This is a genomic window from Streptomyces sp. NPDC056373 (assembly GCF_042262425.1).
Lineage (GTDB): Bacteria > Actinomycetota > Actinomycetes > Streptomycetales > Streptomycetaceae > Streptomyces.
Genome location: NZ_JBHJPX010000005.1, coordinates 393,396 through 449,822 on the forward strand (window position 1 = coordinate 393,396; position 56,427 = coordinate 449,822).

Genomic DNA, 56,427 nt, shown 5'->3' on the forward strand with positions numbered 1-56,427 from the left:
ACACCGCCCCGCTCGCCGCGGGCGCTCTCACCGGCGTCGAGTGCGACCTGGAGGAGGCACCCCAGCTCCCGCCCGGTCCGGACGGCCTCCTTCGACAGAGCTGTGACGAGCTTGGGACGATCGACCGACTGCACGAAATTCGCGTAACCGACCACCGAACGCACCTTGTTGGTCTGGAGCTGACCCACGAAGTGCCAGGTGAGGGACAGATCCGAGCAGGCGGCGGCCTTGGGGGCCGCGTCCTGGTCGCGGTTCTCCGCGACGTGCCGCACACCGAGGTCCGCGAGGATCCGTACGTCGCTCGCGGGGTAGGTCTTGGTGACCACGATCAGGGTCACCTCGTCGCGTGCCCGCCCCGCGGCAGCGCACGCGTCCGCGATGCGCCGCTCCACTCTCGCCAGATTCGCGGCGAGTTCGTCCTTACGGTCCGTCATGTCCACTCAGTCCAGCCACACATAACCCGCGAGCCGACCCGTGGTGCGGTCGCGGCGGTACGAGAAGTGATCGTGCGACTCCAGCGTGCACACCGGCGACTGCTCCCGGTCGCGCACCCCGAGCCGTTCCAGCTGGGCGTGCACTCCGGCGCTCACGTCGACCGCCGGTGTGCCCCAACCGGTCTCGGCGTACGCCGCCGGCTCGACGGCGGACACCTCGGCGCGCATCGCCTCGGGCACTTCGTAACACCGGCCACAGACGGTGGGCCCGGTGCGGGCGACGATGCGGGAGGGCTCGGCACCCAGTTCCGTCATCGCGCGCAGGGCGGCCGGGACGACTCCGGCGATCATGCCGGGCCGGCCCGCGTGGGCCGCGGCGACGATTCCGGCCACGGGGTCGGCGAGCAGCACCGGCACGCAGTCTGCGGTGAGCACGGCGAGGGCGAGCCCCCGGCGCGTCGTGACGATCGCGTCGACCGACGAGATCTCGGCCGACGGTCCCCACGGCCCGTCCACCACCGCCACGTCGGCCCCGTGCACCTGGTTCATCCAGACGACCCGGTCCGGCTCGACACCCAGGTGCTTGGCGGCCAGGTCCCGGTTGGTGCGTACGGCGTCGGGGTCGTCACCGACCGCTCCGCCGAGGTTGAGCTCCTCATACGGAGCGGCGCTCACCCCGCCCCACCGGTCGGTGAAGCCGAAGTGCGCGCCGCTCGCGCTCTCGCGCTGTCCTATCACGACTGAAGGATCACTTGAGGAAGTCCGGTACGTCCAGTTCCTCGGCCGCGCTGTCCGAGTAGGTCCGCGGCGCCGGCGGCACCGGCGGGGCGACCGGGATGTCCTCGACCGGCTTCGGAGCGGGCTCCGGGTCCTCCTTCGGGGTCACACTGCCGAGCGATCCGAAGGACGGGCGGCTCTCGGTGTGCCGTGCCGGGGCCGGCTCCTCGCGCTGGGCCGAGGACGAGCCGAGGACGTTGTCCCGCTTGGCGGGCGGCTGGCCGCCGTCGAAGCCGGCCGCGATCACGGTGACCCGCACCTCGTCACCGAGGGCGTCGTCGATCACCGCGCCGAAGATGATGTTGGCCTCGGGGTGCGCGGCCTCGCTCACCAGCTGGGCGGCCTCGTTGATCTCGAACAGGCCGAGGTCGGAGCCGCCGGAGATGGAGAGCAGGACACCGCGGGCGCCGTCGATGGACGCCTCCAGCAGCGGCGAGGAGATCGCCATCTCGGCGGCGGCCACCGCGCGGTCGTCGCCGCGGGCCGAGCCGATGCCCATGAGGGCCGAGCCGGCCTCGGACATGACCGACTTGACGTCGGCGAAGTCGAGGTTGATGAGGCCGGGGGTGGTGATGAGGTCGGTGATGCCCTGGACACCGGAGAGCAGGACCTGGTCGGCCGACTTGAAGGCGTCCAGCACCGAGACCTGGCGGTCCGAGATGGACAGCAGCCGGTCGTTCGGGATGACGATGAGGGTGTCGACCTCTTCGCGGAGTTCGGCGATGCCGTCCTCGGCCTGGTTCGCGCGGCGCCGCCCCTCGAAGGTGAACGGGCGCGTGACCACACCGATGGTGAGGGCACCGAGCTTGCGGGCGATGTTGGCCACGACGGGCGCGCCGCCGGTGCCGGTGCCGCCGCCTTCACCGGCTGTCACGAAGACCATGTCGGCCCCCTTGAGGACCTCCTCGATCTCCTCGCGGTGGTCCTCGGCGGCCTTGCGGCCCACGTCCGGGTTGGCTCCGGCGCCGAGTCCGCGGGTGAGTTCACGGCCGACGTCCAGCTTGACGTCGGCGTCGCTCATCAACAGAGCTTGCGCGTCGGTGTTGATGGCGATGAACTCGACGCCCTTGAGACCGACCTCGATCATCCGGTTGATGGCATTGACACCACCGCCGCCGACACCGATGACTTTGATGACTGCGAGGTAGTTCTGCGGTGCTGCCACGTCGAAGGCCTCTCGCCTCGAGTTACGTGTCGCCGGATCAGCGTGACGCCCTGCGCCCCGCGACCCGACGACTGATGCCGAATGGGACGGTCCGTATCGCCGACCCGAACCCTAACCCTGAAGTTTAGGGTTACCAGTGTGTCCGTTCCTTGGAGTCTTCTGAACAGGACACTAAGTCGACAAGTGGCGCGCGTTCAACGAACACGCCGAACCTCCCGTTTTTCTTTTCACCCTATGTGATCAGCCGTAGCACTGCCCAACCAGGGTGCTGGCCTGCGCGGATGTGCGTCAACTCCCTGATGACGCGGGAGCGGTGGGCACACTCACGTCGAAGTACCCCGCACCGGGCGAGGCTTTCATCAGAGCGGTGAGCGTACGGGCCTTCGCGGCGCCCTTCTCGCTGCTTCCCCAGACGACCGTGCGGCCGTCCCGCAACTCCAGCGAGATGGCGTCGTAGGAACGGACCTTGACGGTTTGCGTCTCGCGTGCGACGGCGGCCGGGAGCGCGCGGGCGACACCGACGGCCTCGCGCACCAGCCTGGGCTCGCCGAAGCGGCGCAGGCTCGCGGCGGCGGATCCGGACCGGGCGAGCGTCAATTCCAGCGCCGGGACGCCTTTCGGGGCCTCGGAAACCGTGGCGTAGCGGACACCGTCGTCGTCCACTTCGACGAACTTTCCGCCCTTTTGGACAATCAGAACCGGAGTCCGCTCAACCACTTTCAGGTCGATTCCATGAGGCCAGGAGCGGACCGCGTCAACCGAGTCAATTCGGGGCAATTTTCGGCGCAGTCGCGTCTCGATCGCATCGGTGTCGACCGAAATCAGCGGCTTGCCGAACGGAACATCGGCCGCCGCTTCGACCTGAGCCGGCGTCAGGACCCGGGTCCCGGAGACCGAGACATGCTCGGCGCGCAGCCAGTCGGAGCCGTAGAACAGCCAGACGGTCGGGATGCCGAGGAAGACCAGGGCGAGGCCCAGGAGGACGAGTGCGCGCAGCCGGGCGCGCCTGGACCGCAGGCGGGGCGGCGGGCCGGACGACTCCTGCTGGCGTTCACCGCGTTCGGCGGTGGTCGATCCGGCCACGCTCCCCTGCCTTCCGTCATACAGTCCTATCGGTGTGCACGACTGGCGGCGATCGCCTCGTACACCATGCCGACGAGCAGGTCGTCGGCGTCCCGGCGGCCGAACTCGGCGGCGCTGCGGGACATCTGGTACAGCCGGTGCGGGTCGGCGAGCACGGGCAGGACGTTCTGCTGGACCCACTCGGGAGTCAGCTCCGCGTCGTCGACCAGCAGTCCGCCACCGGCCTTGACCACCGGCTGGGCGTTGAGCCGCTGTTCGCCGTTGCCGATGGGCAGCGGGACGTAGGCGGCCGGGAGCCCGACGGCGGAGAGTTCGGCGACGGTCATCGCGCCCGCGCGGCAGAGCATCATGTCGGCCGCGGCGTACGCGAGGTCCATCCGGTCCAGGTAACTTACCGGGACATAGGGGGGCATCCCCGGCATCTGCTGGACGTGCGGCAGTTCATTCTTCGGGCCGACCGCGTGCAGGATCTGGATACCGGCCTGCTGGAGCCAGGGCGCGACCTGCTGGACGACCTCGTTCAGGCGGCGGGCGCCCTGGGAGCCACCGGTGACCAGCAGCGTGGGCAGGTTCGGGTCGAGCCCGAACGCGGCCCGGGCCTCCGGGCGTACGGCGGCCCGGTCCAGGGTGGCGATGGAGCGGCGCAGCGGGATGCCGATGTAGCGGGCGCCCCGCAGCTTGCTGTCGGGCGTGGAGACGGCGACCTGGCTGGCGTAGCGCGAGCCGATCTTGTTGGCCAGGCCCGGGCGGGCGTTGGCCTCGTGGATCACGATCGGCACGCCCAGGCGCTTGGCCGCGAGGTAGCCGGGCAGGGCGACGTAGCCGCCGAAGCCGACCACGGCGTCCGCCCTGGTGCGCTCCAGGATCTGCTCGGTCGCCTTGATGGTGCCGCGCAGCCGGCCGGGCACCGTGATCAGCTCGGGGGTGGGCTTGCGCGGCAGTGGAACGGCGGGGATCAGCGCGAGTTCGTACCCGCGCTCGGGTACGAGACGGGTCTCGAGGCCGCGCTCCGTGCCCAGGGCCGTGATGCCCACGCTCGGGTCCTGCCTGCGCAGGGCGTCCGCGAGGGCGAGCGCGGGCTCGATGTGGCCCGCGGTTCCTCCGCCGGCGAGTACGACATGCACCGAAATTCACCGCTCTCCGGACGAGCGCGCCGCCGAGGCACGCCGTCGCATCGTGTTCCATCTCCGGGGACTCCGACCGGAACCGGTGCCCCCCGCCCCCCGCTTTCTACCAAAGCGGGGTTGCCGCATCGCAAGCGCCATCCGCGCAGCGGGGTCCTGACGCGCGAAGGCGATCAGCAGCCCGATGGCGAACATGGTCGGCAGCAGGGCGGATCCCCCGTAGGAGAACAGCGGGAGGGGGACGCCGGCGATCGGCAGCAGACCGAGCACCGCACCGATGTTGATCACGGCCTGGGCCGTGATCCAGGTGGTCACGCCTCCCGCGGCATACCTGACGAAGGGGTCCTCCGTGCGTCCGGCCACGCGGATACCCGCATAGCCTAGAGCCGCGAAGAGGGCGAGTACCGACAGCGTCCCCGCCAGGCCCAGTTCCTCACCGGTGACGGCGAAGATGAAGTCGGTGTGGGCTTCGGGGAGTTGGCCCCATTTCTCCACACTGGCGCCCAGACCGGAACCGAAGATTCCGCCGGAGGCCAGGGCGTAGATCCCGTGCACGGCCTGCCAGCAGTCGACGGGCCCCGACTGGGGTTCGGTGGCGCCCAGGCACTGCAGGCGGGCCATGCGGTTGGGGCTGGTCTTGATGAGGATCAGGCCGAGCACGGCGGCGATCGACAGCACCCCGGCGAACAGCCGCGTGGGGGCGCCGGCCAGCCAGAGCAGGCCGAACAGGATGGCCGTGAGGATGATGGCGGTGCCCATGTCGCCGCCGATCATGATCAGACCGAGCAGCATGAAGGCGGCCGGCACCAGGGGCACGAGCATGTGCTTCCACTGGTTGAGCAGCCTCTTGTCCTGCTTGCGGGCGAGCAGGTCGGCGCCCCACAGCACCAGGGCGAGCTTGCCGAACTCGCTGGGCTGGATCTGGAAGGAGCCGCCGAGGGAGATCCAGTTCTGGTTGCCGTTGACCGACACCCCTATCCCCGGGACCTGTACCAGGGCCATGAGGAAGACGGCGCCCGCGAGGATGGGGTAGGCGAGCGCCCGGTGGAGTCTCACCGGCATCCGCGAGGCCGCGAACAGCAGTCCGGTGCCGATGCCCGCCGCGAGCAGCTGCTTGCGGAAGAAGTACGAACCCGGCAGCGACATCTGCAGTGCGGTGATCTGGGAGGCCGAGTAGACCATCACCAGCCCCAGCACGGTGATCAGCAGACTGCCCCCGAGGATCAGGTAGTAGGCGGTCAGCGGCCGGTCCCAGCCCTTGCGGGCGCGGGTGTAGAGGCCGAGGACGCCGTTCTCACGCGCGGGCCGTGGCGCGACGGGGCGTTTGGGGGCACGGGGGGTCGGCGGCCGTCCGGTGCGGCTGGTGGGCATCGCGGCTCACCCTGCCGTACCGGAGGGGGACGGTGCGCGGTGCACGCCCCCAGGCCGCTCGGGCACCAGCCACATCCGTGTCACGCGTCCCTCCCAGGTACGCCCGGCGCCGCCGCCGGGCGAGGCGGACCCGGGTCAGCCGTCGGCGGAGCCGAGCTCACGGACGGCGTCCGCGAAGGCGTCCCCGCGCTTGTTGTAGTTGGCGAACATGTCCATGGAGGCACAGGCCGGAGCCAGCAGCACCGTGTCACCCGGCGACGCGAGTTTCCGCGCCTCCTGGACCGCCGCGCGCATCGCCCCAGTGTCGGTCCGGTCGAGGTCGACGACGGGTACCTCCGGGGCGTGTCGCGCCAGGGCTTCGCGGATGAGCGCCCGGTCCGCGCCGATCAGTACGGCGGCCCGCAGCCGCTTCGCCGACTTGGCGACCAGCTCGTCGAAGGTGGCGCCCTTCGCGAGCCCGCCGGCGATCCACACGATCGGTTCGTACGCCGCCAACGAGGCTTCCGCGGCATGGGTGTTGGTCGCCTTGGAGTCGTCGATGTACGCGACGCCGTCCACGTCCGCGACGTGCGCGATGCGGTGCGCGTCCGGGGTGAACGCCCGCAGGCCGTCCCGTACGGCCTTGGCGGGCACGCCGTAGGCGCGGGCGAGGGCCGCGGCCGCGAGGGCGTTGGCGATGTTGTGCGGGGCCGGCGGGTTGACGTCGGCGACCTCGGCGAGCTCCTGGGCGTTCTTCTGCCGGTTCTCGACGAAGGCCCGGTCGACCAGGATGCCCTCCACCACGCCGAGTTGGGAGGGCGCGGGCGTACCGAGGGTGAAGCCGACGGCGCGGCAGCCCTCCTCGACGTCGGCCCCGCGGACCAGGTCCTCGGTGGCCTTGTCGGCGACGTTGTAGACGCAGGCGACGCGGTTGCCCTCGTAGATGCGGCCCTTGTCGGCGGCGTACGCCTCCATGGAGCCGTGCCAGTCGAGGTGGTCGGGGGCGAGGTTCAGCACGGCGGCCGAGTGGGCGCGAAGAGAGGGCGCCCAATGGAGCTGGTAGCTGGACAGTTCCACGGCCAGGACGTCGTACCGCTCCTCGCCGAGCACCGCGTCCAGCAGGGAGACACCGATGTTGCCGACGGCCGCGGTGCGCAGGCCCGCCGCCCTCAGGATCGACGCCAGCATCTGGACGGTGGTGGTCTTGCCGTTGGTGCCGGTGACGGCGAGCCAGTCGGCGGCGTCGGGGCCGCGCAGGCGCCAGGCCAGTTCGACGTCGCCCCAGACCGGGACGCCCGCCTGCTCCGCCGCCGCGAACAGCGGCTTGTCAGGCTGCCAGCCGGGCGCGGTGACGATCAGGTCGGTGCCCTCCGGCAGAGTCTCTCCGTCGCCGAGGCGCACGGTGACGCCGAGCGCCTCCAGGTCGGCCGCCTGCGCCCGCGCGCGCTCGTCGGCGCCGTCGTTGACGACCGTGACGATCGCGCCGAGGCCGTGCAGCACCTTGGCCGCCGGGACTCCGGAGACGCCGAGCCCGGCGACGGTGACGTGCTTGCCCTGGAATTCGAAGGGCTCCGAGGAGGTCACTTGTCCGCTGCCCATCCCGCGTAGAAGAGGCCGAGTCCGACGATGACACAAATGCCCTGAATGATCCAGAAGCGGACCACGACGAGCACTTCGGACCAGCCCTTGAGTTCGAAGTGGTGCTGAAGTGGCGCCATCCGGAAGACGCGCTTGCCGGTGAGCTTGAAGGAGCCGACCTGGATGACCACCGACATGGTGATCAGGACGAACAGGCCGCCGAGGAGGGCGATCAGCAGCTCGGTGCGCGAGCAGATGGCGAGGCCGGCGAGCACACCGCCGAGCGCGAGCGAACCGGTGTCGCCCATGAAGATCTTGGCCGGCGAGGTGTTCCACCACAGGAAGCCGAGACACGCGCCCATCAGCGCGGAGGCCACCACCGCGAGGTCGAGGGGATCACGCACCTCGTAGCAGGCGCCCGGGTTGGTCAGCGTCTTCGCGTTGGCGCAGGACTCCTGGAACTGCCAGACGCCGATGAAGGTGTAGGCGCCGAAGACCAGGACCGAGGCGCCGGTGGCCAGGCCGTCCAGACCGTCGGTCAGGTTCACGCCGTTCGACATGGCGAGGATCATGAACAGCGCCCAGACCACGAACAGCACCGGGCCGATCGTCCAGCCGAAGTCCGTGATGAAGGACAGCTTCGTGGAGGCCGGGGTGTTGCCGCGGTTGTCCGCGAACTGCAGCGACAGCACGGCGAAGCTGATGCCGACGATCAGCTGGCCGGCCATCTTCGCCTTGGCCCGCAGACCGAGCGAACGCCGCTTGACGATCTTGATGTAGTCGTCGAGGAAGCCGACCAGGCCCATGCCGACCATCAGGCCCAGCACCAGCAGGCCCGAGAAGGTCGGCGCCGCGTCGACGTCCGGGTCCAGATAGCCCGTGATCACCTTGGCCAGGAAGTACGCGGCGACCGTGGCCAGGATGAAGGCGATGCCGCCCATGGTCGGCGTACCGCGCTTGCTGGCGTGCTCGCGCGGGCCGTCGTCGCGGATGTACTGGCCGTAGCCCTTGCGGGCGAGCAGCTTGATCAGCAGCGGGGTTCCGACCAGTGTCAGGAACAGGCCAATGACTCCTGCGAACAGGATCTGCTTCATCATCGGGCGGAAACCTCACCCTCGGCACCGGTCTCGACGAGCGCCTGCGCCACGCTCTCCAGACCGACCGAACGGGACGCCTTCACGAGTACGACGTCCCCCGGGCGCAGCTCGCTGCGCAACAGGTCGACCGCCGCCTGTGCGTCGGACACGTGCACCGACTCCTCACCCCACGAACCCTCGTTATATGCGCCCAGTTGCAGCCAGGCGGCTTCCCTGCCACCGACCGCGACGAGCTTGCTGACGTTGAGCCGGACGGCGAGCCGCCCGACCGCGTCGTGCTCGGCGAGAGCCTCGTCCCCGAGCTCGGCCATCTTGCCGAGCACCGCCCACGTACGACGCCCCTTGCCCATGGCCGCGAGCGCGCGCAGCGCGGCCTTCATCGACTCGGGGTTCGCGTTGTAGGCGTCGTTGACGACCGTCACGCCGTCCGGGCGCTCGGTGACCTCCATCCGCCAGCGGGAGAGGGAGCCCGCCTCGGAGAGCGCCACGGCGATCTCGTCAGCGGACATGCCCAACTCGTGGGCGACGGCGGCCGCGGCGAGCGCGTTCGACACGTGGTGCTCACCGTACAGGCGCATGGTCACATCGCTTGCACCGGAGGGTGTGTGAAGCCTGAACGAAGGCTGTCCGGTGTCCGTGAGTCGCACGTTCTCGGCGGAGACGTCCGCTTCGCCGGACTCTCCGAAATAGACCACCTTCGCCTTCGTACGGGAGGCCATGGCCCGTACGTAGGGATCGTCCGCGTTGAGGATCGCGGTGCCGCCCTCGGCCTCGGAGGGCAGGGCCTCGACGAGTTCGCCCTTGGCCTGCGCGATCTGCTCGCGGCCGCCGAACTCGCCGATGTGGGCGCTGCCCACGTTGAGGACGAGACCGACCTTCGGGGGTGTCAGGCCGGCGAGGTAGCGGATGTGCCCGATGCCGCGGGCGCCCATCTCCAGCACGAGGAACTTCGTCTCCTCGGTGGCGCTGAGCGCGGTCAGGGGCAGTCCGATCTCGTTGTTGAGCGAGCCGGGCGTGAAGACCGTCGGCGCCTTGCGCCGCAGCACCTGCGCGATGAGGTCCTTGGTGCTGGTCTTGCCGGCCGAGCCGGTGAGGGCGACGAGGGTCGCGCCGAGCCGCCGTACGACGTGCCGGGCGAGGGCGCCGAGGGCGCTCTGGACGTCGTCCACGACGATGGCGGGGACGCCGACGGGCCGGGTGCCGAGCACGGCCACCGCTCCCGCCTCGACGACCGCCGCCGCGAAGTCGTGGCCGTCCACGCGTTCCCCGGCGAAGGCCACGAACAGGCTGCCCGGCCCCGCCTCCCGGGAGTCCCGGACCACCGGGCCGGTGACCTGGACGGACGGATCCGGTATGTCGTGCGTCTGCCCGCCGACGACTTCTGCGATCTCGGCGAGGGAGAGGGCGATCACAAGTTCATCCCCTGGGTCTTCTGGATTTTCATCCCTGGGTCTTCTGGATGGCTTCGCGGAGCACCTGGCGGTCGTCGAAGGGACGGACCACCCCGGCGATGTCCTGGCCCTGCTCGTGGCCCTTGCCCGCGACCAGCACGGTGTCGCCGGGCTCGGCGCGGGCCACGGCGGCGGCGATCGCCGCGGCCCGGTCCTCGAAGACCTGCACCTCGCCGCGCTCGTGCGCGGGCACGGACGCCGCGCCCTGGAGCATCGTGGCGAGGATCGCGAGGGGGTCCTCGCCGCGAGGGTTGTCGGAGGTCAGTACGGCGGTGTCGGCGAGCCGCGCCGCGGCGGCGCCCATGGGCTCGCGCTTGGTCCTGTCCCGGTCGCCACCGCAGCCGAGGACGATGTGCAGCCTGCCCTCGGTGACCTTGCGCAGGGCGCGCAGCACGGACTCGACGGCGTCGGTCTTGTGGGCGTAGTCGACGACCGCGAGGTAGGGCTGCCCGGCGTCCACGCGCTCCAGGCGGCCCGGGACGCCCGGGACGGCGGCGACACCGTCGGCGGCGGCCTGCGGGTCGAGGCCGGCGACGGCGAGGGCGACGATGGCGGCCAGGGTGTTGGCCACGTTGAAGGGACCCGGCAGCGGCGACTTGGCGCTGATCCGCTCGCCCTTCGGACCGACGACGGTGAACGTCGAGTCCAGCCGGCCGACCTCGACGTCCTCGGCGCGCCAGTCGGCGTCGGGGTGGCCCTCGGCGGAGTAGGTGACGACCGGGACGGTGGCCTCGTTCGCCAGCCGGCGGCCGTATTCGTCGTCGACGTTGACCACGCCGAGTTTGCCGCGTTCCGGCGTGAACAGCTGCGCCTTGGCCTGGAAGTAGTCCTCCATGCCCGAGTGGAACTCCATGTGTTCCGGGCTGAGGTTGGTGAAGACGCCGATGTCGAAGACGCAGCCGTCGACCCGGCCGAGGACCAGGGCGTGGCTGGAGACCTCCATGGCGACCGCGTCCACACCGCGTTCGCGCATGACGGCGAACAGGGCCTGGAGGTCGGTGGCTTCGGGGGTGGTGCGCTCGGACTTGATGCGCTCGTCGCCGATGCGCATCTCGACCGTGCCGATCAGGCCGGTGGACCGAACCGTCTTCAGGCCGCCTTCGACGAGGTAGGCGGTGGTGGTCTTGCCGGAGGTGCCGGTGATGCCGATCTGGAGCAGGTCCCGGCCGGGGTGGCCGTAGATCGTGGCGGCCAGCTCGCCCATCTGTGCGCGCGGGTCGTCGACGACCAGGACCGGCAGGCCGGACGCGGCGGCGCGCTCGGCGCCCGTCGGGTCGGTCAGCACGGCGGCGGCACCGAGACCCGCGGCCTGGTTGACGAAGTCGGCGCCGTGCACCCGGGCCCCCGGGAGGGCGGCGTACAGGTCGCCGGGACGCACGGCACGCGAGTCGTGGGTGATGCCCGTGACCTCGGCGGCGCTCTCCGGCGCGGTGGCACCCAGCTGACCGGCGAGTTCCGCGAGGGGTGTGGCGGAGACCTGAACCGGCCTGGGCGGCCCGGGGTATGTCACGGGATGGCCCTTCTGGGTGGTTTGGGACTGATCAGCGTGTGGCACGGCGGTGAGCGTACCGGGCGTACCCGCCTCCGGGCGAAGTGAGGGGCCGGTGCTGCTCCGGTTGCCGGGGTCGGGGGTGATCGTTGTCACGGAGGCGGTCCTGGTGGCTCGGTGGGGCTGAGTGCTGATCAGGGCGGGTCGGCCCTGGTCACTGTTTGAAGGAGACGGGCAGCTTCGCGGCCTTGGCGCCGGTCGGCGGGACCTGGAGGGACTTCAGTGCGAACTCCATGACCTTCTTGTAGACGGGTCCGCAGATCTGCCCGCCGAAGTAGCTGCCCCGGGTTGCGTTCTGGATGGCGCAGTAGACGGTGATGCGGGGCTTGTCGGCGGGCGCGAACCCGGCGAACGAGGAGGTGTAGCCGTGGTACTTGCCGGTGGCCGGATCCACTCGGTTGGCGGTACCCGTCTTGCCCGCGACGCGGTAGCCGGGGATGCGTGCCTTGGTGCCGGTGCCCTCCTCGTCGTCCACGACGGACTCCAGCATGTGGGCGAGGGTCTTCGCCGTCGCTTCGCTGACGACCCGGCTCTTCTCGGGCTTCGGGGCGGGCGTGAACTGGCCGTCGGGGCCTCTGGTGCCGCTCACGAGGGTGGGCTGGACGCGGACGCCGCCGTTGGCGATGGTCGAGTACACCGAGGCCGCCTGCATGGCGTTGATGGAGACGCCCTGGCCGAAAGGGATCGTGTACTGCTGCGAGGTCGACCACTTGCCGGGCGGGGCGAGGATGCCCTTGGTCTCGCCGGGGAAGCCGAGCCCGGTGTAGCTGCCGAGGCCGAACCTGCGCAGATAGTCGTAGAGGACCTGGTTGGCCTGGGCCTGGGTCTTTCCGAGCTGCCCGGTGGCGAGGATCGTGCCGATGTTGCTGGACTTGGCGAGGACGCCGTTGAGCGTGAGGTACCAGGTCGGGTGGTCGATGTCGTCCTTGAAGAGCCGGTCGCCGCGGTGCAGCCGGTTGGGCACGACCACATGGGTCCCGGGCGTGGCCACCTTCTGCTGGAGGACGGCCGCCATCGACATGACCTTGGCGGTGGACCCGGGCTCGAAGGCGTCCTGGACGGCGGCGTTGCCCAGGGCGGCCGGGTCGGCGTCGGACAGGTCGTTCGGGTCGAAGCCGGGCGAGTTGGCCATGGCCAGGACCTGCCCGGTGCGGGTGTCCTGGACGATGACGTAGCCGCGGTCGGCCGCGGACTCCTTCACCTGCTCGCTGATGGCGTTCTGGGCGGCCCACTGGATGTCGCGGTCGATGGTGAGCTCGACGTCGCTGCCGGGGACGGCGGGTGTCTCGGTGGAGCCCGCGGTGGGCACGAGACGGCCGCCGGACTGGGCGTAGCGGATCTTGCCGTCCTTGCCGGCGAGCTGCTTGTTCAGCTGCAGTTCGATGCCGCCGCCGGGCTTGCCCTCGCTGTTGACCCAGCCCAGTATCCCGGCGGCCAGGTCGCCGCCGGGGTACACGCGCTTGCTGGTGGCGACGGAGAAGACGCCGGCCAGGACGTTGGGCGAGGACTTGTCGGTCTCGGCCTTCTCGGCGAGTGCGGACTTCAGGTCCTTGATCTGCTTCCAGACCTGCGGGGTCCGGCGGGAGGCCAGCTTGACGTAGCGCAGGGCGGTGTTCTTCGGCCGCAGCTTCTTGACCAGGTCCTCCTGCTCCTGGCCGAGGATCGGGGCCAGGAGTGCGGCCGCCTGCTCGGGGCCGTCCGCGATCTTCAGCATGCCGGGGGCGAACATCGTGGGGTCGGCGGTGATGTCGTAGGCGTCCTCGCTGGTCGCGAGGGCCACACCGGACCGGTCGGTGATCTCGCCCCGGTCCGCGGCCAGCACCTGCCCGACGTACCGGTTCTGCTCGGCCTTGGCGGCGTACGTGCTCGCGTCGACGGCCTGCACCTGGAACAGCCGTACGACGAAGGCGGCCAGGACCAGGGTCAGCGCGAGCCCCACCAGCCGCAGGCGGGGGCGGGGGCTGCCCAGCCGCAGCGGCTTGGACACCGCGGGGCGCCCCTGTCCCGGGCGGGGCCGGGCCGGACGGGCCCCGGGGGCGGGGCGGCGCCGGGCGTCGGGACGGGCGGGCCTTGCGGGGCCGGGCACGCGGCGGCGCGGCGGTTGCCTGTCGGACACTTCCGTCACCTGCCGGGGGTCGGGGCGAGGCCGTTGGGCATGGCCTCGGGAGCGAGGACCAGAGGGGTGTGCGCGGCGGGCTGCCGGACGCCGGGAGCGGCGCTGGGGACGCCCTTGACGGTGCCGTCGGGGTCGAGGAAGGCGGGGTCGCCGCCGGGCACCATGCCGAGCTCGCGGGCGCGGCGCTGCAGGGCGTCGGGCGCGGAGTAGGCGTCGATGTCCCGTTGGAGGGCCTGCTCCTCGTCGGTGAGGTTCTTGGTTCCGCGCTGGAGGTCGTCCAGCTGGAACGCGCCCTCACTGAGGGCCGAGTTCAGCACCAGGAGGCAGATGAGACCGCCGCCGAGGAGGAGGACGACCAGGAGGACGAAAGGCGTGCGGGCCGCCTGCCCGGGGCCGGTCGGCAGGAGCCGGGCGAGCCGGGCCGCCCTCCCCTTCAGTTCGGGTTTGCCGCTCACGCACGCTCCCTCGGTCCGGCCTGCACACGCCTCACTCGACGTCCTCCCTGATGCGCTGGGCCCCGCGCAGTCGCGCCGGTGCCGCCCGCCGGTTCTCGGCGATCTCCTCTTCGGTGGGGAGTTCGGCACCACGGGTGAGCAGCTTGAGCCGCGGCTGGTAGCGCTCGGGGACTACGGGCAGCCCGGGGGGCGCGGTGGTGGCGGCGCCCGCCGCGAAGACCTGCTTGACCAGCCGGTCCTCCAGCGAGTGGTACGACAGCACGGCGATCCGTCCGCCCACGCCGAGTGCCTTCACGGCGGCGGGGATCGCGCGTTCCAGCACGGAGAGCTCGCCGTTGACCTCGATGCGCAGGGCCTGGAAGGTGCGCTTGGCCGGGTTGCCGCCGGTGCGCTTGGCGGCCTGCGGCAGGGCGTCCCGGATCAGCTCGACGAGCCGCGCGCTGTTGCTGAACGGCTCCTTCTCCCGCTCGCGCACGATCGCGCTGACGATCCGCTTGGCCTGCTTCTCCTCGCCGTAGGCCCGCAGGATGCGCACGAGTTCGCCCGGTGGGTAGGTGTTGAGGACCTCGGCGGCGCTGACGCCGGTCGTCTGGTCCATCCGCATGTCGAGCGGGGCGTCCTGGGCGTAGGCGAAGCCGCGGCCGGCCTCGTCGAGCTGCATGGAGGAGACGCCCAGGTCGAACAGGACGCCCCGCACGCGCGCGATGCCGAGCCGGTCGAGCACCTCGGGGAGCTCGTCGTAGACGGCGTGGACGAGGGTGGCCCGCTCGCCGTAGGGGGCGAGGCGCTCGCCGGACAGGCGCAGGGCCTCCTTGTCGCGGTCGAGGGCGACGAGCCGGGCGTCGGGGAACCTGGCGAGCAGCGCCTCGCTGTGGCCGCCGAGGCCGAGGGTGCAGTCGACGACCACGGCGTCCGGGTCCTCCAGGGCGGGTGCCAGCAGATCCAGGCACCGCTGGAGCATCACCGGGACGTGTCGACTGTCGCTCAAGGGGCCCTCTCAGATCCGGCGCGGCCGTACGCACCGCCGGGTCCCGCCCGCTCGTGGACATGAGACCTGCCGGCGCCGGAAGCGTCAGCCGACCGGGAGCGGGAGGAGGCAGAGCCGTACGTACGCGCCGCGCACGCGGGGAGATCTCCGGTCGTCGCCGGGGTCTCCGAAGTAATCAGTCCAGCGGGGAGAGTCTCGCCTCCCGCTTCGCGTCACTTTAGTCCACGGTGTCGCCCGGTCAATCAACCGGCCTGCGCGTCGCCGCCGTTCGCCCGCCGACGAGGACACCACCCTTGTGGGGTACCTCACAACCACCCCTCGGCGGCATTCTTTGTGCACTTCCACAGGAGGCCTGGACCGTGCGTGACCAGTAACGTCATGCCTATGACGACTTCTGCATCGGTACCCACGGGTTCGGAGAGCGCCATAGCAACCGAGGGCACGGTCACCGACCGTATCGTCGAGGCGAACGCCCGGTACGCCGAGGCCTTCGGGCACGCCGGACTGGACGGCGCGCCTGCCCTGCACGTGGCCGTCGTGGCCTGCATGGACGCCCGCCTCGACCCGCTCGGCGCACTGGGCCTGGAGCTCGGCGACTGCCACACCATCCGCAACGCGGGCGGCGTGGTCACCGACGACGTGATCCGCTCCCTCACCATCAGCCAGCGCAAGCTGGGCACGCGCAGCGTGGTCCTCGTCCACCACACCGGCTGCGGCATGGAGACCCTCACCGAGGACTTCCGCGGCGACCTGGAGGCCGAGGTCGGGCAGCGTCCGTCGTGGGCGGTGGAGTCCTTCCAGGACGCCGACCAGGACGTACGGCAGTCCATGCAGCGGGTGCGTACCTCGCCCTTCCTGCCGCACACCGACGACGTGCGCGGATTCGTCTACGACGTGCGGACCGGCCTGCTGCGCGAGGTCGACCCGGCCTCCTGACCTGCGCGACGGGACGCGACCACCCCGGCCCGCCACCCGTGGCGGCTGTCGAAATCCTGTCAGTCACGCGTTCGAATGGCCGCAAGACCGACATATCGCGGCCAGTTGTCCACAGTCGAGTGACACGAAACGGTAACGGCAGCAAGAATGCGGGAGTGACGTCACGCGGAACCTTTCGCGCGTGGTGTCCGTGGTTCGGGGTGGGCCGGTCCGCGTCATGCGGCGTCGGCCCGGGAAAATGGGGTATTCCGTGCTTCCTGAGAGCACGGGAAAGGCCGAGGAGCGCCGGGTGACGACCTATGACGATCGAGCGAGCCATGGGGGTCCCCCAGCCCGGGATTTCTCGCGGGTGGGGGACGATCTGACCGCCGTGGTGGAGCGCGTGCGGCAGTCGGTGGAAGGCGTGATCGAGGGCAAGCCCGAGGTCGTACGGCTCTCGCTGACCGTACTGCTCGCCGAGGGACACCTGCTGATCGAGGACGTCCCGGGTGTCGGCAAGACGATGCTGGCCAAGGCGCTGGCGCGGTCCATCGACTGCTCGGTGCGGCGCATCCAGTTCACGCCCGACCTGCTGCCGTCGGACATCACCGGTGTGTCCATCTGGGACCAGCAGCGCCGTGACTTCGAGTTCAAGCCGGGCGCGATCTTCGCGCAGGTGGTGATCGGCGACGAGATCAACCGCGCCTCGCCCAAGACGCAGTCCGCGCTCCTGGAGTCGATGGAGGAGCGTCAGGTCACCATCGACGGCAAGACCTACGAGCTGCCCAGCCCTTTCATGGTGGTGGCGACGCAGAACCCGGTCGAGATGGAGGGCACCTACCCGCTGCCGGAGGCCCAGCGCGACCGCTTCATGGCCCGGGTCTCGGTCGGTTACCCGAGCGCGGAGGCCGAGCTGCAGATGCTGGACGTGCACGGCGGCGTCTCGCCGCTGCAGGACCTCCAGCCCGTGGCCCACGCGGACGAGATCCTCAAGCTCATCGAGGCGGTGCGCGGGGTGCACGTCGCCGAGCCGGTCCGGCGCTACGCCGTCGACCTGGTCGGCGCCACCCGCACGCACCCCGATCTGAGACTCGGCGCCTCCCCGCGCGCGACGCTGCACCTGCTGCGCGCGGCGAAGGCGTCCGCGGCCCTCAGCGGCCGGGAGTACGCGCTGCCGGACGACGTGCAGGCCCTCGCCGTCGCCGTCCTGGCCCACCGCCTGCTGCCCACCGCCCAGGCCCAGCTCAACCGGCGCACCGCCGAACAGGTCGTCGAGGAGATCCTGCAGCGCACCCCGGTGCCGGCGGGGCCGCAGCAGCAGAGCGGCTTGGGCGGCCTGGGCCGCACGGCTCCGGCGTATCCCCAGCAGCCGCCGCGGAGGCTGTGATGACCACCGCGGGGGCGGGCCGGGCGGAAGCCGACCGGGGCGAGAAGGGCGGCGTCCGCACCGCTCTGGCCGGTCTGACCACCCGCGGACGTTCCTTTCTGGCCGCCGGCGTCGCGGCCGCGATCTGCAGTTACGTGCTCGGCCAGAGCGACCTGCTGCGCGTGGGCCTGCTGCTGGCGGTGCTGCCGCTGGTGTGCGCGGCGGTGCTGTACCGCACCCGCTACCGGGTCGCGGGCAGCCGCCGGCTCTCCCCCGCGCGCGTGCCGGCGGGCAGCGAGGCCCGGGTCCACCTGCGGATGGACAACGTCTCGCGGCTGCCCACGGGCCTGCTGATGCTCCAGGACAAGGTGCCGTACGTGCTCGGTCCGCGACCCCGCTTCGTGCTCGACCGGGTCGAGGCGGGCGGCCGGCGCGAGGTGTCCTACCGGGTGCGCTCCGATCTGCGCGGGCGCTATCCGCTGGGGCCGCTCCAGCTGCGCCTGACCGACCCGTTCGGCATGTGCGAGCTGACCCGGTCCTTCTCGACGTACGACACCCTCACGGTCATCCCGCGCGTGGAGCCGCTGGCGCCGGTGCGCCTGGGCGGCGAGGCGAAGGGGTACGGCGACGGGCGGCAGCGTTCGCTCGCACTGGCCGGCGAGGACGACGTCATCCCGCGCGGCTACCGCTACGGCGACGACCTGCGACGCGTGCACTGGCGTTCCACCGCCCGCTACGGCGAGCTGATGGTGCGCCGCGAGGAGCAGCCGCAACGCGCCCGCTGCACGGTGCTGCTGGACACCCGCGCCATCGCCTACCAGGGCGCGGGGCCCGACTCGCCCTTCGAGTGGGCCGTGTCGGGCGCCGCGTCGGTCCTGGTGCACATGCTCGAACGCGGCTACTCGGTACGGCTGCTGACGGACACCGGCAACGCGGTGCCCGGCGAGGGCGGCGACGGCTTCGCGGGCGCGAGCCAGGAGTCGGCGGACGCGGCCGGCCTGATGATGGACACCCTCGCGGTGATCGACCATTCCGACGGCGCGGGCCTGTCCCGCGCCTACGACGTGCTGCGCGGCGGGAACGAGGGGCTGCTGGTGGCCTTCCTCGGCGACCTGGACGAGGAGCAGGCGGCCGTGCTGGGCCGGATGCGGCAGCGCAGCCCGGGGGCGGTCGCCTTCGTGCTGGACAGTGACACCTGGGTGCGGGAACCGAGCGATGTGCCCGGCCCGTCGGACAGGAGCGGAGACCGGCTGCGCATGCTGCGCGAGGCGGGGTGGACGGCCCTGCGCGTGCCGCGGGGCGCCTCGATGGACGAGTTGTGGCGGCTTGCGGACCGGGAGCGCAGGGGCGTGGCGGCCGCGAGCGGCGGGGAGGGACCGTGATGAGCGGGCGGGTACGACTGACGCTGGGCGCCTGGGCGGCCACGCTGATGGCCGCGTGCGCCCTGCTGCCCCTCGTCCGGCCGGCCACGTGGATCGTGCAGGCGGCATTCCTGCTGGCGCTGCAGGCGGGCGTGGGAGCCGCTGCCCGCCGGGTGCCGCTGGCCCGGCCGCTGACGGTGGCGGCGCAGGCGGTGGTCACCGTGATGCTGCTGACCTTCCTCTTCGCCCGGGAGCAGGCCCTGGCCGGGCTGATCCCGGGGCCGCGGGCCTTCGACCGCTTCGCGCTCCTGCTCCAGCAGGGCGGTGACGACATCGCGCGGTACGCGATCCCGGCGCCCCTGGAGTCCGACGGCATACGTCTGATGCTCCTGGGCGGGGTTCTGATCATCGGGCTGCTGGTGGACACCCTCGCGGTGACCTTCCGCAGCGCCGCTCCGGCCGGACTGCCCCTGCTCGCCCTGTACTCCGTGGCGGCGGGGCTGTCCGACGGGGGCTCGGACTGGCTGTGGTTCCTGGTGGCGGCGGCCGGCTATCTGATGCTGCTGCTGGCCGAGGGACGGGACCGGCTCTCGCAGTGGGGGCGGGTCTTCGGCGGTGCCCCGCGCACGGCGGGCGGGGAGTCGAGCGGCGCGATCGCCCCGGTCCGCACCGGCCGGCGCATCGGCGTGGTCACGCTGGGCATAGCCCTGGTGGTGCCGCTCGGCCTGCCCGCGATGAACGGCGGGCTGCTGGACACCGTGGGAGCGGGGGCGGGCGGCGGATCCGGCGGCGGGGGCACGATCTCAGCCGTGAATCCGCTGGTGTCGCTGAGGGACAGCCTCAACGCGGACGAGGACCAGCAGGTCCTGTCCGTGCGGACCAAGACGGCGGACGTCTCGGACCTGTATCTGCGGATCGTGTCCCTGGACGACTTCGACGGCACCACGTGGAAGCCGTCCCGGCGGTCCATCACCGCCGTCCCCGACGGTGCCTTCCCGGCCCCGGTGGGCCTCAGCCCGGACGTCAAGCGCACGGAGTTCGACACCACGATCACCGCGGCCGGCTGGTACGCCCAGGACTGGCTGCCCATGCCGTACCCGCCGAGCGGCGTGCGCATCAGCGGCAACTGGCGGTACGAGCCGCAGGGCATGACGCTGGTCGGCGACCACGGGCAGAACACGCGCGGCCTGACGTACCAGGTCACGAGCCTGGACGTGCAGCCGACGGCGGAGCAGCTCGCCTCGGCGGGACCGGCGCCCGGGGACATCGAGCGTGACTTCACCAAGCTGCCCGACTCGCTGCCGTCGGTGGTGGCCCGCACCGCCCGCAAGGTCACCGCGGGCGCGACCGACCCGTACGACCAGGCGGTCAAGCTCCAGGACTGGTTCGCCGTGACCGGCGGCTTCGAGTACGACACGCAGGTGCAGGTCGGCAGCGGCTCGCAGGCGATCGCCCGCTTCCTGAAGGACAAGCAGGGTTTCTGCGTGCACTTCTCCTTCGCGATGGCGGCGATGGCCCGTTCCCTGGGCATACCGGCCCGGGTGGCGGTGGGCTTCGCGCCCGGTTCCCCGCAGGCGGACGGCTCGGTGTCGGTGGGGCTGCGGGACGCGCACGCCTGGCCCGAGCTGTACTTCGAGGGCGTGGGGTGGACCCGCTTCGAGCCGACTCCCAACCGTGGCTCGATACCGTCGTACACCCTGCCCGACAACCCCGGCAGTTCGGTGCCGGACCCGTCGCGTCCCTCCCGGTCGGCGTCGGCCGCGCCGTCCGCGGCGCCCTCGTCGAGTGAGAGCTGCACGCCGGAGCAGAAGAAGCTGGACGGCGGCTGCGCGAGCGAATCACCGCAGGCGGCGCTGCCCACGGACGACGACGGCCCGAAGTGGTACGCGTTCCTGGTGTGGGCCCTGGCCGGTCTCGCCGTCCTCGCGCTCCCCCTGGCACCGATGCTGTGGCGGCTGCGGACCCGGTCGGCACGGCTCGGGGCGCACGGCCGCGGTGAGGCGGACACGGCGCCGCACACCCTGGCCGTCTGGCAGGAGCTGACCGACACGGCGTGGGACTTCGGCATCACGCCGGACGAGTCACTGACCCCGCGCAAGGCGGCCGACCGTATGGTCCGCCTCGGCGATCTCGACGCGACGGCCGCGGCTTCGGTGCACCGGGTGGCCAACGCGGTGGAGCAGGTGCTGTACGCACCGCACCCGCGCCCCGTGGCGGGCCTCTCGGACGACGTCCGCCGGGCCACGGCGGGCCTCGGCGCGGCGTCCGGCCGGGCGGCAAGGCTCCGCGCGCTTGTGGCCCCCCGCTCCACCGCGCGGGTGGTGTGGGCGGCCTCGGCCTGGTGGACAAGGGTCCGGGAGCGCGCCCTGGCGCTGCGGCCGACGTGGCGGAAGACCTCGGGGCAGCAGGGCTGAGGATGCGGCGGGACTGAGGGCAGCGGCACTCGGGCCGGTCGGTGCGGATGCGCCGGCCGGCCTTGCCGTGGCCGGTGTCCGCCGGTCGTCCGACGGCACACGCGCAAACGTCAGGGGGTGACCACCGGGTCGGTGGTCACCCCCTGACCTACGTGTTCACGTGGTTCTGGATCGGCTGTGCGGGGGCTAATGGCCACCCTGTTCGTCGCGGCGCTTCTGCCAGCGCTGCTCGATGCGGTCCATCACCGAGCGGCGCTGCCGGCCCTGTGGGCGGGCCTGGTGTCCGGTGGCACCGGACGCCTGCTCACCCGGCTTGGGGGCCTTGCGCCAGCCGGTCACGGCGAGCACCGCACAGCCCAGCATGACGAGGAAGCCCACGACACTGAGCCAGACCTGCTTGGCGACCATTCCAGCCATGAGGAGCGCGATACCTACGAGGAAGCCCGCGACCGCCTGGTAGACCCGTCGCCGGGTGTACGTGCGCAGCCCGCTTCCCTCAAGCGCTGTCGCGAACTTGGGATCTTCGGCGTACAGCGCTCGCTCCATTTGCTCGAGCATGCGCTGCTCGTGCTCCGAGAGCGGCACGGAGTCCTCCTCATCGTGCAGTCGCCGGGGCGACCCGGGGGGTCCCTTCAGGATAGGCAGGGAATCGCCCCCGTGAAACCCGCCCCTCTGCGCCAATTGACCAACCGGAACCCGCCATGGGGGTCCGGCTCGCTGAGGCTTCCATTCCCCAGCGGCCGACCCGTCATGCCGGAACGGTCTCCCTCGATCATACGGCGCGCCGTCCCCGTTCGGGGGGCCTGTGGCGTACTCCATGCGCAGACGAGGCCCTGATCAGCGGTGGTGCCCCACGAGGAGGCTCAGGCCTCGACCGCCCCATCGGTCTCGTCCGTCCCACCGGCCCCACCGCTTTCGGTGGCCCCACCGGTCTCACCCAGGACGTGCAGCTGTGTGGCCACCGAGTGGAACGCGGGGAGCTCGGCGGCGGCCTCCTCCAGCTTCAGCAGCGCTTCCACGGCTCCGGGCTCGGTGTCCACGAGGACGCCGGGCACGAGGTCGGCGAAGACCCGGACGCCGTGCACGGCACCGACGCGCAGGCCCGCCCCCTCGACCAGTCCCGTGAGCTGCTCGGTGGTGAAGCGGCGCGGCACCGGGTCACCCGCGCCCCATCGTCCGTTCGGGTCGTCGAGCGCCTGCCGGGCCTCCTTGAAGTGCCCGGCGAGGGCGCGGGAGAGCACGGCACCGCCGAGTCCGGCGGCGAGCAGGCTGAGGACGCCCTCCGGGCGCAGGGCCGCCACCGCGTTGCGGACGCCCTCGGCCGGGTCGTCCACGTACTCCAGGACGCCGTGGCACAGCACCACGTCGTAGCCACCGCGCTCGGCCACGTCGAAGAGGCCGTGGGCATCGCCCTGGACGCCCTTGACCCGGTCGGCCACGCCGGCTTCGGCGGCCCGGCGCTCCAGGGCGAACAGGGCGTTGGGGCTGGGGTCGACGACGGTGACCCGGTGGCCGAGACGGGCGACGGGCACCGCGAAGTTGCCGCTGCCGCCCCCGGTGTCGAGGACGTCCAGCGACTCCCGACCCGCGGCCTTGACCCGGCGGTCCAGGGCGTCCTGGAGGACCTCCCAGACCACGGCGGTACGGAGTGAGGCGCGGGGGCGCATCGGGTCCGACACGTCAGTTGACTCCTCGGCGCGGCACCGCCTCTTGCACGGCGGCGCGAACGGGGCGTCTCCCCCGGCCCCGGCCTCGGGGAGGGAAGACTTCAGGCGTCCCCCACCCTATTGCCTAGGCCGCGGCGTGCGGATGACCCGGTCCCGGGATGCCCGCGGGTCAGGCGGGCCCGGGCCGCGCTCGACCCGCGTCCGGCCCCTCGGGTCAGGCGGGCCCGGGCCGGGCTCAGCCCGCGTCCGGCATGTCACTCCCCGCGCCGGTGCCCTCCGGCCGGTCGAGGTCCGGGCGGGGTTGTGGGAGGACCGGCTGGAGGACCAGCATCCGCTCGACGAGGCGCAGGAACATCGCCACGTCGCGTATCAGGTCGTCGGCGTCCCGGCCGGTGGCCGCGCCCTCGATGCCGGCTTCGGCGCGGGCGCGACGCCTGGCACCGGAGGCGAACAGCGCGCTCCACTCGGTCAGTTCGGGTGCGATCTCGGGGAGCACTTCCCACGCGCTCCGGATCTTGGCCCGGGCCCGGGGCGAGGTCTCCGGGCGGCCCCGGGCCGCGAGCACCGCCGCGGCGGTGCGCAGAGCGGCGAGGTGGGCCCTCGAGTAGCGCTCGTTCGGTGTCTCCAGGGATGTGGCCTCGTCGAGGCTGGCGCGGGCCTGGGCGAGCAGGTCGAGGGCGGCGGGCGGGGCCGTGGCCCGGCGGAGCACGGGGTGCACGTCGCTCGCCGGGCCGGTCAGTGAGGGTGCAGGGCCGGTGGCGCGGCGCCGGCGGGCGGCTGCTGCGTGATAGCTGGCCATGACGAACCTCCTGTCGTCTGGGTGACGGCACGTCCGGTCACGGAGTGCCGTATGTGACCCATCGTGAGGTATGGCACTGACAATCCGTTCTGACCTGCGATTTTGCTTCGCTCGTAGGTTCGGAGTAGTTTTTGCACTGACCAGTCAGTTCAAATTCAGGGGAGACTCGTGGGGGAACAGGCGGGAGGGGTGCGGATCGTCGCCGACGGCCTCGGGATCAAGGGGCCACGGGGGTGGGCGGTCCGCGGGATCTCCGTCGATGCCGAGCCGGGCGCGCTCGTCGCGGTCGAGGGCCCGTCCGGGTCCGGCCGGACGTGCCTGTTGCTGGCGCTGACGGGGCGGATGAAGGTCTCGGAGGGCACGGCCGCCGTGGGCGACGCGAGGCTGCCGAAGCAGATGGCGGCCGTGCGCGGCATGAGCGCGCTGGCGCACGTCCCGGGGGTCACCGACCTCGACCCGGCGCTGACCGTCGGCGAGCACCTGCGGGAACGGGCGCTGCTCCAGCGGCGGTTCGGCGCATCGCTGCGCGGACTGCTGCGACCCCGCGGCGAGCGGGCGGCCGAGGCCGAACGGCGCGTCGAGGCCGCTCTGGAGGCGGCCGGGCTGGACCTGGAGGCCCTGCCCAAGGGGCCGCGCACGGCCGTACGGGATCTGGAGCGCCTGGAGGCGCTGCGGTTGTCTATCGCGCTCGCGCTCGTCGGCGGGCCGCGGCTGCTCGGCGTCGACGACGCCGACCTCAAGCTCTCGGACGCCGAGCGGGAGGAGGTCCGGGCGCTGCTCAGGTCCCTGGCCGACGCCGGGACGACGGTCGTGGCGGTGTTCGGCGAGGCCCCCGAGGGTGCCGTCAGGGTCTCCACAGCGGACAGCCGTGAAGAGCCGCACGCCGAGGACGAGACCGACCGGGCCGACGAGACCGACGAGACCGACGAGGCGATCCGGACGGACCGGGCGGACCGGGCGGACCGGGGAGAGGAGAAGGGCGATGCGATCGCCGAGACTGGCCGCGCTTGAGCTGCGCCGCTTCGGGCGGGGGAAGCTGCCGCGTGCCGCCCTGGTCGCTCTGCTGGTGCTGCCGCTGCTGTACGGCGCGCTGTACCTGTGGTCGTTCTGGGACCCGTACGGCCGTCTGGACAAGATCCCGGTCGCGCTGGTGAACGACGACAAGGGGGCGACCGCCGACGGGAAGAAGATCACGGCGGGGGACGACATCACGAAGGGCCTGCACGACAGCAAGACCTTCGACTGGCAGGAGGTGAGCGCCGCCGAGGCCCGCAGGGGCGTCGAGGACGGCAGCTTCTACCTGTCGCTCACCCTGCCCGCCGACTTCAGCGAGCGGATCGCCTCCAGCTCCGGGAACACCCCCGAGACCGGCGCCCTCCAGGTGCGCACCAACGACGCCAACAACTACATCGTCGGCCAGATCTCCCGCACCGTCTTCAGCGAGGTGCGGCAGGCGGCGTCCACCAAGACCTCCCGGTCCTTCCTGGACAAGATCTTCGTGTCGTTCTCCGACATCCACGGCAAGACCGTGAAGGCGGCGAAGGGCGCCGACCGGCTCAACGGCGGGATCGACAAGGCCGAGAAGGGCTCCAAGGACCTCGCCGACGGCCTGAAGAACGCCAAGGGCGGCAGCGGCAAGCTCGCCACCGGCCTGAAGAAGCTCCACACCGGCGCGGGCGACCTGGAGGACGGCTCCGAACGGGTCGCGGAGGGCACGCAGAAGCTGGCCGACAAGGTCAACGGCACCGCCGGCAAGGTCGGCCCCTTCCTCAAGGGCAACGAGAAGACCATCGGGGACACCGCCCAGCTGGTCGCCGACTCCTCCGGGGTGATCCGCAAACACCTGGACACCATGGTGAAGACGGCCCCGGCCGCCGCCAAGGGCGCCCGGGCGGCCTCCGGCACGCTGAACGACGTCTACGCCAGGCGCTGCGACGATCCCGTCCTGCCCGACCCGGCCTGCTCCGACCTGAAGAAGGCCAAGGACGCGGCCGCCGACGTGACCTTGATCGCGGACGACGTCAACACGCTGATCGCGGACCAGGACGGCGACCTCGACAAGCTCGACAAGAACCTCGCCACCCTCCAGAAGCAGTCCCAGGCCCTCGCGAACCGCGCACCGCACCTCTCCGAGGACCTCACCGACGCCGTCAAGAAGATCAACGCTCTGAACGACGGGGCGGCCGAGGTCGCCGCGGGCGCGAAGAAGCTGCACAAGGGGATCGGCACGGCCAAGACCGGGGCCGTCGCCCTGGACAAGGGCGTCGGCAAACTCAAGACCGGCGCGGACGACCTCAACGGCGGCATCTTCAAGCTCGTCGACGGCTCCGGGAAGCTCGCCGGCGGCCTGCACGACGGGGCGGGGAAGATTCCCGACTACGACGAGCAGGACCGCGACCGGCGCACCGAGGTCATGGCCGACCCCGTGCGGCTCGCGTCGCACGACATGCACAAGGCACCCAACTACGGCACCGGCTTCGCCCCGTACTTCATCCCGCTGTCCCTGTGGGTGGGCGCGATGGTGGCGTACATGCTGATCGCGCCCATGAACCGGCGCGCGCTCGCCGCGGGCGCCCCGGCATGGCGGATCGCGCTGTCGGGCTGGCTGCCGGTGGTGGCGATCGGGGTGCTGCAGACGGTGGCGCTGATGTCGGTGCTGCACTGGGCGGTCGGCCTGGAGATGGTCCGGGCGGCCGGGACGGTGGGCTTCCTGTTCCTGGTGACGGCGTGCTTCGCGGCGATCGTGCAGTGGCTGAACGCCCGCTTCGGGGCGGCGGGGCGGATCCTCGTCCTCGCACTGCTGATGCTCCAGCTGACCTCGGCGGGCGGCACGTACCCCGTGCAGACCAGTCCCGGCTTCTTCAACGCGCTCCACCCGTTCCTCCCGATGAGCTACGTCGTCGAGGCCCTCAGGCGGCTCATCACCGGCGGTGGACTCGAACCGGTGTGGCACGCGTGCGTGGTGCTGACGGCGTTCACCGCGGGCGCCCTCGCGCTGACCGCCGTGGCGGCCCGCCGGCGCCAGGTGTGGACGCTGGACCGGCTGCACCCGGAGCTGAGCCTGTGAGCCCCACCGTCGCTTCCCCCGGAAAGGTTCCTGTGACAATCAGGGCCATGGAAAGCAGCAGTGCCGCGTCGGGCGGCAGCACGCGCCGCGAGGCCACCCGGCAAAAGCTCTACGAGGCGGCCGTCACGCTCATCGCCGAGCAGGGGTTCTCCGCCACGACCGTGGACGAGATCGCCGAGCGTGCGGGGGTCGCGAAGGGCACGGTCTACTACAACTTCGCGAGCAAGTCCGTCCTCTTCGAGGAACTGCTGCGGCACGGAGTGGGTCTGCTGACCGCCTCCCTGCGGGAAGCGGCCGAGCGGACCGAGCGGGAGGGCGGCGGCAAGGTCGACGCCCTGGACGCGATGATCCGGGCGGGGCTGGTCTTCATCGACCGCTACCCGGCCTTCACGCAGCTGTACGTGGCCGAGTTGTGGCGCACCAACCGGACCTGGCAGTCGACGCTGATGGTGGTCCGGCAGCAGGCTGTCGCGGTCGTGGAGGACGTGCTGCGCGACGGCGTCGCGGCCGGTGAGTTCAGCGAGGAGATCGACATCTCGCTGACGGCGTCCGCGCTGGTCGGCATGGTGCTGGTGGCCGCGCTGGACTGGAAGTCCTTCCAGGCGGAACGCTCCCTGGACGACGTGCACGCGGCGCTGTCCCGGCTGCTCCAGGGCCGGGTGAGCGGCTGCCGCTGACCCACCGTCGCGTGCGCATGTGAAGGCGCCGGTCCGGTGTGGCCGCGTCCCCCGCGGGCCACCTCGAACCGGCGCCTTCCCCACTCCCCCGTTTTCCTTCTCCTGCTCCCCCGTGCGTCCCCCCGCAGGACCCCCGTTCGGTCGTCCCCCGGTTTCCTCCGGTTCCCCCGGTTCTCCCCCGTGTCTCGCTCCCGCCGACACCGCCGGCGGAAGGAGCGGATCGCGGGCCGGCTCCGTTCCGGCGCCCCGTGTCGCCGGTGCCGGAGCCGTGCCCCTCTCCGTGTCTCCACTCTCTCGTCCGCGCAGGTCGTCCCCCATCCGCGCACGTACTCAACTCCCCGGCTAGGTATACGTACTCAGTCCTGCGCACAGGGGCCCACCCGGCCCCGGCGCCGCCTGCCGGCGACCGCCTGCCCGCCCGTGCTCGCAGGTGGTCGAAGAGTGCCGCCTGTGAGGGTTGTCGGTGGGGGCCGATAAAGTCCCTGGCATGGCACGGATTGCGGTGATCGGCGCAGGGATGGGCGCGCTGGCGGCTGCCGCCCGGCTGGCCGTCGCGGGCCACCGGGTGGCGGTGTACGAGCGGACGGACACCTACGGCGGAGCCCTGCGCCGCTTCGAGCGCGACGGGTTCTCCTTCGACACGGGCCCGGCCCTGCTGCCGCTGCCCGCCGTCTACCGCGACCTGTTCGTGAAGACCGGCAAGGAGCCGCTGGAGTCCTGTGTCGAGCTGGTCCAGGTCGACCCGTCGACCCGGCACGTGTTCGCGGACGGCATCGAGGTCTCGCTGCCGAACGCCTCGCGCGCGGGCGTGGTCACCGCCCTGGACGAGGGGCTCGGCGCCGACGCGGGCAAGCGCTGGGGCGACTTCCTGGTGCGGGCCCGCGAGGCCTGGGACCGGACCCGCCGGCCGCTGCTGGAGGAGCCGCTCTGGCCGAACTGGCAGGTGCTCGCCGAGCGCGAGCCCTACCCGGCCGTGCCCCACAAGCGGCTGCTGCGCACCCGCCGGGCCGGCACCCTCGCCGAGATCGGCGCCTGGGAGCTGCGCGACCCCCGGCTCGCGGCCCTGCTGGAGAGTCATGCCATCGGCCACGGTCTGGACCCCCGGACCACCCCGGCGAGCGCGGCCGTCCTGCCGTACCTGGAGCACGCCTTCGGCACCTGGTACGTGCGCGGGGGCCTGCGCGAGCTGGCGCGGGCGGTGTACGAGCGGTGCCTGGTCCGGAAGGTCGAGTTCCACTTCGGCGCCGACGTCACCGGTGTGCTCGAGAAGGACGGCCGGGCGTCGGGGGTGGAGCTGGCCGACGGGTCGGTCGCGGAGGCGGACTTCGTGGTGGCCGGTGCAGCGCCCGGCGCACTGGCCCGGCTGACGGCGGGCACCGTCGTACGGGGCGACGGGGAGGTGCCGCCGCAGCCGGCCGCGGCGTCCCGGCTGACCCTCCTGCTGGCCCTGCGCGGCGCCCGCCCCGAGGGCACGGCGCACCGCACGGTGGTGCACACCCAGGACCGCGAGGCCGAGCTGGACGCCCTCTTCGGCACGGCGGCCGGAGATTCCCGTCCCGGTCCCACGGTCACGGTGCTACAGCCCGACGACCCTCGCACCGCCCCGGCGGACCACGAGGCCGTCACGCTCACGACGGTGGTGCCCGCGCGGCCCGGCCTGGCTCACGACACCCTCGCCGATCACATGATCACCGCCGCCGAACGCGCCGTACCGGGCCTGCGCGAGCGCCTCCTCTGGCATGAGGTGCGCACCCCGGCCGACATCGCGGACCAGACGGGCGCGGAGGGGGGCGCGGTGCCCGTGCCGGCCCTGGCTGCGAGCGGCGGGCGGCTGCTGCATCCGTCCAACACCACGCGGGTGCCCGGTCTGTTCACGGTGGGCGGCTGGACCCATCCCGGCGGTGGGCTGCCGCACGCGGGCATGTCGGGCGCGCTGGTGGCGGGACTGATCGTGGAGGGGCCGGAGTTCCGCGGCTCACAGTGAGCACGGCACCCCGGCAGGGCTCGGGCTCGGGCCGGGGCTCGGCCTGATGATCAGGCTCCAGAAACGGTACTGCTCTCAGAAGCGGTACTGCTCGTCGTACCCGTTCCCCTGCGGCTGCTGCCCGCCGCCCTGGTACGGGTACGGCTGCTCCGGCGGCAGTTCCTGCCCGTACTCGTCGGTGTTGCGCTGCTGCGGGACCCACGCACCGCCGGGCTGGCTGTCGCCGCCGTAGGTGCCGGAGTACTGGTCCTGGGCGTAGTCCTGCTGGCCGTAGTACTGCTGGTCGCCGTACGTGCTGTCGTAGGTGCCCTGGCCGTAGTTCGACGAGCCGATGTACGGGTCGGAGTAGGCCGCGTACTGCTGCTGACCGGTGGCGTCGTAGCCCTGCTGCTGCCCGTAGCCGGAGTAGTCGTAGGCGTAGGACTGGTCGGTGGCCTGGGACGCGTACTGGTCGTGGGACTGCTGTCCTCCCGACTGGTACCCGTGGTCGTAGACGCCGTAGGAGCCGGTGTCGTCGGGCATGGGCTGCGGCTCGTAGACGGCGGTGGTCTCGGCGGACGTCGGCTGGTGGACGGGGCGGGCCGGGGTGAAGACGTCGTCCCGGTCGTAGTCGTCGTCCCCGTCGTGGGGGACGGGGTCGCGCCGGTAGGCGCCCGCCTCGTCGTCGTGGCCGCCCTCGGCCTCCAGGCCGGAGACCTCCAGCGTGGGCTCCTGGCGGCCGCGCTCACGGGGGCGGCGCTTGCCACCGCCCAGCGCGGGCGCGTTCATCGCCCAGCCGGCGGCGAAGCCGCTGCGGAACGACAGGGTGACGTAGGTCTGCCCGACCGCGAAGGCAGCGGCCCCCAGGCCGATCACGACGACCGACGGGATGAGGACACCGACGACGACACCGAGGAACCCGGCGAAGGCCAGCAGCCGCCAGCGCAGTCGCGCCTTGTACTGCAGGAGCACCTCGCCCAGCAGCCACAGCGCGACGATGCCGAACGCGATGTAGAGGACCGCCCAGCCCATGTACGCCCCTCTCCCAGTGGCCGCTACGCAGTGTGTCGTATATCGGTGCGAACGGTCTAGGCCTGCGGTGAGTGGTGCAGGCCCAGGTTCTCGTAGATCTCCAGTGTCGCGGTGGAGTTGTTGAGCGTGATGAAGTGCAAGCCGGGCACGCCCTCGGCGAGCAGCCGCGCACAGAACTCCGTGGCGAATTCGATCCCAATGGAGCGTACAGCGGCCGGATCGTCTTTTGCTGTGAGGATCCGCTCTTTCAGGGCGTCCGGGAACGTGGCGTTGGTGAGGGATCCGATCCGTTCCAGCGTCTTCACGCTCGCGATCGGCATGACCTCGGGAATGATCGGGGTGTCGCAGCCGGCGGCCGAGACCCGGTCACGCAGCCGGAGGTAGTCCTCGGGCTGGAAGAACATCTGCGTGATGGCGTAGTCCGCGCCCGCCCGGCACTTGTCGACGAAGTGACGGACGTCGGTGTCCCAGTCGCACGAGCGGGGATGCATCGCCGGGAAGGCGGCGACGCCGACGCAGAAGTCGCCGGAGGCCTTGATCAGCTCGACGAGTTCGGCGGCGTAGGCAAGGCCCCGGGGATGCGGCACCCAGTCACCCATCGGGTCGCCGGGCGGGTCACCGCGCAGGGCGAGCATGTTGCGGATCCCGGCGTCGGCGTACTGGCCGATGATGTTGCGCAGGTCGGCCACCGAGTGGTCGACCGCGGTGAGGTGGGCGATCGGGGTGAGGGTGGTGTCGGAGGCGATCGCCTCGGTCGCCTTGACCGTGCCCGCGCGGGTGGAACCGCCCGCGCCGTAGGTCACGGAGACGAAGTCGGGCGCCACGGCCTCGACCCGGCGCAGCGCGTTCCACAGGTTCCGCTCGCCCTTCGGGGTCTTGGGGGCGTAGAACTCGAAGGAGTACGTCGTCTTGCCGGCCGCGAGCATGTCGCGGACGGTGCGGGCGTGGTCCGACCTGATGGATGCGGTGCCGAGGGCCATACCGGCAGGTTAGCCAGGGGCGGTCGGTCCCCCAACCGGGAGCCGGCTTTTGCCCTGATTGTCCACTTGTTGTCCATCCCTTGGACAGGCCGTACGGACTACGCCTCCCGCAGCCGCTTCGCGAACCCGGCCGCCGCGGCCCCGGGGTCGTCCGCCTCGGTGATCGCCCGGACGACGACGACCCGCCGGGCGCCCGCCTCCAGGACCTGGTCGAGATTGCCGAGGTCGATGCCGCCGATGGCGAACCAGGGCCGGTCGGTGACGAGGGCGGCGGTGTGGCGGACGAGGTCCAGGCCGGGCGCGTGGCGGCCGGGCTTGGTCGGCGTCGGCCAGCACGGGCCGGTGCAGAAGTAGTCCACGCCCTGCTGGACGGCGGCCGCGGCGGCCTCGGACTCGGCGTGGGTGGAACGGCCGATCAGGACGTCGTCGCCGAGGAGCGCGCGGGCCGCGGGGACCGGGAGGTCGCCCTGGCCGAGGTGCAGGACGTCGGAGCCGGCGGCGTGGGCGACGTCCGCACGGTCGTTGACCGCGAGCAGCTTGCCGTGCCGGGCGCAGGCGTCGGCGAAGACGGCCAGGTGCTCCAGTTCCTCGGCGGCCTCCATGCCCTTGTCCCGCAGCTGGACGATGTCGACGCCGCCGGTCAGCACGGCGTCGAGGAAGTCCCCGAGGTCGCCCTGCCGCTTGCGCGCGTCGGTGCAGAGGTAGACCCGGGCGTCGGCGAGCTGGGCCCGTGCGGTGGCGGCGGCGGTGCCGGTCATGCGTGTCCCCCTGGGTGTCGGTGGTGGGCGGGCGGGCCGCGTGGGCATGCGGGTGGGCCCGCGTGGGCGGCGGGCGGCGCGGGACGCACCTGCCCCGCCACGAACGCCTCGGGCACCTTACGCCCGCTCCGGCCCGCAGCAGCCTGCCGGCCGTGCCGGTGGCGTCCGCAGCCCCGGCGATGACGTTCGGAACCCGGGGTGGCGAGTCCGCGCAGCCATGGGGTGACATCCGCGGCCTGCCGCGAGGCTCGCGGCCGCGCCGGCCAGGTCCGCAGCGACCCCGGGACGTCCGCAGACCGTGCCGGAGACGCTCGTGGTCCCACAGGGCGCAGGCCATCCCCGGGCCGTGATCCCTCGGGTCACGGCCCTCACGTCGGGCGGTTGTTCAGGTCCGGTCCCGCTCGCACGGCACCGGACGGTTGTCCCGTCGCGGCCGGGTCAGACCGCGAGCGCCTGGGCGCGGCGCTTCACCTCCGTGCCGCGGTTCTCGCTGAGCGCCTGCGCGGGGGTGCCGGGCAGGCTGGGGTCCGGGGTGAAGAGCCACTCCAGCATCTCTTCGTCCGTGAAGCCGTCGTCCCGCAGGAGCGTCAGGGTCCCGGACAGACCCTTGACGACCTTGTCCCCGTCGATGAAGGCGGCAGGGACGTGCAGCGCGCGGTTCTCACCTCGGCGTACGGCGATGAGCTGGCCCTCCTTGACCAGCTGCCGCACACGCGTCACCTCGACGCCGAACTGTTCGGCGATGTCGGGGAGGGTGAGCCAGGCGGGGACGAGAGCATCGATCTTTGCGTCAATCTCGGTCACGGGAACCAGCCTGCCATTTGCCACTGACAGTCGGAAGTCGGACCCGTCCACCCGGGCGGGCGCGCCGCGCCCGGCAGCGCCGCTCCGAGGCCCTCACCGGGGCGGTGGCGTCCGGGGCCGGTCACGCCGGTGACGCCGCACGGCAGGCGCCACTGCCGCAACCGCCCCTCAGGCCGTCGCCGCTTTCATGGGCCTGGCCGGATCCGCCAGCAGCACCGGGTTCATGGGGGCGCCGGACTCGATCAGGCGGCGGCCCTGCGCCAGGTCCCGGGGCCGGCCCACCGCCAGCAGCGCGACCAGCCGCTCGCCCCGCAGCCAGCAGACCGTCCAGGCCGGGCCGGAGGGGTCGCCCCGCCACAGGGTGGTGTCCGCGGAGGCGTGGTGCCCGGCGTACTGGACGAACCGACCGAACTGCTCGGACCAGAAGTACGGCACCGGGTCGTACACCGCCGGCGGTTCCCCGGTGGCCACGCCGACGATGTTCACGGCGACCGTGCGCGGCCCCTGGAGGGCGTTGTCCCAGTGGTGGATCAGCAGGCGCTCGCCGTAGCGCCCCGAGGGGAAGGAGGCGCAGTCGCCGACCGTGTACACGTCCGGCACGGTCGTGCGCAGGTGCTCGTCGGCCACGATCTCGCCGTGGGGGCCCAGCTCGATCCCGGAGCCGGCCAGCCAGGCCGTGGCGGGGCGGGCGCCGATGCCGACGACCACCGCGCCCGCGGGCAGCCATGAGCCGTCGTCGAGGACGACGACACCGGGTTCGACGCGCTCCACGCGCGCGTGCGTCCGCAGAACCGCGCCCGCGTCGGCGTACCAGCCGGCCATGGCAGCGGCGACCTCGGCGGGAAGCGCCCCGGCGAGCGGACGTTCGGCGGCCTCGACGACGGTCACCGCGCAGCCCGCCTCGCGCGCGGCGGTGGCGAACTCCGCGCCGATCCAGCCGGCGCCGACGACCACGATGTCGTGCTGGCGGGCCAGCACCGGCCGCAGCCGCTCGGCGTCGTCCAGGGTGCGCAGCAGATGCACTCCCGGCACGCCCTCGGTGCCGGGCAGCCGGACGGGTTCCGCGCCGGTCGCGACGACGAGGACGTCGTACGGCACGGGCCCGTCCTCGGTGTCCAGCTCGTGGTCGGCGGGGCGCAGGCCCAGCACCTCACAGCCGAGCCGCAGTTCGATGCCGAGGGCCTCGAAGTCCACGTCGAAGGCGGAGCCCTCGGACTTGCCGAGCAGGACGGCTTTGGACAACGGGGGCCGGTCGTAGGGCTGGTGGGGCTCGGCGCCGATGAGGATCACGTCGCCGGTGAAGCCCTGCTCGCGCAGGGCGACGGCGGTCTGCACCCCGGCCATGCCCGCGCCCGCCACGACGACGCGCCGCGGCGCGGACGGACCTGGTTGCTGCGTCTGCTCGCTCACCTGATCACCATAGACACCTGACGTTTTGTCAGTCAGTGCTCATGCACCGTGACCTGCTCCACAACGCTCGTGCCGTTGCCCCGCTGGGACTCCCACTCCCAGGTCTCCTCCAGCCGCACCCGCCCGTCGGGCAGCTCCACCACCGCCGAGACGCAGTGCCCCGAGGAAGTGGTCCCGTCCCGCTTGAGCTGGACGTACCGGAAGTCCAGCCGGTCACCTTCCCGGGTACCCACGAGGTGCCCGCGTACGACGTCGCCACCCCTGTACTCGGCCCAGATCTCGCCCTCCCGCTCGTGGTACGTGAACCGGGTACGGGTGCCCACCTGGCCCGGTGCCTGGTCGGCGACCGGAGCGAGTACGAGACCGTCGAGGGATCGGGCCATGGACTGAGGCTCCCTTACTGCGGGACCGGACAACGGGCTAGGGTGGCCAACGTAAAGCACTCGCGGGAGCCCGGACGCACCGGGCTGAGAGGGAGGCTGGCGGCCTCCGACCGTACGAACCTGATCCGGGTCATGCCGGCGAAGGGAGGGGCTGGACGCCCATGTCGCCTACGTGCACATCCACGTCCGTATCGTCGGACGTCCTGGTCGTCGGGGGCGGGATCGTCGGCCTGGTCACGGCCTGGCGGGCCGCGCAGCGCGGATTCGCCACGGCCGTCGTGGACCCCGAGCCGGGCGGCGGCGCCGCGCAGGTGGCCGCCGGCATGCTGGCCGCCGTCACGGAGCTGCACTACGGCGAGCAGACCCTGCTCGGCCTGAACCTCGCCTCCGCGCGGCGCTACCCGGACTTCGCCGCCGAGCTCACCGACGTGACCGGCCAGGACCTCGGCTACCGCCGCTGCGGCACGCTCGCCGTGGCTCTTGACGCCGACGACCGGACCCACCTGCGCGAACTGCACGTCCTGCAGCAGCAGTCGGGGCTGGAGTCGCAGTGGCTGTCCGGGCGCGAGTGCCGGCGTCTGGAGCCGATGCTCGCGCCGGGCGTGCGCGGCGGGCTGCGGGTCGACGGCGATCACCAGATCGACCCCCGGCGGCTGGCCGGGGCCCTTCTCGCCGCGTGCGAGCGGGCGGGCGTGGTCTTCCACCGGGCGTGGGCGCAGCGGCTGACCGTCGCCCGGGACCGGGCCACGGGTGCTGTCCTGGCCGACGGGACCGAGGCGGCCGCCGGGCAGGTGGTACTGGCCGGGGGCAGTCTCAGCGGGCGGCTCGCGGGCGTCCCGGAGGACCTGCTGCCTCCGGTGCGGCCGGTGAAGGGCCAGGTCCTGCGGCTGACGATGCCGCAGCGGCACGGGCCGTTCCTGAGCCGGACCGTGCGCGCGGTCGTGCGCGGCAGCCACGTCTACCTGGTGCCGCGCGCGAGCGGCGAGCTCGTCGTCGGGGCGACCAGCGAGGAGCTGGGCTGGGACACCACCGTGACCGCGGGCGGCGTCTACGAGCTGCTGCGGGACGCGCACGAGCTGGTCCCGGGCATCACCGAGCTGCCGCTGACCGAGACCAGGGCCGGGCTGCGGCCCGGATCCCCCGACAACGCGCCGCTGCTCGGCCCCACCGGTCTGGACGGGCTGCTGCTGGCCACCGGGCACTACCGCAACGGCGTCCTGCTCACACCGGTGACCGGTGACGCCATGGCGCACGTCCTGGCGACAGGCGAACTCCCCGAGGAGGCCCGCCCCTTCACCCCGAAACGCTTCAGCCCCGCCACCGCACTCACGGAGCAGCCCGCATGAACATCTCCGTCAACGGCGAGCCCCGGGACGTCGGGCCCGGCACAGCTCTGGACACCGTCGTGAGGTCGCTCACGGCCTCGCCCTCGGGTGTGGCCGCCGCCCTCAACGAAACCGTCGTACCGCGCACCCAGTGGCCCGCCACGCCCCTGTCCGAGGGGGACCGCGTGGAAGTCCTCACCGCCGTCCAGGGAGGCTGACCATGGCCGACGATCCGTTCGCCCTCGGTGGTACGTCGTTCACGTCCCGTCTGATCATGGGCACGGGCGGGGCACCCAGCCTGGACGTGCTGGAGCGGTCGCTCGTCGCCTCGGGGACGGAGCTGACGACCGTCGCGATGCGCCGGGTGAACGCCTCGGTGCACGGTTCGGTGCTGTCCGTCCTGGACAGGCTCGGCATCCGGGTGCTGCCGAACACGGCGGGCTGCTTCACCGCCGGCGAGGCCGTCCTCACGGCCCGCCTCGCGCGCGAGGCCCTCGGCACCGACCTGGTCAAGCTGGAGGTCATCGCCGACGAGCGCACGCTGCTGCCGGACCCGATCGAGACGCTGGAGGCGGCCGAGACCCTGGTCGACGACGGGTTCACGGTGCTGCCGTACACCAACGACGACCCGGTGCTGGCCCGGAAGCTGGAGGACGCGGGCTGCGCGGCGATCATGCCGCTCGGCTCGCCGATCGGCTCCGGGCTCGGCATCCGCAACCCGCACAACTTCCAGCTGATCGTGGAGCACGCGCGCGTGCCGGTGATCCTGGACGCGGGCGCCGGAACGGCGTCGGACGCGGCGCTGGCGATGGAGCTGGGATGTGCGGGCGTGATGCTCGCCTCGGCGGTGACACGGGCGCAGGAACCCGTGCTGATGGCCGACGCCATGCGGCATGCGGTGGAGGCGGGGCGGCTGGCGTACCGGGCCGGACGGATCCCCCGGCGGCATTTCGCCGAGGCGTCGTCGCCCACGGAGGGCATGGCCGCGCTGGACCCGGAGCGTCCCGCTTTCCAGTAGGGGCCACACGTCACAGGTCGGCTGCAGTCCCGCCCCGGAAACAACCGGGGGGACGGGGCTGTCGGTCGTGGCTCGTACACTCGCCTGCGTGGACACGACCCTTCAGGACCCCTTGGCCGGGCAGGTGCTCGACGGCCGGTATCGCATCGACGCGCGGATCGCGGTCGGCGGGATGGCCACGGTCTACCGGGCCGTGGACACCCGGCTCGACCGGGTCCTCGCGCTCAAGGTGATGCACCCCTCGCTCGCGGTCGACGGCTCGTTCGTCGAGCGGTTCATCCGCGAGGCGAAGTCGGTGGCCCGGCTGGCCCATCCGAACGTGGTGCAGGTCTTCGACCAGGGCACCGACGGCTCGTACGTGTACCTGGCGATGGAGTACGTGGCGGGCTGCACCCTGCGGGACGTGCTGCGCGAGCGCGGCGCCCTGCAGCCGCGTGCGGCCCTGGACATCCTGGAGCCGGTGCTGGCCGCCCTGGGCGCGGCGCACCGCGCCGGGTTCGTGCACCGCGACATGAAGCCCGAGAACGTGCTGATCGGGGACGACGGGCGGGTCAAGGTCGCCGACTTCGGCCTGGTCCGGGCCGTGGACACGGTGACGAACACCACCGGCACCGTGCTCGGAACGGTCTCGTACCTCGCCCCGGAGCAGATAGAGGACGGCACCGCCGATCCCCGCGTCGACGTGTACGCGTGCGGCGTGATGCTGTACGAGATGCTGACCGGCGACAAGCCGCACGACGGGGACTCCCCCGCCGTGATCCTCTACAAGCACCTGCACGAGGACGTGCCCCCGCCCTCGGCCGCCGTGCCCGGCATGGCGTACGAGCTGGACGCGATGGTGGCCTCGGCGACGGCCCGCACCCCGGCCATCCGCCCGCACGACGCGGTGGCGCTGCTCGCGCAGGTCCGGGACGGACGCGGCCGGCTGGACGAGGAGCAGCTGGACGCGGTGCCGCCGCAGGCGCTCGCCGTGGACCACGACAACGGCGACGACCGGACGACCGTGATCCCGCGTGCCCTCACCACGCCCCGCCCGCTGCCGGCCGACGAGGGCGAGGAGCCCTCCGGGGCCGCCCTCAACCGCACCAGTCGCCTGGCCTCCCCGCCGCCGCCCCCACCGACCCGACGGCGCCGGGGACCCCTGCGCGGCCCGGCGGCGATCATCGTCGCCGTCCTGCTCGCCCTGGGCGTCGGTGTCGGCGTCTGGTACATCAACTCCGGCCAGTTCACCGAGGTCCCGCCGCTGCTGGCGAAGACCCAGGAGCAGGCCGAGGACCGGCTGCGGGACGCCGGTCTCGAGCTCGGCAAGGTGGAGCACGCCTACAGCGACACCGTGGAGCGCGGCCAGATCATCAGCAGCGATCCCAAGGCCGGGGCGCGCATCCGCGGCAACGACTCGGTGGGCATCACCGTCTCCGACGGCCCCGAGACCGTGCGGGTGCCCGCCCTGGCGGGCCGGAAGCTCGGCGAGGCGCGGGACCTGCTGAAGGACGACGGGCTGGCGCCGGGCATGGTCACCCGGGAGTTCAACGAGGACGTGCCGCGCGGTTCGGTGGTCTCCGCACGCCCTGCCGACGGCACGAAGGTGCGCGCGGGCACGGCCGTCGCGCTGGTCGTCAGCAAGGGCGCCGCCATCGACATCCCCGACGTCACCGGCTCGGACGAGGCCGGCGCGCGGTCCGAGCTGACGGAGGCCGGCCTCAAGGTGAAGATCGCCACCGAGCGGGTCACCTCCTCCGAGTACGACAAGGGCCAGGTGGTCCGGCAGTCACCGGGCTCCGGCACCGCGGCCGAGGGCGACACGGTGACGCTGACGCTGTCGAAGGGCCCCGAGATGATCGAGGTCCCGGACGTGGTCGGCGACAGCGTCGACGACGCCAAGCAGGCGCTGGAGGGCGCCGGGTTCGAGGTCGACGAGGACCGCGGGCTGTTCGGCATCTTCGGGGACACCGTCAAGGGTCAGTCCGTCGAGGGCGGCGAGACCGCGCCCAAGGGCTCGACGATCACCATCAAGATCAGGTGAGGGCCGCGGGCGGGGCGGGGCCGGACGCATGACACCCTGAACGGGTGAACAGTCAGCTGTCCGGCCCCTCCCGCAACCCCGTGGGCGGCCATGTCCCCGTGGCCGGTGGCCTCCACTCCGTCGGCCTGTCCTACGCCCGTGATCTTCAGGCGGAGGCCGTCCAGGTCTTCGTCGCCAACCCCCGCGGCTGGGCCACCCCGACCGGGAACCCCCAGCAGGACGAGGCGTTCCGCGCGGCGTGCGCGGAAGAGTCGATCCCGGCTTATGTGCACGCCCCCTACCTGATCAACTTCGGTTCGCACACCGAGGCGACCGTGGAGCGGTCGGTGGAGTCGCTGCGGCACTCATTGCGGCGCGGGCGGGAGATCGGGGCGCTGGGTGTGGTCGTGCACACCGGCAGCGCGACCGGCGGCCGGGAGCGGTCGGTGGCGCTGCAGCAGGTGCGGGAACACCTGCTGCCGCTGCTGGACGAGCTGACCCACGACGACGACCCTCTCCTGCTGCTGGAGTCGACGGCCGGGCAGGGCGCCTCGCTGTGCTCACGGACGTGGGACTTCGGCCCGTACTTCGAGGCGCTGGACGCCCATCCGAAGCTCGGCGTGTGCCTGGACACCTGCCACATCTACGCCGCCGGGCACGACCTGACCGGTCCGAGCGGTATGCACCAGACGCTGGACCTGCTGGTGGACACGGTCGGCGAGGGCCGGCTGAAGCTGATCCACGCCAACGACTCCAAGGACGTGGTGGGCGCGCACAAGGACCGGCACGAGAACATCGGCGTCGGCCACATCGGCGAGGATCCGTTCCGGGCGCTGATGACGCACCCCGCGACCGCGGGCGTGCCGCTGATCATCGAGACGCCGGGCGGCAAGCAGGGGCACGCGGCCGACGTGGAGCGGCTGAAGAAGCTGCGCGACGGCTGACGCCCCAGAGGCCGGGGCTCAGAGGCCGGGGCTCAGAGGCCGGGGCCGTCCCCCGGCAGCTCCTGGTATGAGTAGCGCTGTTCCTGCCAGGGATCGCCGATGTTGTGGTAGCCGCGCTCCTCCCAGAAGCCCCGGCGGTCGGCGGTCATGTACTCCACGCCGCGCACCCACTTGGGGCCCTTCCAGGCGTAGAGGTGGGGGACGATCAGGCGGAGCGGGAAGCCGTGCTCGGCGGTGAGCAGCTCGCCGTCCTTGTGGGTGGCGAACAGGACCTGCTCGTCGGCGAAGTCGGACAGCCGGAGGTTGGAGCTGAACCCGTACTCGGCCCACACCATCACATGGGTGACGTCGTCCGCGGGCGCGGCGAGGTCGAGGAGCGTGCGGGCGGGAATGCCGCCCCACTCGGCGCCCAGCATGCTGAACTTCGTGACGCAGTGCAGATCGGCCACGACGGTGGTGTGGGGCAGGGCCGTGAACTCCTCGTGCGTCCAGCAGTGCTTGCCGCCGCCGGCGGTGGCCCCGAAGACCCGGAACTCCCAGCGCTCGGGCCGGAACTTGGGGACGGGCCCGTAGTGCGTGACCGGCCAGCCGCGTTGCAGCCGCTGGCCCGGGGGCAGCTCCGGCTGCGCCGCTCCTGCTGGATCGCGCCCTTCTCCCGATTCGTGTTCCAGCGGCTGACCCATGACTCCATCCTGACAGACCCCGGGTGGTGCCCCTGACCGAGGCCATCCCGAAAGGGACAAAGTCGACTAAGCATGCCCTTACTTACTAAGTGCAGACTTACTGGACGATCTTCTTCGGCAGTGGAATCATGCGGCGCAACCTGCCTGTTCCCCCCGCGCGGAAGGAGCCTCTGCGATGCAGGGCGACCCCGAGGTCCTCGAATTCCTCAACGAGCAGCTGACCGGCGAGCTGACGGCGATCAACCAGTACTGGCTGCACTACCGGATCCAGGACAACAACGGCTGGACCAAACTCGCCAAGTACACGCGTGAAGAATCCATCGACGAGATGAAGCACGCGGACAAGATCACCGAGCGCATTCTCATGCTGGACGGCCTGCCCAATTACCAGCGGCTCTTCCATGTACGGGTCGGCCAGACGGTCACCGAGATGTTCCAGGCGGACCGGCAGGTCGAGGTCGAGGCGATCGACCGGCTCAGGCGCGGTATCGAGGTGATGCGCAGCAAGGGCGACGTCACGTCCGCGAACCTCTTCGAGTCCATCCTCGAGGACGAGGAGCACCACATCGACTACCTGGACACGCAGCTGGAGCTGATCGACAAGCTCGGTGAGGCGCTGTACATCGCGCAGCAGATCGAGCAGCCGAGCTAGGACCTGCCGTTCGGACCATGTCGGCGGCGCGGGGCCCGGGGCCTGCCGTCAGGCGGCGTCCCTCAGTTCCGTGAGCACCGGCTCACCCCGGTCGGCCAGGTCGCGGCGGGGGCAGGACCCCCTGCCCAGGATCGCCTGGATGCGGCGTACGCAGGACCCGCAGTCGGTGCCCGCCTTGCAGGCGGAGGCTATCTGGCGGGGGGTGCAGGCGCCGCCGTCCGCGTGCTGCTTGACCTGCTGCTCTGTGATGCCGAAGCAACTGCAGACGTACACGCGGTCCACCTCCCGACGGGTCGTTCCCGGATCTGCCGTCCCCGTTGATCGGTGAGGCTAACCTAACCTTACCCGTCGGGTCGGGAGCGGAAAAGCGGAGTGGGGCGCGGATCGTGTGATCCGCGCCCCAGTCCGTGCCCGGGTAACAGGCGGACCTGCTACTGGTCCCTGTACATCTCGGCCACGAGGAACGCCAGGTCGAGCGACTGGCTGCGGTTCAGGCGCGGGTCGCAGGCCGTCTCGTAGCGCTGGTGCAGATCGTCGACGAAGATCTCGTCGCCGCCGCCCACGCACTCCGTGACGTCGTCGCCGGTGAGCTCCACGTGGATGCCGCCCGGGTGGGTGCCGAGGGCCTTGTGGACCTCGAAGAAGCCCTTGACCTCGTCGAGCACGTCGTCGAAGCGGCGGGTCTTGTGCCCGGAGGCGGCCTCGAAGGTGTTGCCGTGCATCGGGTCGGTCACCCAGGCGACGGTCGCGCCGGAGGCGGTGACCTTCTCCACCAGCTCGGGGAGCTTGTCGCGGACCTTGTCGGCGCCCATGCGGACGATGAAGGTCAGCCGGCCCGGCTCCCGCTCGGGGTCGAGGCGCTCGATGTACTGCAGCGCGTCCTCGGCCGTCGTCGTCGGGCCCAGCTTGATGCCGATCGGGTTGCGGATCTTCGAGGCGAACTCGATGTGCGCGTGGTCGAGCTGCCGGGTGCGCTCACCGATCCACACCATGTGCCCGGAGACGTCGTACAGCTGCCCGGTGCGCGAGTCGACCCTGGTCAGCGCGGACTCGTAGTCGAGCAGCAGCGCCTCGTGCGAGGCGTAGAACTCGACCGTCTTGAACTCCTCCGGGTCGGTCCCGCAGGCGTGCATGAAGTTCAGCGCGTTGTCGATCTCGCGCGCCAGCTGCTCGTAGCGCTGCCCCGACGGGGACGACTTCACGAAGTCCTGGTTCCAGGCGTGCACCTGGCGCAGGTCGGCGTAGCCGCCGGTGGTGAAGGCGCGCACCAGGTTCAGCGTGGAGGCGGACGCGTGGTACATCCGCTTCAGCCGCTCGGGGTCCGGGACACGGGCCTCTTCGGTGAAGTCGAAGCCGTTGACGGAGTCGCCGCGGTAGGTCGGCAGCGTCACGCCGTCGCGGGTCTCGGTGGGCTTGGAGCGCGGCTTGGAGTACTGCCCGGCGATCCGGCCGACCTTCACGACCGGCACGGACGCGGCGTACGTGAGCACGGCGCCCATCTGGAGCAGCGTCTTCAGCTTGTTGCGGATGTGGTCGGCCGACACCGCGTCGAAGGCTTCGGCGCAGTCGCCGCCCTGGAGGAGGAACGCCTCTCCCTTGGCGACGGCCGCCATCCGGGCGCGCAGCTGGTCGCACTCGCCCGCGAAGACGAGCGGCGGATACGACTCGAGGTCCGCAACGACTGCGCGCAGAGCCTCGGTGTCGGGGTACTCGGGCTGCTGCGCCGCGGGCAGGTTTCGCCAGGTGTTGCCAGCACTCGCGCTGGTCTTAGCGTTCACGGTCACGTCACCAACATTACGGGGTCGTGTCCGGCGTCCTGACCCATGCCCAGGAAGTGAGACACCCCGAACACCCCTCGGACATGCGATAGGGTGCGTCGCATGTTCGCGCACTCGACCCAGACCTGGTGGTGGACCGCTCATCCGGCGGCCCGCTGACTGCGCGTACTCAAGACTTCGCGAAGGCCGCCCGAGGGGCGGCCTTCGGTGTTTCCCGGGGTCCGTTCCTCTCTCTCACCGAGACTCACCGAGATGGAGCACGGACCATGAACCTGCTCGGCTTGCCGGACGACTCCCGTCCGTTCGCCCTGCTGCGCCGCCGCACCCCGGGCCACGACCACGATCTGGTCGAGGTCCTGACCGGCCCGGTCGCCCCGTACGACCGGCTCGCCGACCTCCCCGACCGCAGCCTCGCGCTGGTGCCCTTCCGGCAGATCCGCGAGCGTGGCTTCGACGTCCACGACGACGGCACGCCCCTGCTGGCGCTGACACCCGAGGAGTCGTACGCCGTCCCGCTGGCTGACGCCCTTCGGCAGCTCCCGTCGCACGACGTGCGCGTCGAGGGCGGCGGCTTCGACGTCGCCGACGAGGAGTACGGCGAGATCGTCGGACGTGTGCTGCGGGAGGAGATCGGACGCGGCGAGGGCGCGAACTTCGTGATCCGGCGGACGTACGAGGGCGAGATCCCCGGCTTCGGCCGGGCCGACGCGCTGGCGCTGTTCCGGCGGCTGCTGGAGGGTGAGCGCGGGGCGTACTGGACGTTCGTCGTGCACACCGGGGACCGCACCCTGGTCGGGGCCAGCCCCGAGGTGCACGTCCGGATGTCCGGCGGCACGGTCGTCATGAACCCGATCAGCGGCACCTACCGCTACCCCGCCGAGGGGCCGACGCCGGAGCACCTGCTGGACTTCCTCGCCGACGTCAAGGAGATCGAGGAGCTGTCGATGGTCGTCGACGAGGAGCTCAAGATGATGTGCACCGTCGGCGACATGGGCGGAGTGGTCGTCGGGCCCCGGCTGAAGGAGATGGCACACCTCGCGCACACCGAGTACGAGCTGCGCGGCAAATCCACGCTGGACGTGCGGGAGGTACTGAAGGAGACCATGTTCGCGGCGACCGTCACCGGCTCGCCGGTGCAGAACGCCTGCCGGGTGATCGAACGGCACGAGAGCGGGGGGCGGGGGTACTACGCGGGTGCCCTGGCCCTCATCGGCCGGGACGCGGGCGGGGTCCAGACCCTCGACTCCCCCATCCTGATCCGCACCGCCGACATCGACGCGGGCGGGCGGCTGCGGGTGCCGGTCGGCGCGACCCTCGTGCGCGGCTCGGACCCGGCGAGCGAGGTGGCCGAGACGCACGCCAAGGCGGCGGGCGTGCTGGCGGCCCTGGGAGTACGGCCGTCCCGGCCGCGTGCCGAGCACACCCGGCCGTGCCTCGCCGACGACCCTCGTGTGCGGGCCGCGCTGGACGGGCGCCGGGCCTCGCTCGCGCCCTTCTGGCTGCGGATGCAGGAGCGCTCGCCGGAACCGGCCGGGCACGCCCTGGTCGTCGACGGCGAGGACACCTTCACGGCGATGCTCGCGCACCTGCTGCGGGCAGGAGGCCTGGAGGTGAGCGTGCGGCGGTACGACGAGCCGGGACTGCGGGAGGCGGTGCTCGGGCACGAGGGCCCGGTCGTGCTGGGGCCCGGGCCGGGGGACCCGTCCGACCTGGCGGATCCGAAGATGCGGTTCCTGCGTTCCCTCACCGCCGAGGTGATCAGGGGCGAACGGCACGGCGTGCTGGGCGTCTGCCTCGGGCACGAGCTGATCGCGGCCGAGCTGGGCCTGGACATCGTGCGCAAGGACGTGCCCTTCCAGGGGGCGCAGACGGAGATCGAGCTGTTCGGGCGGCGGGAGACCGTCGGGTTCTACAACAGCTTCGTGGCGCGCTGCGACGACGAGGCGGCGGCCGAGCTGTCGGCCCACGGGGTCGAGGTCGCGCGCGCCGCCGACGGTGAGGTGCACGCCCTGCGCGGCGCGCGCTTCGCCGGGGTCCAGTTCCACCCGGAGTCGGTGCTGACGCTGAACGGGGCCGCGATCGTGCGGGAGCTGGTGGGGCAGCTGCGGGAGACGGGCGCGCCCTCGCTGTAGTGCGGACCCGGTCGGGGCCGAGCCCGGCCCCGACCGGCACGGGGAACCGGGCTCAGCCGAAGAACACGCCGACCCGCACGGGGACCGGACCGCCGGCCGAAGAACACGCCGACCCGCACGGGGACCGGACCGCCGGCCGAAGAACACGCCGACCCGCACGGGGACCGGACCGCCGGCCGAAGAAGACCCCGGCCCGAACGGGGACCGGGTCGTCAGCCGAAGAAGACCCCGACCTCCTCGTACAGCGCTGGGTCGACCGTCTTCAGGCGGGCCGTGGCGTCCGCGAGGGGGACGCGGACGATGTCGGTGCCGCGCAGGGCGACCATCCGGCCGAAGTCGCGGTCGCGGACGCAGTCGATGGCGTGCAGCCCGAAGCGGGTGGCGAGCCAGCGGTCGAAGGCGCTGGGGGTGCCGCCGCGCTGGACGTGCCCGAGGACCGTCGTGCGGGCCTCGTTGCCCGTGCGCTTCTCGATCTCCTTGGCGAGCCACTCCCCCACCCCGGACAGCCGCACGTGCCCGAAGGAGTCCAGCGACTGGTCCTTGAGGACCATGTCGCCGTCTTTCGGCATCGCCCCCTCGGCGACGACGACGATCGGCGCGTACGAAGCCCGGAAGCGGGAGGTCACCCAGGCGCACACCTGCTCGACATCGAAGCGCTGCTCGGGGATGAGGATGACGTTGGCGCCGCCGGCCAGGCCGGAGTGGAGGGCGATCCAGCCCGCGTGGCGGCCCATCACCTCGACGACCAGGACCCGCATGTGGGACTCGGCGGTGGTGTGCAGCCGGTCGATGGCCTCGGTCGCGATGCCGACGGCGGTGTCGAAGCCGAAGGTGTAGTCGGTGGCGGACAGGTCGTTGTCGATGGTCTTGGGAACGCCCACGCAGGGCACGCCGTGCTCGCCGGACAGTCGGGCGGCCACGCCCAGGGTGTCCTCGCCGCCGATCGCGATGAGCGCCTCCACCTCCAGTGCGGCGAGGGTCTGCTCGATCCGGCGGATGCCGTTCTCCACCTTCAGCGGGTTGGTCCGCGAGGATCCGAGGATCGTGCCGCCGCGGGGCAGGATGCCGCGCACCGCGGGGATGTCGAGCCGGACGGTGTCGCCTTCCATGGGCCCTCGCCAGCCGTCCCGGAAGCCGGTGAAGTCATAGCCGTACTCCTGTACGCCCTTGCGGACGACGGCCCGGATGACGGCGTTGAGGCCGGGGCAGTCGCCGCCTCCGGTCAGTACTCCGACGCGCATGGAACAGTCCCTTCGCCGCAGGCACCTGACGAAAGGTCAGTGTGACGTGCGCCTCACTCGTCGTCGAGGCCGCGCTCTATCGCGTACCTGACGAGCTCCACGCGGTTGTGCAGCTGGAGCTTGCCGAGGGTGTTCTGGACGTGGTTCTGCACCGTGCGGTGGGAGATGACCAGGCGTTCGGCGATCTGCTTGTAGCTGAGCCCCTTGGCGACCAGGCGCAGCACCTCGGTCTCACGGTCGGTGAGCCGGGGCGCCTTGGGTTCGTCGGTGTCGGCGGCGGGGGCCGGTTCGGCGGCCAGACGGCGGTACTCGCCGAGGACCAGTCCGGCGAGGCCGGGCGTGAAGACCGGGTCGCCGAGTGCGGTGCGGCGGACCGCGTCCTGCAGTTCCCCGGTGGAGGCGGACTTCAGCAGATAGCCGGTCGCGCCGGACTTCACGGCCTCCAGGACGTCGGCGTGCTCGCCGCTCGCGGACAGCACGAGCACCCGCAGGGCGGGGTTCGCGGCGACGACCTCCTTGCAGACCTGCACGCCGGGCTTGGCCGGCAGGTTCAGGTCGAGCACGAGGACGTCGGGTGCGGCGGCCTTGGCGCGGCGTACGGCCTGGTCGCCGTCGCCCGCGGTGGCGACCACCTCGAAACCCGACTCGGCCAGGTCGCGGGCGACCGCGTCGCGCCACATGGGGTGGTCGTCGACGACCATGACCTTGATCGGCTCCTGCGGGTCCTGCCGGTCCGGGGTGGTCTCCGTCATCGCTGCTCCGCCTTCCCCCGTGAGTTCGTCACGTCCTTCGGTACCTTCAGTTCGACCTCCGTGCCCTGGCCCGGCACCGAGATCAGCTCCGCGCTGCCGCCGAGGTCGCGCAGCCGGCCGCGGATCGACAGGGCGACACCGAGCCGCCCCTCGCCCTCGGCCTGGTCGAGCCGTCCCTCCGGGATGCCGGGCCCGTCGTCCCGTACGGTGACGATCACCTCGTCCGGCTCGTCCTCGACCAGGATCCACGCGCGTGCGTCCTGGCCGGCATGCCGGCGGACGTTGTCCAGGGCGGCTCCCACGGCGGCGGCCACCTCCCGGGCGGCGGCCGGCGCCAGCGGCACGGGCGCGCCGGGCTCGGCGAGGCTGACCAGGGCGCCCGCGTACGGTGCGAGCAGGGCGCGCAGGTCGACGGGTCCGCTCTCCTGAGGTTCCTCGTCGACGGCCCGTACGACCGCTCCCTGCGCGGCGTCCTCCGACACGCGGGAGACGGGCAGGAGGCCTCCGGAGACCAGGGTGCGCAGCGCGACCTCCTGCTCACCGGCCATCCGGCCCAGCTCGGCCGCCTCTCCCCCGATCACGGCCCCGCGGCGCTGCACCATCGCCAGCACCTGGAGCACGCTGTCGTGGATGTCCCGGGCCAGACGCTCGCGCTCGCGGGTGGCGGCCTCGATCTCCAGGGCGCGGGCGAGGGTGCGCTCGGAGGCGCGGGCGACCTCGACGACGTAGCCGATCGCGACGGAGGCGATGCAGACCAGGATGACGTTGTGGACCGTGTCGCGGGCCGGGCTGCCGCGCTCGACGAGGTTGGCGACGGCCACCAGGCCGGAGGCGAGGGCCGCCCAGCGCCAGCCGCCCTTGACGGCGAAGGCGAGGACGGCGCCGGCGGTCCATATCGACGGCAGGGTCGGGCCGCCCGACTGGACCCGCTCGTGCGCGTCGGCGACGGGGGTCAGCAGGATGCCGGTCAGGGCGATGGTGAGGTCGGCGGCGAGGAAGCCCTTGGTGCAGCGGGCCGCGTTGGCGACCCGGGGCAGGGTGGCCAGGGTCCAGCCGCACAGCACGGCGTAGTAGGCGACGGCGATCCAGGGGCGGGGGAACTCCTCGTAGGCGGTGGCGAACAGGCCGACCGCGTACAGCATCGTGAGCACCCGGTAGCCGGTGAGCGCACGCCACAGGGGCTGCTCGACCGACATCCTCATGACCCGCTCGCGCTCGGCCATCTCCCCCGCCCCCCGACCGAAGCCCCGGCTAGGGCCCGGTCCGCCGCTGATCCGTCTGCTGCTCCGTCTGCTGCTGCTTCTCGGCCTGTTCCGGCCCGGCCTGTTGCTTCGCGGCCTGTTCCCGCTCGGCCTTCTCCTTCTCGGCCTGTTCCTTCTCCGCGCGGGCGAGGGCGGCCTTGGCCGCCTTCTCGGCTTCCTTGTCCGCCTTGGCGGCTTCCGTGAGCTGCCGCTTCATGGCCGTGGCGTACATGTCGACGTATTCCTGGCCGGAGAGGTTCATGATCTCGTACATGACCTCGTCGGTCACGGCGCGCAGCACGAACCGGTCGTGCTCCATGCCCTGGTAGCGGCTGAAGTCCAGGGGCTTGCCGATCCGGATGCCGGGCCGCATCAGCTTCGGCATGACCTTCCCGGGCGGCTGGATCTTCTCCGTGTCGATCATGGCGACGGGGATGACGGGCGCGCCGGTGGCGAGCGCCACGCGCGCGAGGCCGCCGGGCTTGCCCCGGTAGAGCCGTCCGTCGGGCGAGCGCGTGCCCTCCGGGTAGATCCCGAACAGCTCACCGCGCTCCAGCACCTCTATGCCGCTCTTGATGGCGGCCTCACCCGCGCCGCGCGCACCCGAGCGGTCCACGGGGAGCTGCCCGACCCCCTTGAAGAAGGCGGCCGTCATCCGGCCCTTCACGCCGGGCGTCGTGAAGTACTCGGCCTTCGCGATGAAGGTGACCTTGCGGTCGAGGACGGCGGGCAGGAAGAACGAGTCGGAGAACGACAGGTGATTGCTCGCCAGGATCGCAGCGCCCTCGGCGGGTACGTTCTCCAGGCCCTCCACCCAGGGCCTGAAGGCGAGCTTCAGCGGACCCCCGATGGTGACCTTCATCGCGCCGTACAACAACCGAGTGCCTCCTGTGTGTGTCGATCAGACCTTAACCCGGAGCGCTGTCAAAGGCGCCGACGGCCCTGGTCGGTGTCAGTGCGGTCGCGTACGGTGAAGGTCCCGCGAACGCCGTGCGACCCCTTCCATGACGTTCCGTGACATTCCGTGATCGTGCCAGTCCCTTCTCACCGACCAGGAGGCCGAAGGTGCCGGTCCTTGCCGGAGCCGAGCCGTTTCACCACGAGGGCGGAGAGGTCGCCGTCCTCCTCTGCCACGGCTTCACCGGATCACCGCAGTCGCTGCGCCCCTGGGCGGAGCACCTCGCCGAGCACGGCATGACCGTCTCCCTGCCGCTGCTGCCCGGGCACGGCACGCGCTGGGAGGACCTGCGGATCACCGGCTGGCAGGACTGGTACGCGGAGGTGGACCGCGAGCTGCGCCTGCTGTGCGAGCGCCGTGAGACGGTTTTCGTGGCCGGTCTGTCGATGGGCGGCGCTCTGGCCCTGCGGCTGGCCGCGAAGCACGGCGACGCCGTCCGCGGTGTCATGGTCGTCAACCCCGCGAACAAGGTGCACGGCCTGGCCGCGCACGCCCTCCCCGTGGTGCGCCACCTCGTCCCCGCGACGAAGGGCATCGCCAGCGACATCGCCAAGCCGGACGGCAGGGAGCTCGGCTACGACCGGGTGCCGCTGCACGCGGCGCACTCGCTGCGGCAGTTCTTCCAGGCCACCGATCGCGAGCTGCCGCAGGTCACCCAGCCCGTGCTGCTGATGCGAAGCCCGCAGGACCACGTGGTGCCGCCCGTCGACTCCGCCCGGATCCTCAGCCGCATCTCGTCGACGGACGTGAAAGAGGTCATCCTGGAACAGAGTTACCACGTCGCCACGTTGGACCATGACGCGGACCGGATCCACGAGGAGAGCCTCGCGTTCATCGGCCGCATCGCGTCCGGCCTCGGCGAGGAGCCCGGGCTCGGCAAGGAAGGGACGACCGCAGGTGGCTGAGCACGACTCCGACCGCGAGGGCCGGGAGCCGGACGACAAGGGCGTGCCCTTCGACGAGGAGGCCGCCTGGGCGGCGATCGTCGCCGGGTACGGCGAGGAGCCGCCGGACCCGCCGGGCGCCAAGCCGTTCAAGTCCATCGAGGACCTGGCCCTGCCGCCGACCGGGACCAACGACACCCTGCCGGCCGGCGACCGGGGCGACACGGCCGTGAAGTCCGGGGACGCCGTGAAGCGGGCCGAGTCCGAGGAGACCGAGGGGCCGGGTGCCGGGGAGGAGCCCGTGAAGCCACTGGGCGGCTCGGTCTCCTTCGCGCCCGGCGTCGGCCCGCGTGACTACACCACGCCCGAGCCCGCCGAGGACGACTTCGACGAGGACGACGAAGGCCACTTCGTGCCCCCGGAGCCGCCCCCGCTGCCCACCGCCGACCCGACCTCGAAGTTCGCCTGGCTCGGTGTGCTCGGCGGGCCGGTGCTGCTTCTGCTTGCCGTGCTGCTCGGCTGGGACATGACCTGGTGGCTGGCCACGCTGGGGATCGGCGGGTTCCTCGGCGGGTTCGCCACGCTGGTGATGCGGATGCGCACGGACGACGAGGAGGACGACGACCCCGGACGGGGCGCGGTCGTCTAGGAAGCCGGGACTCTGAGGGCGGCCAGGACCGGGAGGTGGTCCGTGGCCGCCCTCAGGTCTGCTTCGGACACCCCCGGCTGCCCGGCCGGCACGCCGCAGCCCAGCACCTCGATGCCCTTCGTCGCGAAGATCGCGTCGATGCGCTGGTAGGGGTCGGTGGGGGTCCAGGTGTGCTCGCCGCCCCAGGGGGCCGCGGCCCGGCAGTCGGTCAGGCAGTCGGCCAGTCGGCGGAAGGCCGGGCCCTCGGGGCGTTCGTTGAGGTCGCCGCCGGCGATCGCGTGCCGCACGTCCATGCCGGCGAGCCGGTCCAGCAGCATGCCGGACTGCTCGTGGCGCTCGTCCTTCTGCAGGGACAGGTGGCAGCTGAGGACGCCGAGGCGGGCACCGGCGAAGCGGACGACCGCGGTGGCGAAGCCGCGGCGGTGCAGGCCCGGGGTGGGGGGCAGGAGGATGTCCTCGGTGCGTTCGATGCCCGCCCGGAGCGAGCTGAGGATGGCCGGTCCTGTGGTGGTGGCGCCGCCGGTGACGATCACCAGGTCGGAGGCGAGGGCCAGACGGGCGAGTTTCTTGCGCCAGCGGAAGAAACGGGGGGCTTCCTGGACGAGGACGAGGTCGGGTGCGCAGGCCTTGATGACGCGGGCCAGGGCGTCTGTGTCGTCGCGCATGGAGCGGATGTTGTAGCTGAGGACCCTGATGACTGCGGAACCGTCGGGTTCTGTACGCGAGTTGGGGAGCAGCGACATGTGATCAATTTACGCCCGACGGGGCGGGGCGCGGGGTATGTGCGCGAGTGCCGGTCGATCGTGGCTTGTCGCGCAGTTCCCCGCGCCCCTGGCGCCAGTCGCGTGTGGCTTGTCGCGCCCACGCGGCGGAGCCGCAGAATGATACGGCCCCGCGCCCCTGAGGTGCGTCCCCTGAGGGCGTCTGCATGAACAGGTCGTCTACATGATCGGGTCGGGTTCCCTTGCCAGGTCCGCCGCGCCGACCAGGCCCGCCTTGTTGCCCAGTTCCGCCGCTCTGACCTCCGCGACGGGGCGCCAGTTGCCGCCGACCAGCCAGCGCTTGTAGGACTTGCGGATCGGGCCCAGGACCAGTTCGCCCTCGTCGGAGAGGCCGCCGCCGACGATGAACGCGGAGGGGTCGAAGAGCGAGGCCAGGTCGGCGAGGCCCGCGCCGACCCAGCGGGCCAGTTCGCGGTAGGAGTCGACGGCCACCCGGTCGCCCTGGCGGGCGGCCATGGAGATGTGCTTGCCCTCGATGCCCTCGGGCGTGCCGTTGCCGAGGCCGAGCAGGGTCTCGGCGTTCTCGGGGGTGGCGTTGGCGCGCTGCTTGGCGTACCGGACGAGGGCGCGGCCGGAGGCGTACTGCTCCCAGCAGCCCTGCGAGCCGCAGCCGCACAGCAGGCCGTCCGGCACCATGCGGATGTGGCCGAACTCGGCGGCCACACCGAAGTGCCCGCGGCGCAGCTTGTTGCCGATGATGATGCCGCCGCCGAGGCCGGTGCCCAGCGTGATGCAGATGACGTTGCGGTGGCCCTTGCCGGCCCCGAACTTGTACTCGCCCCACGCCGCGGCGTTCGCGTCGTTCTCCACGACCACCGGGAGGCCCACGCGGGCCTCGACCTTGTTCTTGAGCGGTTCGTTGCGCCAGTGGATGTTGGGCGCGAAGTAGACCTCGGAGCGCTGCCGGTTCACGTAGCCGGCGGCACCGATGCCCACGCCGACGATGTCGTGACCGACGCGTGCGCCGTCCACCGCCGAAGCGATGGCGTCCACGATGCCCTCAGCCGTGCCCGGGGTCGGCACCTTGTGGGTCGAGAGGATGTTGCCGTCCTCATCGACCACGCCGGCCGCGATCTTCGTGCCGCCGATGTCGACGCCGATGGTGAGTCCCATGAATCCCTCAGTTTCGGTCGAGCCCCGCTACGGCCAACGGTACCCGAGGCATGCCGCCGGGTTCGCTGTCGTCCGCACGCCGGGCGCCCCGGGATGCCGCTGCGGGGCCGCCTCTCGGCCGGGCGGGGACTCAGTCCAGGTCGATGCGCTCCCCGGGGCCGGCGTCGTCGCCGCCGTCCCGGCGTGAGCCCCCGTCGCGGGGGTCGTGCTGGTCGTCGCGGCCGGTCCAGCGGCGTTCCTGGGCCTGGACGGCGGAGCGGTAGGCGGCGAGCAGTTCGTTCCCGGCCGCGGCCAGGTGGTCGAAGACGTCCGGGTTGCGCTCGATGACGGGTTCCACGGCGTCCTTGGCCTGCTGCACGACCTGTCGTACGACCTGCTGGGCGGCGGGTCCCGCGACCGCGCCGAGCAGCGGGGACCGGGCGCCGGACAGCTTCTCGGCGACGGCGTCGACGAGTTTCTTCAGTTCCTCGGCCGCGGAGCCGGGGGGCGTGCCGTACTCGGCGCGGCGGCGGGCCTTCTCCGCCTGGAGGTCCTCGGCGCACGCGGTCGCCCAGGCGTCGGCGTCGGTCGCCCGCACGTCGTCCGCGGCCTCGTCCCGGGCGGCGCCGGACGGAGGGAGATCTTCGCTCATCACGGACTCCTGACTACGTTTCGTCCCTACGACGTTACCCGAACGGGCGTACCGGGTTCACGGGCCGTGCCGGCCACTGTTCTCCCCGGTTCGGCCCGCTGTCTCACCGGCCCTGCGGCCACAGCTTCGGGTCGGGCGCGAAGCGGATCCGCAGCTCGTCCTCGCGCAGGGCGGCCCCGTCGACGGTGCAGCGGCGCAGTACGGAGGGCAGCGGGACGATCCGGCGGAACGTCCCCGCCGTGACGACGAGTTCGTCACCGCGCCGGACGAGGTCGAGTTCGTCGCGTATGGCGCCGGGCAGCGGGATCCGCCAGACGAGCACGCCGTCCTCGCCGAGCCGGTCGGTCACGGGCCAGTCCACCGCGGGGGCCGCCTGCCCGGTGCCGGGCACGGCCAGGGAGGCGAGGTCGTCGGCGCCGCGCGGGTCGCGTCCGAGGTGGGCGACGGTGCGGACGTCGTAGGTCTCGCGCCACTGCTCCAGCGTCTTGCGCTGCTGGGCGACCGGACCGGCGAGCCAGGTGTCCGGGGAGGCCTCGGGCAGGACCCGGTTGGCTACCACGACGTCGGTGCGCAGACCGCGCAGGGCGAGACCGAGCCGGGTGGTGCGCAGCATGTCGTCGCCGGCCGGGCCGGGCTCGGCGACCAGGCGCACGACGGTGCCGCGGTCGGCGACGACCGCTTCGACGGCGGCCAGTTCCAGGTCCCAGCGTGCCGCCGTCTCGTAGAGCCGTTCGGCCGGCATGGGGACGCCCGCGAGGCGGCCCAGGACGGGGCGCAGGGCGCGGGCGGCCTGCCGTTCGGGCGGGAGTAGACGGCGCAGGTAGCGGCGGAGTTCCTCGGGCAGGGCGAGCAGGGCGAGGGCCTCGGGGGCCGGGGGGAGGTCGACGACGAGGGTGTCGTACTTCTCCGAGAGCGCGGCGTCGCGCAGGGCGCGCAGCAGGGCGAGTTCCCCGGCACCGGGCAGGGGGGTGAGCTCCTCGGGGTCGAGGCGGGAGGCGCCGAGGAGGTCGAGGGCGGAGGAGGCACGGTCCTGGAGGGCGGTGAGGTCCTCGCGGAAGTCCTGGGCGGGGTCGGGGCGCCAGGCGGTGAGGCGGGGTGCGACCTCGACCGGCTTCGGCCCCGTGACCACGCCCAGTGCGGCACCGAGGGTGTCGGTGCGGTCGGTGCCGAGGAGGAGGGTGCGGGTGCCCTCGGCTGCGGCGGCCAGGGCGGTCGCGGCCGCGAGGGTGGTACGACCGCTGCCGCCGGGGCCGGTGATCAGGATGGTGCGCATGAGATCGAACGGTACCCGGGGCTCGCCGGCCCGGGGGCGCGTGGCCGTGTTGAACATGCGGCTCCGCCGCGTGGGCGCGACCAGCCGCAACGCACCTGCACCCGGCACTCCGCGGGAACCCCCGCGGCGGCGGTCAGGCCGACTCGACCCGCTTCTTCAGCCCCGCCAGCGCCCGGTCGATGATGACCTTCTCCGCCTTGCGCTTGATCATGCCGAGCATGGGGATCTTGACGTCCACGGTCAGCAGGTACGTGACCTCCGTGCCGCCCGCGCCGGACGGCTTGAGGATGTACGAGCCGTCCAGGGAACGCAGCATCTGGGACTTCACCAGCGTCCAGGACACCTCGTTCTCGCCGGTCCAGGTGTATCCGAGGACCTGGTCGTCCTTGATCGCGCCCGCGTCCATGACGAGGCGGACCTGCTCGGCGCGGCCCTGGGCGTCGGTCTTGAGGACCTCGGCCTCCTTCACCTCGCCGGTCCAGTCCGGGTAGCGGGCGAAATCGGAGATGACCGCCATGACGTCGGCCGGGGCCGCCTCGATGGTGATGCTCGAGCTGGTGTGTTCCGCCATCGCCGTGGCTCCTCCAGATGCGGGCCGGTGTGAGGTCGTGCGCACGTGCGTGCAGCGTGAAGGCTACCGCGCACGGGACCCACGGATCTCACCCGACCTGGGGCGTCCTCACCACTCCAGTGCCCAGGGCGTCCCGCTGCCCGCGAAGTGCCCCACGTTCACGCACTCGGTCGCCCCGATCCGCATCCTGTTCACCAGCGGCTGGTGGACGTGCCCGAAGAGGGAGTAGCGGGGCCGGGTGCGGCGGATGGCGTCCAGCAGGGCCCGGCTGCCGCGTTCGAAGCGGCGGGCGACGGTGTCGTAGACCAGCTCGGGGACCTCGGGCGGGATGTGGGTGCAGAGCACGTCGACCTCGCCCACGGCCTCGATCTTCGCCGCGTACTCCTCGTCGCTGATCTCGTACGGCGTCCGCATCGGTGTGCGCAGGCCGCCGCCGACGAAGCCGAAGACCCGGCCGCCGATCTCGACGCGCTCACCGTCGAGGACGGTCGTGCCGGGACCCGCGTACTCCCGCCACAGGGGCGGCATGTCGACGTTGCCGTAGGTGGCGTACGTAGGAGTGGGGAAGGCGGCGAACAGCTCGGCGTACTGCTTGCGCACCGCCTTCTCGATCACCGTGGCGCGGTCCCCGGGGAGACCGGCCCACAGCCCGGCCCCGAACACCCGGGCCTCCTCGAAGCGGCGGGCGGTGCGCAGCGCGACGATGCGGTCGGCGTTCTCGACGCCGAACAGGTCGGGGAAGATGCCGCGCGAGTGGTCGGCGTAGTCGAGGAAGAGGACGAGGTCGCCCAGGCAGATCAGGGCGTCGGCGCCCTCGCCCGCGCGGGCCAGGTCGCGGGCGTTGCCGTGCACGTCGCTCACCACGTGGACGCGGGTCCGGTGGTTCTCGGCTGGTGTGGGTGCCATGACGATCAAGCGTAGGTCGCGCGCCGCGGTTGTGAACAGTGGCGGTCCTACCTGCGGTTACTGGCCAGTCAGTTAGCAGGTGGACTACTGTGCGCAAAGGAATACCCAACTGTGTGACGCAGCGAACAT

53 protein-coding genes and 1 riboswitch (1 of these 54 cut by a window edge) are annotated in these 56,427 nt (G+C 72.1%); of the genes, 18 read left to right on the plus strand and 35 right to left on the minus strand.

All coding sequences use genetic code 11. From position 1 onward, the window contains the following. From ACFCXS_RS13230 to rsmH, 13 genes are all read right to left on the minus strand, one after another. Positions 1 to 434, minus strand: the 5' portion of a protein-coding gene (locus ACFCXS_RS13230; protein ID WP_376643348.1) for a YggS family pyridoxal phosphate-dependent enzyme. Its footprint begins 286 nt before the window's first position; 434 of the gene's 720 nt are visible here — the first part of the coding sequence; the start codon lies at positions 432 to 434; its stop codon lies beyond the left edge, outside the window. Between the two features lie 6 nt (positions 435 to 440). After that, complete coding sequence (gene pgeF, locus ACFCXS_RS13235) at positions 441 to 1,172, minus strand: peptidoglycan editing factor PgeF (protein WP_376643349.1); 732 nt, start codon at positions 1,170 to 1,172, stop codon at positions 441 to 443. Positions 1,173 to 1,182: 10 nt separating this feature from the next. Then, positions 1,183 to 2,376 carry a cell division protein FtsZ gene (gene ftsZ / locus ACFCXS_RS13240; protein WP_376643350.1) on the minus strand — a complete coding sequence of 398 codons (1,194 nt, stop codon included), beginning with the start codon at positions 2,374 to 2,376 and terminating at the stop codon, positions 1,183 to 1,185. 288 nt (positions 2,377 to 2,664) lie between these two features. Next, on the minus strand, positions 2,665 to 3,459 hold the full coding sequence (locus ACFCXS_RS13245) for a cell division protein FtsQ/DivIB (protein ID WP_376643351.1): 795 nt from the start codon (positions 3,457 to 3,459) through the stop codon (positions 2,665 to 2,667). A gap of 26 nt (positions 3,460 to 3,485) precedes the next feature. Further along, the gene (gene murG, locus ACFCXS_RS13250; protein ID WP_376643352.1) at positions 3,486 to 4,583 is read right to left on the minus strand and encodes an undecaprenyldiphospho-muramoylpentapeptide beta-N-acetylglucosaminyltransferase; all 1,098 of its coding nucleotides are present in this window, start codon (positions 4,581 to 4,583) and stop codon (positions 3,486 to 3,488) included. Between the two features lie 6 nt (positions 4,584 to 4,589). Further along, positions 4,590 to 5,954, minus strand: coding sequence for a putative lipid II flippase FtsW (gene ftsW / locus ACFCXS_RS13255; protein WP_376643353.1), 1,365 nt, complete (start codon positions 5,952 to 5,954; stop codon positions 4,590 to 4,592). Between the two features lie 135 nt (positions 5,955 to 6,089). Then, positions 6,090 to 7,532 (minus strand): UDP-N-acetylmuramoyl-L-alanine--D-glutamate ligase, encoded by a 1,443-nt coding sequence (gene murD, locus ACFCXS_RS13260; RefSeq protein ID WP_376643354.1) that lies wholly within the window; start codon positions 7,530 to 7,532, stop codon positions 6,090 to 6,092. Further along, positions 7,514 to 8,605 carry a phospho-N-acetylmuramoyl-pentapeptide-transferase gene (gene mraY / locus ACFCXS_RS13265; protein ID WP_376643413.1) on the minus strand — a complete coding sequence of 364 codons (1,092 nt, stop codon included), beginning with the start codon at positions 8,603 to 8,605 and terminating at the stop codon, positions 7,514 to 7,516. The genes murD and mraY overlap by 19 nt, the downstream gene beginning before the upstream one ends. Continuing rightward, entirely contained in the window at positions 8,605 to 10,020 is a 1,416-nt protein-coding gene (gene murF, locus ACFCXS_RS13270; protein WP_376643355.1) for a UDP-N-acetylmuramoyl-tripeptide--D-alanyl-D-alanine ligase, read from the minus strand. The genes mraY and murF overlap by 1 nt, the downstream gene beginning before the upstream one ends. 28 nt (positions 10,021 to 10,048) lie before the next feature. Then, positions 10,049 to 11,569: a UDP-N-acetylmuramoyl-L-alanyl-D-glutamate--2,6-diaminopimelate ligase gene (locus ACFCXS_RS13275; protein WP_376643356.1), complete on the minus strand. Its 1,521-nt coding sequence runs from the start codon at positions 11,567 to 11,569 to the stop codon at positions 10,049 to 10,051. A gap of 193 nt (positions 11,570 to 11,762) precedes the next feature. Continuing rightward, complete coding sequence (locus ACFCXS_RS13280) at positions 11,763 to 13,724, minus strand: peptidoglycan D,D-transpeptidase FtsI family protein (protein WP_376643357.1); 1,962 nt, start codon at positions 13,722 to 13,724, stop codon at positions 11,763 to 11,765. Positions 13,725 to 13,729: 5 nt separating this feature from the next. Further along, a complete protein-coding gene (locus ACFCXS_RS13285; RefSeq protein ID WP_376643358.1) occupies positions 13,730 to 14,179 on the minus strand; it encodes a septum formation initiator family protein in 450 nt (149 codons plus the stop codon). Positions 14,180 to 14,210: 31 nt separating this feature from the next. Next, entirely contained in the window at positions 14,211 to 15,167 is a 957-nt protein-coding gene (gene rsmH / locus ACFCXS_RS13290) for a 16S rRNA (cytosine(1402)-N(4))-methyltransferase RsmH (RefSeq protein ID WP_376643359.1), read from the minus strand. 384 nt (positions 15,168 to 15,551) lie between these two features. On the opposite strand from rsmH, the gene ACFCXS_RS13295 reads away from it, so the two are divergent. From ACFCXS_RS13295 to ACFCXS_RS13310, 4 genes are all read left to right on the plus strand, one after another. Further along, positions 15,552 to 16,103: a beta-class carbonic anhydrase gene (locus ACFCXS_RS13295; protein WP_376643360.1), complete on the plus strand. Its 552-nt coding sequence runs from the start codon at positions 15,552 to 15,554 to the stop codon at positions 16,101 to 16,103. Positions 16,104 to 16,392: 289 nt separating this feature from the next. After that, positions 16,393 to 17,469: an AAA family ATPase gene (locus tag ACFCXS_RS13300; RefSeq protein WP_376643361.1), complete on the plus strand. Its 1,077-nt coding sequence runs from the start codon at positions 16,393 to 16,395 to the stop codon at positions 17,467 to 17,469. Further along, complete coding sequence (locus ACFCXS_RS13305; RefSeq protein WP_376643362.1) at positions 17,469 to 18,830, plus strand: DUF58 domain-containing protein; 1,362 nt, start codon at positions 17,469 to 17,471, stop codon at positions 18,828 to 18,830. Before ACFCXS_RS13300 ends, ACFCXS_RS13305 begins: the two co-directional genes overlap by 1 nt. Further along, positions 18,830 to 21,223 carry a DUF3488 and DUF4129 domain-containing transglutaminase family protein gene (locus tag ACFCXS_RS13310; RefSeq protein WP_376643363.1) on the plus strand — a complete coding sequence of 798 codons (2,394 nt, stop codon included), beginning with the start codon at positions 18,830 to 18,832 and terminating at the stop codon, positions 21,221 to 21,223. Before ACFCXS_RS13305 ends, ACFCXS_RS13310 begins: the two co-directional genes overlap by 1 nt. Positions 21,224 to 21,409: 186 nt before the next feature. Here the strand turns inward: ACFCXS_RS13310 and ACFCXS_RS13315 are convergent, their stop codons facing one another. The 3 genes from ACFCXS_RS13315 to ACFCXS_RS13325 form a co-directional block, all read right to left on the minus strand. Beyond that, positions 21,410 to 21,808, minus strand: coding sequence for a DUF3040 domain-containing protein (locus ACFCXS_RS13315; protein WP_376643364.1), 399 nt, complete (start codon positions 21,806 to 21,808; stop codon positions 21,410 to 21,412). A 278-nt stretch (positions 21,809 to 22,086) separates the two neighbouring features. Beyond that, positions 22,087 to 22,902 carry a methyltransferase gene (locus ACFCXS_RS13320; RefSeq protein WP_376643365.1) on the minus strand — a complete coding sequence of 272 codons (816 nt, stop codon included), beginning with the start codon at positions 22,900 to 22,902 and terminating at the stop codon, positions 22,087 to 22,089. A gap of 223 nt (positions 22,903 to 23,125) precedes the next feature. Further along, complete coding sequence (locus ACFCXS_RS13325; protein WP_376643366.1) at positions 23,126 to 23,689, minus strand: SAV_6107 family HEPN domain-containing protein; 564 nt, start codon at positions 23,687 to 23,689, stop codon at positions 23,126 to 23,128. Between the two features lie 168 nt (positions 23,690 to 23,857). Here ACFCXS_RS13325 and ACFCXS_RS13330 point away from each other — a divergent pair, with 168 nt between their 5' ends. The 4 genes from ACFCXS_RS13330 (at position 23,858) to ACFCXS_RS13345 (ending at position 29,417) form a co-directional block, all read left to right on the plus strand. Further along, on the plus strand, positions 23,858 to 24,700 hold the full coding sequence (locus ACFCXS_RS13330) for an ATP-binding cassette domain-containing protein (protein ID WP_376643367.1): 843 nt from the start codon (positions 23,858 to 23,860) through the stop codon (positions 24,698 to 24,700). Next, positions 24,672 to 26,756: a YhgE/Pip family protein gene (locus ACFCXS_RS13335; protein WP_376643368.1), complete on the plus strand. Its 2,085-nt coding sequence runs from the start codon at positions 24,672 to 24,674 to the stop codon at positions 26,754 to 26,756. The genes ACFCXS_RS13330 and ACFCXS_RS13335 overlap by 29 nt, the downstream gene beginning before the upstream one ends. Before the next feature lie 47 nt (positions 26,757 to 26,803). Next, positions 26,804 to 27,433, plus strand: a complete 630-nt coding sequence (locus tag ACFCXS_RS13340) for a TetR/AcrR family transcriptional regulator (RefSeq protein ID WP_104779337.1) — start codon at positions 26,804 to 26,806, stop codon at positions 27,431 to 27,433. A gap of 487 nt (positions 27,434 to 27,920) precedes the next feature. Next, positions 27,921 to 29,417 carry a phytoene desaturase family protein gene (locus tag ACFCXS_RS13345; protein WP_376643369.1) on the plus strand — a complete coding sequence of 499 codons (1,497 nt, stop codon included), beginning with the start codon at positions 27,921 to 27,923 and terminating at the stop codon, positions 29,415 to 29,417. 75 nt (positions 29,418 to 29,492) lie between these two features. On the opposite strand, the gene ACFCXS_RS13350 is transcribed toward ACFCXS_RS13345, so the two are convergent. The 6 genes from ACFCXS_RS13350 to ACFCXS_RS13375 form a co-directional block, all read right to left on the minus strand. Beyond that, a complete protein-coding gene (locus ACFCXS_RS13350) occupies positions 29,493 to 30,428 on the minus strand; it encodes a hypothetical protein (protein WP_376643370.1) in 936 nt (311 codons plus the stop codon). Between the two features lie 56 nt (positions 30,429 to 30,484). After that, the gene (gene metF, locus ACFCXS_RS13355) at positions 30,485 to 31,408 is read right to left on the minus strand and encodes a methylenetetrahydrofolate reductase [NAD(P)H] (protein ID WP_361871770.1); all 924 of its coding nucleotides are present in this window, start codon (positions 31,406 to 31,408) and stop codon (positions 30,485 to 30,487) included. 98 nt (positions 31,409 to 31,506) lie between these two features. Beyond that, positions 31,507 to 32,166 carry a thiamine phosphate synthase gene (gene thiE / locus ACFCXS_RS13360; protein WP_376643371.1) on the minus strand — a complete coding sequence of 220 codons (660 nt, stop codon included), beginning with the start codon at positions 32,164 to 32,166 and terminating at the stop codon, positions 31,507 to 31,509. Between the two features lie 438 nt (positions 32,167 to 32,604). Next, positions 32,605 to 32,970, minus strand: a complete 366-nt coding sequence (locus ACFCXS_RS13365; RefSeq protein WP_039932287.1) for an Rv2175c family DNA-binding protein — start codon at positions 32,968 to 32,970, stop codon at positions 32,605 to 32,607. Between the two features lie 168 nt (positions 32,971 to 33,138). After that, entirely contained in the window at positions 33,139 to 34,380 is a 1,242-nt protein-coding gene (locus ACFCXS_RS13370) for an NAD(P)/FAD-dependent oxidoreductase (protein ID WP_376643372.1), read from the minus strand. Between the two features lie 32 nt (positions 34,381 to 34,412). Next, positions 34,413 to 34,763, minus strand: coding sequence for a hypothetical protein (locus ACFCXS_RS13375; RefSeq protein ID WP_376643373.1), 351 nt, complete (start codon positions 34,761 to 34,763; stop codon positions 34,413 to 34,415). A 52-nt stretch (positions 34,764 to 34,815) separates the two neighbouring features. After that, a riboswitch (TPP riboswitch) is annotated at positions 34,816 to 34,927 on the plus strand. On the opposite strand from ACFCXS_RS13375, the gene thiO reads away from it, so the two are divergent. From thiO to ACFCXS_RS13400, 5 genes are all read left to right on the plus strand, one after another. After that, on the plus strand, positions 34,925 to 36,109 hold the full coding sequence (gene thiO / locus ACFCXS_RS13380) for a glycine oxidase ThiO (RefSeq protein ID WP_376643374.1): 1,185 nt from the start codon (positions 34,925 to 34,927) through the stop codon (positions 36,107 to 36,109). (Overlaps the previous riboswitch by 3 nt.) Further along, complete coding sequence (gene thiS / locus ACFCXS_RS13385; RefSeq protein WP_351642700.1) at positions 36,106 to 36,306, plus strand: sulfur carrier protein ThiS; 201 nt, start codon at positions 36,106 to 36,108, stop codon at positions 36,304 to 36,306. Before thiO ends, thiS begins: the two co-directional genes overlap by 4 nt. Positions 36,307 to 36,308: 2 nt before the next feature. Beyond that, on the plus strand, positions 36,309 to 37,106 hold the full coding sequence (locus tag ACFCXS_RS13390; RefSeq protein WP_376643375.1) for a thiazole synthase: 798 nt from the start codon (positions 36,309 to 36,311) through the stop codon (positions 37,104 to 37,106). Between the two features lie 88 nt (positions 37,107 to 37,194). Beyond that, positions 37,195 to 39,129 (plus strand): Stk1 family PASTA domain-containing Ser/Thr kinase, encoded by a 1,935-nt coding sequence (gene pknB, locus ACFCXS_RS13395; RefSeq protein ID WP_376643376.1) that lies wholly within the window; start codon positions 37,195 to 37,197, stop codon positions 39,127 to 39,129. 44 nt (positions 39,130 to 39,173) lie between these two features. Further along, complete coding sequence (locus tag ACFCXS_RS13400) at positions 39,174 to 40,052, plus strand: deoxyribonuclease IV (RefSeq protein ID WP_376643377.1); 879 nt, start codon at positions 39,174 to 39,176, stop codon at positions 40,050 to 40,052. 32 nt (positions 40,053 to 40,084) lie between these two features. Here the strand turns inward: ACFCXS_RS13400 and ACFCXS_RS13405 are convergent, their stop codons facing one another. After that, positions 40,085 to 40,735 (minus strand): sulfite oxidase-like oxidoreductase, encoded by a 651-nt coding sequence (locus ACFCXS_RS13405; protein WP_376643378.1) that lies wholly within the window; start codon positions 40,733 to 40,735, stop codon positions 40,085 to 40,087. A gap of 175 nt (positions 40,736 to 40,910) precedes the next feature. Here ACFCXS_RS13405 and bfr point away from each other — a divergent pair, with 175 nt between their 5' ends. Continuing rightward, positions 40,911 to 41,387, plus strand: coding sequence for a bacterioferritin (gene bfr / locus ACFCXS_RS13410; protein ID WP_104779326.1), 477 nt, complete (start codon positions 40,911 to 40,913; stop codon positions 41,385 to 41,387). Positions 41,388 to 41,435: 48 nt separating this feature from the next. Here the strand turns inward: bfr and ACFCXS_RS13415 are convergent, their stop codons facing one another. Then, positions 41,436 to 41,669 (minus strand): bacterioferritin-associated ferredoxin, encoded by a 234-nt coding sequence (locus ACFCXS_RS13415; RefSeq protein WP_376643379.1) that lies wholly within the window; start codon positions 41,667 to 41,669, stop codon positions 41,436 to 41,438. A gap of 149 nt (positions 41,670 to 41,818) precedes the next feature. After that, positions 41,819 to 43,171 (minus strand): class II 3-deoxy-7-phosphoheptulonate synthase, encoded by a 1,353-nt coding sequence (locus ACFCXS_RS13420; protein WP_376643380.1) that lies wholly within the window; start codon positions 43,169 to 43,171, stop codon positions 41,819 to 41,821. 96 nt (positions 43,172 to 43,267) lie between these two features. Here ACFCXS_RS13420 and ACFCXS_RS13425 point away from each other — a divergent pair, with 96 nt between their 5' ends. Together ACFCXS_RS13425 and ACFCXS_RS13430 are read left to right on the plus strand one after the other, a co-directional pair. Beyond that, positions 43,268 to 43,324, plus strand: coding sequence for a trp operon leader peptide (locus ACFCXS_RS13425; RefSeq protein ID WP_078625594.1), 57 nt, complete (start codon positions 43,268 to 43,270; stop codon positions 43,322 to 43,324). A 107-nt stretch (positions 43,325 to 43,431) separates the two neighbouring features. Beyond that, positions 43,432 to 45,297 (plus strand): anthranilate synthase family protein, encoded by a 1,866-nt coding sequence (locus ACFCXS_RS13430; RefSeq protein ID WP_376643381.1) that lies wholly within the window; start codon positions 43,432 to 43,434, stop codon positions 45,295 to 45,297. 212 nt (positions 45,298 to 45,509) lie between these two features. Here ACFCXS_RS13430 and ACFCXS_RS13435 read toward each other — a convergent pair whose 3' ends face one another. From ACFCXS_RS13435 to ACFCXS_RS13450, 4 genes are read right to left on the minus strand one after another with little or no spacing between them, the layout of a single operon-like run. Next, positions 45,510 to 46,538, minus strand: coding sequence for a 6-phosphofructokinase (locus tag ACFCXS_RS13435; protein ID WP_376643382.1), 1,029 nt, complete (start codon positions 46,536 to 46,538; stop codon positions 45,510 to 45,512). 53 nt (positions 46,539 to 46,591) lie between these two features. Further along, positions 46,592 to 47,290 (minus strand): response regulator, encoded by a 699-nt coding sequence (locus ACFCXS_RS13440; protein ID WP_376643383.1) that lies wholly within the window; start codon positions 47,288 to 47,290, stop codon positions 46,592 to 46,594. Next, entirely contained in the window at positions 47,287 to 48,513 is a 1,227-nt protein-coding gene (macS, locus tag ACFCXS_RS13445; RefSeq protein ID WP_376643384.1) for a MacS family sensor histidine kinase, read from the minus strand. The genes ACFCXS_RS13440 and macS overlap by 4 nt, the downstream gene beginning before the upstream one ends. Positions 48,514 to 48,541: 28 nt before the next feature. Next, positions 48,542 to 49,393 (minus strand): lysophospholipid acyltransferase family protein, encoded by an 852-nt coding sequence (locus ACFCXS_RS13450; RefSeq protein WP_376643385.1) that lies wholly within the window; start codon positions 49,391 to 49,393, stop codon positions 48,542 to 48,544. Positions 49,394 to 49,596: 203 nt separating this feature from the next. Here ACFCXS_RS13450 and ACFCXS_RS13455 point away from each other — a divergent pair, with 203 nt between their 5' ends. Then, positions 49,597 to 50,394 carry an alpha/beta hydrolase gene (locus tag ACFCXS_RS13455; RefSeq protein ID WP_376643386.1) on the plus strand — a complete coding sequence of 266 codons (798 nt, stop codon included), beginning with the start codon at positions 49,597 to 49,599 and terminating at the stop codon, positions 50,392 to 50,394. Beyond that, positions 50,387 to 51,022 carry a hypothetical protein gene (locus ACFCXS_RS13460; protein ID WP_376643387.1) on the plus strand — a complete coding sequence of 212 codons (636 nt, stop codon included), beginning with the start codon at positions 50,387 to 50,389 and terminating at the stop codon, positions 51,020 to 51,022. Before ACFCXS_RS13455 ends, ACFCXS_RS13460 begins: the two co-directional genes overlap by 8 nt. On the opposite strand, the gene ACFCXS_RS13465 is transcribed toward ACFCXS_RS13460, so the two are convergent. The 6 genes from ACFCXS_RS13465 to ACFCXS_RS13490 all read right to left on the minus strand — a co-directional run bounded on the left by ACFCXS_RS13465 (position 51,019) and on the right by ACFCXS_RS13490 (position 56,298). Further along, positions 51,019 to 51,765 (minus strand): endonuclease/exonuclease/phosphatase family protein, encoded by a 747-nt coding sequence (locus ACFCXS_RS13465; protein WP_376643388.1) that lies wholly within the window; start codon positions 51,763 to 51,765, stop codon positions 51,019 to 51,021. The genes ACFCXS_RS13460 and ACFCXS_RS13465 overlap by 4 nt on opposite strands. Before the next feature lie 198 nt (positions 51,766 to 51,963). Continuing rightward, on the minus strand, positions 51,964 to 52,917 hold the full coding sequence (locus tag ACFCXS_RS13470; protein ID WP_104779316.1) for an ROK family glucokinase: 954 nt from the start codon (positions 52,915 to 52,917) through the stop codon (positions 51,964 to 51,966). A gap of 130 nt (positions 52,918 to 53,047) precedes the next feature. Next, on the minus strand, positions 53,048 to 53,548 hold the full coding sequence (locus tag ACFCXS_RS13475; protein WP_376643389.1) for a DUF5304 domain-containing protein: 501 nt from the start codon (positions 53,546 to 53,548) through the stop codon (positions 53,048 to 53,050). Positions 53,549 to 53,651: 103 nt separating this feature from the next. Beyond that, positions 53,652 to 54,821 carry an ArsA family ATPase gene (locus ACFCXS_RS13480; protein ID WP_376643390.1) on the minus strand — a complete coding sequence of 390 codons (1,170 nt, stop codon included), beginning with the start codon at positions 54,819 to 54,821 and terminating at the stop codon, positions 53,652 to 53,654. A 133-nt stretch (positions 54,822 to 54,954) separates the two neighbouring features. Then, complete coding sequence (locus ACFCXS_RS13485; protein WP_376643391.1) at positions 54,955 to 55,392, minus strand: SRPBCC family protein; 438 nt, start codon at positions 55,390 to 55,392, stop codon at positions 54,955 to 54,957. 108 nt (positions 55,393 to 55,500) lie between these two features. Continuing rightward, positions 55,501 to 56,298 carry a metallophosphoesterase gene (locus tag ACFCXS_RS13490; RefSeq protein WP_376643392.1) on the minus strand — a complete coding sequence of 266 codons (798 nt, stop codon included), beginning with the start codon at positions 56,296 to 56,298 and terminating at the stop codon, positions 55,501 to 55,503. Positions 56,299 to 56,427 lie beyond the last annotated feature (129 nt).

Bases quoted from the DNA above. Each gene is read 5' to 3' on its own strand.
- ftsW (WP_376643353.1), bottom strand. From the start codon at position 5,954: ATGCCCACCAGCCGCACCGGACGGCCGCCGACCCCCCGTGCCCCCAAA.
- murD (WP_376643354.1), bottom strand. From the start codon at position 7,532: ATGGGCAGCGGACAAGTGACCTCCTCGGAGCCCTTCGAATTCCAGGGC.
- mraY (WP_376643413.1), bottom strand. From the start codon at position 8,605: ATGAAGCAGATCCTGTTCGCAGGAGTCATTGGCCTGTTCCTGACACTG.
- ACFCXS_RS13295 (WP_376643360.1), top strand. From the start codon at position 15,552: ATGACGACTTCTGCATCGGTACCCACGGGTTCGGAGAGCGCCATAGCA.
- ACFCXS_RS13305 (WP_376643362.1), top strand. From the start codon at position 17,469: ATGACCACCGCGGGGGCGGGCCGGGCGGAAGCCGACCGGGGCGAGAAG.
- ACFCXS_RS13310 (WP_376643363.1), top strand. From the start codon at position 18,830: ATGAGCGGGCGGGTACGACTGACGCTGGGCGCCTGGGCGGCCACGCTG.
- ACFCXS_RS13325 (WP_376643366.1), bottom strand. From the start codon at position 23,689: ATGGCCAGCTATCACGCAGCAGCCGCCCGCCGGCGCCGCGCCACCGGC.
- ACFCXS_RS13335 (WP_376643368.1), top strand. From the start codon at position 24,672: ATGCGATCGCCGAGACTGGCCGCGCTTGAGCTGCGCCGCTTCGGGCGG.
- ACFCXS_RS13340 (WP_104779337.1), top strand. From the start codon at position 26,804: ATGGAAAGCAGCAGTGCCGCGTCGGGCGGCAGCACGCGCCGCGAGGCC.
- ACFCXS_RS13345 (WP_376643369.1), top strand. From the start codon at position 27,921: ATGGCACGGATTGCGGTGATCGGCGCAGGGATGGGCGCGCTGGCGGCT.
- ACFCXS_RS13350 (WP_376643370.1), bottom strand. From the start codon at position 30,428: ATGGGCTGGGCGGTCCTCTACATCGCGTTCGGCATCGTCGCGCTGTGG.
- metF (WP_361871770.1), bottom strand. From the start codon at position 31,408: ATGGCCCTCGGCACCGCATCCATCAGGTCGGACCACGCCCGCACCGTC.
- thiE (WP_376643371.1), bottom strand. From the start codon at position 32,166: ATGACCGGCACCGCCGCCGCCACCGCACGGGCCCAGCTCGCCGACGCC.
- ACFCXS_RS13375 (WP_376643373.1), bottom strand. From the start codon at position 34,763: ATGGCCCGATCCCTCGACGGTCTCGTACTCGCTCCGGTCGCCGACCAG.
- thiO (WP_376643374.1), top strand. From the start codon at position 34,925: ATGTCGCCTACGTGCACATCCACGTCCGTATCGTCGGACGTCCTGGTC.
- thiS (WP_351642700.1), top strand. From the start codon at position 36,106: ATGAACATCTCCGTCAACGGCGAGCCCCGGGACGTCGGGCCCGGCACA.
- ACFCXS_RS13390 (WP_376643375.1), top strand. From the start codon at position 36,309: ATGGCCGACGATCCGTTCGCCCTCGGTGGTACGTCGTTCACGTCCCGT.
- ACFCXS_RS13405 (WP_376643378.1), bottom strand. From the start codon at position 40,735: ATGGGTCAGCCGCTGGAACACGAATCGGGAGAAGGGCGCGATCCAGCA.
- bfr (WP_104779326.1), top strand. From the start codon at position 40,911: ATGCAGGGCGACCCCGAGGTCCTCGAATTCCTCAACGAGCAGCTGACC.
- ACFCXS_RS13430 (WP_376643381.1), top strand. From the start codon at position 43,432: ATGAACCTGCTCGGCTTGCCGGACGACTCCCGTCCGTTCGCCCTGCTG.
- ACFCXS_RS13435 (WP_376643382.1), bottom strand. From the start codon at position 46,538: ATGCGCGTCGGAGTACTGACCGGAGGCGGCGACTGCCCCGGCCTCAAC.
- ACFCXS_RS13440 (WP_376643383.1), bottom strand. From the start codon at position 47,290: ATGACGGAGACCACCCCGGACCGGCAGGACCCGCAGGAGCCGATCAAG.
- macS (WP_376643384.1), bottom strand. From the start codon at position 48,513: ATGGCCGAGCGCGAGCGGGTCATGAGGATGTCGGTCGAGCAGCCCCTG.
- ACFCXS_RS13450 (WP_376643385.1), bottom strand. From the start codon at position 49,393: ATGAAGGTCACCATCGGGGGTCCGCTGAAGCTCGCCTTCAGGCCCTGG.
- ACFCXS_RS13465 (WP_376643388.1), bottom strand. From the start codon at position 51,765: ATGTCGCTGCTCCCCAACTCGCGTACAGAACCCGACGGTTCCGCAGTC.
- ACFCXS_RS13470 (WP_104779316.1), bottom strand. From the start codon at position 52,917: ATGGGACTCACCATCGGCGTCGACATCGGCGGCACGAAGATCGCGGCC.
- ACFCXS_RS13475 (WP_376643389.1), bottom strand. From the start codon at position 53,548: ATGAGCGAAGATCTCCCTCCGTCCGGCGCCGCCCGGGACGAGGCCGCG.
- ACFCXS_RS13480 (WP_376643390.1), bottom strand. From the start codon at position 54,821: ATGCGCACCATCCTGATCACCGGCCCCGGCGGCAGCGGTCGTACCACC.
- ACFCXS_RS13485 (WP_376643391.1), bottom strand. From the start codon at position 55,392: ATGGCGGAACACACCAGCTCGAGCATCACCATCGAGGCGGCCCCGGCC.
- ACFCXS_RS13490 (WP_376643392.1), bottom strand. From the start codon at position 56,298: ATGGCACCCACACCAGCCGAGAACCACCGGACCCGCGTCCACGTGGTG.